General features: G+C 72.1%; 41 protein-coding genes and 2 pseudogenes. 31 read left to right on the top strand and 12 right to left on the bottom strand.

Annotation, left to right across the window (positions count from 1 at the left end):
* Positions 1-755 (bottom strand): annotated as a pseudogene (locus tag AB0M97_RS27725) (Fe-S oxidoreductase); the annotation flags it as partial.
* Positions 756-1,029: 274 nt separating this feature from the next.
* On the opposite strand from AB0M97_RS27725, the gene AB0M97_RS27720 reads away from it, so the two are divergent.
* From AB0M97_RS27720 to AB0M97_RS27690, 7 genes are all read left to right on the top strand, one after another.
* A complete protein-coding gene (locus tag AB0M97_RS27720) occupies positions 1,030-2,058 on the top strand; it encodes an MraY family glycosyltransferase (RefSeq protein ID WP_365963706.1) in 1,029 nt (342 codons plus the stop codon).
* Between the two features lie 93 nt (positions 2,059-2,151).
* Positions 2,152-3,996, top strand: coding sequence for a molecular chaperone DnaK (gene dnaK, locus AB0M97_RS27715; protein ID WP_365963705.1), 1,845 nt, complete (start codon positions 2,152-2,154; stop codon positions 3,994-3,996).
* The gene (gene grpE / locus AB0M97_RS27710) at positions 3,993-4,682 is read left to right on the top strand and encodes a nucleotide exchange factor GrpE (protein WP_365963704.1); all 690 of its coding nucleotides are present in this window, start codon (positions 3,993-3,995) and stop codon (positions 4,680-4,682) included. The genes dnaK and grpE overlap by 4 nt, the downstream gene beginning before the upstream one ends.
* A 36-nt stretch (positions 4,683-4,718) precedes the next feature.
* Positions 4,719-5,885, top strand: a complete 1,167-nt coding sequence (gene dnaJ / locus AB0M97_RS27705) for a molecular chaperone DnaJ (protein WP_365963703.1) — start codon at positions 4,719-4,721, stop codon at positions 5,883-5,885.
* A 5-nt stretch (positions 5,886-5,890) separates the two neighbouring features.
* Entirely contained in the window at positions 5,891-6,343 is a 453-nt protein-coding gene (locus tag AB0M97_RS27700) for a helix-turn-helix domain-containing protein (protein ID WP_365963702.1), read from the top strand.
* A 373-nt stretch (positions 6,344-6,716) separates the two neighbouring features.
* Positions 6,717-7,838 (top strand): substrate-binding domain-containing protein, encoded by a 1,122-nt coding sequence (locus AB0M97_RS27695; RefSeq protein WP_365963701.1) that lies wholly within the window; start codon positions 6,717-6,719, stop codon positions 7,836-7,838.
* Positions 7,839-8,028: 190 nt separating this feature from the next.
* Positions 8,029-9,066, top strand: coding sequence for a helix-turn-helix transcriptional regulator (locus AB0M97_RS27690; RefSeq protein ID WP_365963700.1), 1,038 nt, complete (start codon positions 8,029-8,031; stop codon positions 9,064-9,066).
* 13 nt (positions 9,067-9,079) lie between these two features.
* Here AB0M97_RS27690 and AB0M97_RS27685 read toward each other — a convergent pair whose 3' ends face one another.
* Positions 9,080-10,075 (bottom strand): helix-turn-helix transcriptional regulator, encoded by a 996-nt coding sequence (locus tag AB0M97_RS27685; protein ID WP_365963699.1) that lies wholly within the window; start codon positions 10,073-10,075, stop codon positions 9,080-9,082.
* A gap of 37 nt (positions 10,076-10,112) precedes the next feature.
* Positions 10,113-11,126, bottom strand: a complete 1,014-nt coding sequence (locus tag AB0M97_RS27680) for a helix-turn-helix transcriptional regulator (RefSeq protein ID WP_365963698.1) — start codon at positions 11,124-11,126, stop codon at positions 10,113-10,115.
* 295 nt (positions 11,127-11,421) lie between these two features.
* Between AB0M97_RS27680 and AB0M97_RS27675 the strand changes: the two genes are divergently transcribed.
* Complete coding sequence (locus AB0M97_RS27675; RefSeq protein WP_365963697.1) at positions 11,422-11,763, top strand: hypothetical protein; 342 nt, start codon at positions 11,422-11,424, stop codon at positions 11,761-11,763.
* A 116-nt stretch (positions 11,764-11,879) separates the two neighbouring features.
* Here the strand turns inward: AB0M97_RS27675 and AB0M97_RS27670 are convergent, their stop codons facing one another.
* Positions 11,880-12,296: a TIGR03618 family F420-dependent PPOX class oxidoreductase gene (locus AB0M97_RS27670; protein ID WP_365963696.1), complete on the bottom strand. Its 417-nt coding sequence runs from the start codon at positions 12,294-12,296 to the stop codon at positions 11,880-11,882.
* 172 nt (positions 12,297-12,468) lie between these two features.
* Between AB0M97_RS27670 and clpB the strand changes: the two genes are divergently transcribed.
* Positions 12,469-15,066, top strand: coding sequence for an ATP-dependent chaperone ClpB (gene clpB / locus AB0M97_RS27665; RefSeq protein WP_365963695.1), 2,598 nt, complete (start codon positions 12,469-12,471; stop codon positions 15,064-15,066).
* Positions 15,067-15,194: 128 nt separating this feature from the next.
* Complete coding sequence (locus tag AB0M97_RS27660) at positions 15,195-15,731, top strand: YbjN domain-containing protein (protein ID WP_365963694.1); 537 nt, start codon at positions 15,195-15,197, stop codon at positions 15,729-15,731.
* Between the two features lie 99 nt (positions 15,732-15,830).
* On the opposite strand, the gene AB0M97_RS27655 is transcribed toward AB0M97_RS27660, so the two are convergent.
* Positions 15,831-17,015: a pyridoxal phosphate-dependent aminotransferase gene (locus AB0M97_RS27655; RefSeq protein WP_365963693.1), complete on the bottom strand. Its 1,185-nt coding sequence runs from the start codon at positions 17,013-17,015 to the stop codon at positions 15,831-15,833.
* 129 nt (positions 17,016-17,144) lie between these two features.
* Here AB0M97_RS27655 and AB0M97_RS27650 point away from each other — a divergent pair, with 129 nt between their 5' ends.
* The 7 genes from AB0M97_RS27650 (at position 17,145) to fbaA (ending at position 24,314) form a co-directional block, all read left to right on the top strand.
* Entirely contained in the window at positions 17,145-17,432 is a 288-nt protein-coding gene (locus AB0M97_RS27650; RefSeq protein ID WP_365963692.1) for a hypothetical protein, read from the top strand.
* Positions 17,433-17,793: 361 nt separating this feature from the next.
* A complete protein-coding gene (locus AB0M97_RS27645; RefSeq protein ID WP_365963691.1) occupies positions 17,794-18,390 on the top strand; it encodes a DUF2617 family protein in 597 nt (198 codons plus the stop codon).
* Between the two features lie 236 nt (positions 18,391-18,626).
* A complete protein-coding gene (locus tag AB0M97_RS27640) occupies positions 18,627-20,213 on the top strand; it encodes a polyamine aminopropyltransferase (RefSeq protein ID WP_365963708.1) in 1,587 nt (528 codons plus the stop codon).
* A 114-nt stretch (positions 20,214-20,327) separates the two neighbouring features.
* Positions 20,328-21,731, top strand: a complete 1,404-nt coding sequence (locus AB0M97_RS27635; RefSeq protein ID WP_365963690.1) for an SRPBCC domain-containing protein — start codon at positions 20,328-20,330, stop codon at positions 21,729-21,731.
* A gap of 67 nt (positions 21,732-21,798) precedes the next feature.
* The gene (locus tag AB0M97_RS27630; RefSeq protein WP_365963689.1) at positions 21,799-22,587 is read left to right on the top strand and encodes an aldose 1-epimerase; all 789 of its coding nucleotides are present in this window, start codon (positions 21,799-21,801) and stop codon (positions 22,585-22,587) included.
* Positions 22,588-22,597: 10 nt separating this feature from the next.
* Positions 22,598-23,149, top strand: a complete 552-nt coding sequence (gene pyrE, locus AB0M97_RS27625) for an orotate phosphoribosyltransferase (protein ID WP_365963688.1) — start codon at positions 22,598-22,600, stop codon at positions 23,147-23,149.
* Positions 23,150-23,282: 133 nt separating this feature from the next.
* Complete coding sequence (gene fbaA, locus AB0M97_RS27620) at positions 23,283-24,314, top strand: class II fructose-bisphosphate aldolase (protein WP_365963687.1); 1,032 nt, start codon at positions 23,283-23,285, stop codon at positions 24,312-24,314.
* Between the two features lie 158 nt (positions 24,315-24,472).
* Here fbaA and AB0M97_RS27615 read toward each other — a convergent pair whose 3' ends face one another.
* Entirely contained in the window at positions 24,473-24,892 is a 420-nt protein-coding gene (locus tag AB0M97_RS27615; protein ID WP_365963686.1) for a DUF3151 domain-containing protein, read from the bottom strand.
* 269 nt (positions 24,893-25,161) lie between these two features.
* Between AB0M97_RS27615 and AB0M97_RS27610 the strand changes: the two genes are divergently transcribed.
* From AB0M97_RS27610 to AB0M97_RS27595, 4 genes are read left to right on the top strand one after another with little or no spacing between them, the layout of a single operon-like run.
* A complete protein-coding gene (locus AB0M97_RS27610; RefSeq protein WP_365963685.1) occupies positions 25,162-26,349 on the top strand; it encodes a pyruvate carboxyltransferase in 1,188 nt (395 codons plus the stop codon).
* Positions 26,346-27,215 carry a prephenate dehydratase gene (gene pheA / locus AB0M97_RS27605; RefSeq protein ID WP_365963684.1) on the top strand — a complete coding sequence of 290 codons (870 nt, stop codon included), beginning with the start codon at positions 26,346-26,348 and terminating at the stop codon, positions 27,213-27,215. Before AB0M97_RS27610 ends, pheA begins: the two co-directional genes overlap by 4 nt.
* Entirely contained in the window at positions 27,212-29,146 is a 1,935-nt protein-coding gene (locus AB0M97_RS27600) for an FAD/NAD(P)-binding protein (protein WP_365963683.1), read from the top strand. Before pheA ends, AB0M97_RS27600 begins: the two co-directional genes overlap by 4 nt.
* Positions 29,143-30,324, top strand: a complete 1,182-nt coding sequence (locus tag AB0M97_RS27595; RefSeq protein ID WP_365963682.1) for a pyridoxal phosphate-dependent aminotransferase — start codon at positions 29,143-29,145, stop codon at positions 30,322-30,324. The genes AB0M97_RS27600 and AB0M97_RS27595 overlap by 4 nt, the downstream gene beginning before the upstream one ends.
* Before the next feature lie 315 nt (positions 30,325-30,639).
* On the opposite strand, the gene AB0M97_RS27590 is transcribed toward AB0M97_RS27595, so the two are convergent.
* Positions 30,640-31,377: a response regulator transcription factor gene (locus AB0M97_RS27590; protein ID WP_365963681.1), complete on the bottom strand. Its 738-nt coding sequence runs from the start codon at positions 31,375-31,377 to the stop codon at positions 30,640-30,642.
* A gap of 327 nt (positions 31,378-31,704) precedes the next feature.
* On the opposite strand from AB0M97_RS27590, the gene dhaL reads away from it, so the two are divergent.
* Entirely contained in the window at positions 31,705-32,331 is a 627-nt protein-coding gene (gene dhaL, locus AB0M97_RS27585) for a dihydroxyacetone kinase subunit DhaL (RefSeq protein WP_365963680.1), read from the top strand.
* 58 nt (positions 32,332-32,389) lie between these two features.
* On the opposite strand, the gene aroH is transcribed toward dhaL, so the two are convergent.
* The gene (aroH, locus tag AB0M97_RS27580; protein WP_365963707.1) at positions 32,390-32,773 is read right to left on the bottom strand and encodes a chorismate mutase; all 384 of its coding nucleotides are present in this window, start codon (positions 32,771-32,773) and stop codon (positions 32,390-32,392) included.
* A 306-nt stretch (positions 32,774-33,079) separates the two neighbouring features.
* Here aroH and leuC point away from each other — a divergent pair, with 306 nt between their 5' ends.
* The 5 genes from leuC (at position 33,080) to AB0M97_RS27555 (ending at position 37,238) form a co-directional block, all read left to right on the top strand.
* Positions 33,080-34,483: a 3-isopropylmalate dehydratase large subunit gene (leuC, locus tag AB0M97_RS27575; RefSeq protein ID WP_365963679.1), complete on the top strand. Its 1,404-nt coding sequence runs from the start codon at positions 33,080-33,082 to the stop codon at positions 34,481-34,483.
* 14 nt (positions 34,484-34,497) lie between these two features.
* Positions 34,498-35,094: a 3-isopropylmalate dehydratase small subunit gene (gene leuD / locus AB0M97_RS27570; RefSeq protein WP_365963678.1), complete on the top strand. Its 597-nt coding sequence runs from the start codon at positions 34,498-34,500 to the stop codon at positions 35,092-35,094.
* Positions 35,091-35,693 (top strand): isochorismatase family cysteine hydrolase, encoded by a 603-nt coding sequence (locus AB0M97_RS27565; protein ID WP_365963677.1) that lies wholly within the window; start codon positions 35,091-35,093, stop codon positions 35,691-35,693. Before leuD ends, AB0M97_RS27565 begins: the two co-directional genes overlap by 4 nt.
* 53 nt (positions 35,694-35,746) lie before the next feature.
* Positions 35,747-36,751 carry a TauD/TfdA family dioxygenase gene (locus tag AB0M97_RS27560; protein WP_365963676.1) on the top strand — a complete coding sequence of 335 codons (1,005 nt, stop codon included), beginning with the start codon at positions 35,747-35,749 and terminating at the stop codon, positions 36,749-36,751.
* A gap of 76 nt (positions 36,752-36,827) precedes the next feature.
* On the top strand, positions 36,828-37,238 hold the full coding sequence (locus AB0M97_RS27555) for a cupin domain-containing protein (protein ID WP_365963675.1): 411 nt from the start codon (positions 36,828-36,830) through the stop codon (positions 37,236-37,238).
* Positions 37,239-37,241: 3 nt separating this feature from the next.
* Here AB0M97_RS27555 and AB0M97_RS27550 read toward each other — a convergent pair whose 3' ends face one another.
* Positions 37,242-37,775, bottom strand: coding sequence for an ABATE domain-containing protein (locus AB0M97_RS27550; protein WP_365963674.1), 534 nt, complete (start codon positions 37,773-37,775; stop codon positions 37,242-37,244).
* 166 nt (positions 37,776-37,941) lie between these two features.
* Here AB0M97_RS27550 and AB0M97_RS27545 point away from each other — a divergent pair, with 166 nt between their 5' ends.
* A complete protein-coding gene (locus AB0M97_RS27545; RefSeq protein WP_365963673.1) occupies positions 37,942-38,868 on the top strand; it encodes a DMT family transporter in 927 nt (308 codons plus the stop codon).
* A 67-nt stretch (positions 38,869-38,935) separates the two neighbouring features.
* A complete protein-coding gene (gap, locus tag AB0M97_RS27540; RefSeq protein WP_365963672.1) occupies positions 38,936-39,946 on the top strand; it encodes a type I glyceraldehyde-3-phosphate dehydrogenase in 1,011 nt (336 codons plus the stop codon).
* Between the two features lie 169 nt (positions 39,947-40,115).
* Here gap and AB0M97_RS27535 read toward each other — a convergent pair whose 3' ends face one another.
* From AB0M97_RS27535 to AB0M97_RS27525, 3 genes and pseudogenes are all read right to left on the bottom strand, one after another.
* On the bottom strand, positions 40,116-40,895 hold the full coding sequence (locus tag AB0M97_RS27535; RefSeq protein ID WP_365963671.1) for an IclR family transcriptional regulator: 780 nt from the start codon (positions 40,893-40,895) through the stop codon (positions 40,116-40,118).
* Positions 40,896-40,998: 103 nt separating this feature from the next.
* The gene (locus AB0M97_RS27530; RefSeq protein WP_365963670.1) at positions 40,999-41,586 is read right to left on the bottom strand and encodes an MFS transporter; all 588 of its coding nucleotides are present in this window, start codon (positions 41,584-41,586) and stop codon (positions 40,999-41,001) included.
* A pseudogene (locus tag AB0M97_RS27525) lies at positions 41,561-41,971 on the bottom strand (hypothetical protein); the annotation flags it as partial. The gene AB0M97_RS27530 and the pseudogene AB0M97_RS27525, both read right to left, overlap by 26 nt.
* 470 nt (positions 41,972-42,441) lie before the next feature.
* Between AB0M97_RS27525 and AB0M97_RS27520 the strand changes: the two are divergent.
* Together AB0M97_RS27520 and AB0M97_RS27515 are read left to right on the top strand one after the other, a co-directional pair.
* Positions 42,442-42,600 (top strand): hypothetical protein, encoded by a 159-nt coding sequence (locus AB0M97_RS27520; RefSeq protein ID WP_365963669.1) that lies wholly within the window; start codon positions 42,442-42,444, stop codon positions 42,598-42,600.
* A gap of 118 nt (positions 42,601-42,718) precedes the next feature.
* On the top strand, positions 42,719-42,930 hold a 212-nt coding region (locus AB0M97_RS27515), incomplete at its 3' end, for a 3-deoxy-7-phosphoheptulonate synthase (RefSeq protein WP_365963668.1).

Genomic DNA, 42,930 nt, shown 5'->3' with positions numbered 1-42,930 from the left:
TTCCGCTTGAACCAGATGTTCGGAAACGCCAGGAACCGATGCCACGCCACACCCATGTTGATGTTCAGCGAGACCACGATCATCCAGATGAAGGACGTGGAGATCTTGATCATCGCGACCAGGTAGACGAGGTTCTGGAGTGTGGTGACGCCGAGCCCCTTGAAGGCGAGGACCAGCGGATACGAGGCGAAGTACCCGGCCTCGTAGTGGTCCACGTGGTGGAGTGCGCCCTCCAGGCCGCGCAGCACGTAGATGGCGAGGCCGATGGTGAGGATGACGTACTCCACGAAGTACGCCTGGCCCGCCTTGGACCCCGCGAAGCGGGACTTGCGGCCCGGCCGCGACGGCAGGCTCAGCAGGCGGATCACGATGAGCACGGCGATGCCGAGGACCGTCATCACGCCGATGAACTCGATGTAGAGCTCGAACGGCAGGAAGTCGCCGATGACCGGCAGCACCCAGTCGGCCCGGAACAGCTGGCCGAACGCCTGGGCCAGGGTCGGCGGCAGCGTCAGGAAGCCGATGGCCACGAACCAGTGGGCGATGCCGACGATGCCCCAGCGGTTCATCCGGGTGTGGCCGAGGAACTCCCGTGCCAGGGTCACACTGCGCTGGTAGGGGTTGTCGGTACGGGTGCCGGCGGGCACCGGCTGGCCCAGCCTGAAGTACCGGACGAACTGACCGACGGCGCGCGCGAGCAGCGCGACGCCGACCACGGTCAGGACCAGCGACACGACGATCGCGGCGAGTTGCATTTCGGGGCTCCTCGGGCCTGCGAGGGGTGGTTCAAGGGTGATTCGGGGGATGTGGTGAGCGGTATCGAGCGGTGTGTGCAGGTGACTGGGAATCGCTGTTACTAAGCGGTAACTTACCCAGTTCGTTCGAGACTACCCCGATCCTCCTTCGCACTGTAGCCAGGCGTGCGGTGATCTGTGTCGCTGAGGCGGCCCTGGCCGGGTGGCGCCCGCGCCACGCCGACCCCATCATGCCATTCGTCATAAATCATGACATGCGGCTTAGTTTTGATTCGTGCTCTACGGAATCGTCGCCGCCGCCCTCGCCCTGGCCCTCGCCGCCGTACTGACCGTCCTCCTGCGTGCCCCCGCCCTGCGTCTCGGCGCCGCCGAACGGCGCAGGCAGCGACCGGTTCCGCTGTCCGGCGGGACCGCCGTCGTCGCCGCCACCGGGCTGGTCGCCGGAGCCGGGGACTGGACCGGGCTCGCGCCGCTCGGGGACGGGGTCGGCCGGCTGCTCGCCGCCGCGACCTGCGTCGCCGTGCTCGGGCTCGCCGCCGACCTGTGGCGGCTCGGCACCCGTTTCCTGCTCGTCGGCACGGCCGTCGCGGCGGTGCTCGTGGTGCCGTACGCCGAGACCGGAATCCCCGGCGGCATCCTCGCCGTTGGCTGGATCGTTTTCGTCGCCGTCGCCTTCAAGGGGCTCGATCACGCCGACGGGCCGGTGGGCGTGGTCGGGATGCCGGCCGCCTTCGGTGCGGGTGCCTGCGCCGCCGCCGAGGTGATGGACGGGCTCGCGACGCTGCTGAGCGTGCTGGCGGCGGCCCTGACCGGCTTCCTCATGCACAGCTGGCCGCCCGCGCGGGCCGGACTCGGCGCGGGCGGCGCCCTGTTCGCCGGTTTCCTGCTCGCCGGGGCGCTGGTCGTGACGCGGGCCGGGCAGGACCTCGTGCCGAGCGCAGGGGTGCTGTTCGCGCTCACCTCGGTGGCGGTGGCCGACGCCGTGCTGGTGCTGCTGTCCCGGCGGCTGGCCGGGCGGCCCCTGCTGCGGCGCGGCCCCGACCACCTCGCGCACCGGCTGCGCAGGCTCGGGCTGACGCCCCAGGGCACGGCGGTGCTGCTCGGCATCGGGGGCGGGGCCGGGGTACTCGTCGGGGTGCTGGTGCAGACCGGCACGGCGGGCGAGGGTGCGGTGCTCTGGGTGGCGGCGGTGGCCGCCGTCGTCGTACTGGCACTGCTGCGGGTCCCGGTTTACGGGCCGCGGCGGCGGCCTCCGGTGCCGTCTTCGCAGGTCGGAGCGCGGTTGCGTGTAAGGAATGGATAAGAGTTGAGTCCGTTGGACTCAGGTCTGTTGACCCAGCGCTGAGCCTCGTGCACACTTGAGCCTGTTCCACTCAAGTCAGCTGGAGGAATCACCATGGCACGTGCGGTCGGCATCGACCTGGGCACGACTAACTCCGTCGTCAGCGTTCTGGAGGGCGGCGAGCCCACCGTCATCACCAACGCCGAGGGCGCCAGGACCACGCCGTCCGTCGTCGCCTTCGCCAAGAACGGCGAAGTGCTCGTGGGTGAGGTGGCCAAGCGCCAGGCGGTCACGAACGTGGACCGGACCATCCGCTCCGTCAAGCGCCACATGGGTACGGACTGGAAGATCCAGCTCGACGGCAAGGACTTCAACCCGCAGCAGATCAGCGCGTTTGTGCTGCAGAAGCTGAAGCGGGACGCCGAGTCCTACCTGGGCGAGAAGGTCACCGACGCGGTCATCACCGTCCCGGCGTACTTCAACGACGCCGAGCGCCAGGCGACGAAGGAGGCCGGCGAGATCGCGGGCCTGAACGTCCTGCGCATCGTCAACGAGCCGACGGCCGCCGCCCTGGCGTACGGCCTCGACAAGGACGACCAGACGATCCTCGTCTTCGACCTCGGTGGCGGCACCTTCGACGTCTCGCTGCTGGAGATCGGCGACGGCGTCGTCGAGGTGAAGGCCACCAACGGCGACAACCACCTCGGTGGCGACGACTGGGACCAGCGCGTCGTGGACTACCTGGTCAAGCAGTTCCAGTCCGGCCACGGCGTGGACCTGTCCAAGGACAAGATGGCCCTGCAGCGCCTGCGCGAGGCCGCCGAGAAGGCCAAGATCGAGCTGTCCTCGTCCACCGAGACCTCGATCAACCTGCCCTACATCACGGCGTCCGCCGAGGGCCCGCTGCACCTGGACGAGAAGCTCACCCGCGCCCAGTTCCAGCAGCTGACCGCGGACCTCCTGGAGCGCTGCAAGACGCCGTTCCACAACGTCATCAAGGACGCCGGCATCTCCATCAGCGAGATCGACCACGTCGTCCTGGTCGGCGGCTCCACCCGCATGCCCGCCGTCGCCGAGCTCGTCAAGGAGCTGACCGGCGGCAAGGAGGCCAACAAGGGCGTGAACCCGGACGAGGTCGTCGCCATCGGCGCCTCGCTCCAGGCCGGTGTCCTCAAGGGCGAGGTCAAGGACGTCCTCCTGCTGGACGTCACCCCGCTGTCCCTCGGCATCGAGACCAAGGGCGGCATCATGACCAAGCTGATCGAGCGCAACACCACGATCCCGACGAAGCGTTCGGAGATCTTCACGACGGCCGAGGACAACCAGCCGTCGGTGCAGATCCAGGTCTACCAGGGCGAGCGCGAGATCGCGGCGTACAACAAGAAGCTCGGCATGTTCGAGCTGACCGGTCTGCCCCCGGCGCCGCGCGGCGTCCCGCAGATCGAGGTGTCCTTCGACATCGACGCCAACGGCATCATGCACGTCACGGCGAAGGACCTCGGCACCGGCAAGGAGCAGAAGATGACCGTCACCGGCGGCTCCTCGCTGCCGAAGGACGAGGTCGACCGCATGCGCGAGGAGGCCGAGCGCTACGCGGAGGAGGACCACAAGCGCCGCGAGGCCGCCGAGACCCGCAACCAGGGCGAGCAGCTCGTCTACCAGACCGAGAAGTTCCTCAAGGACAACGAGGACAAGGTCCCGGGCGACGTCAGGACCGAGGTCGAGGAGGCCGTCGCCGAGCTGAAGGAGAAGCTCAAGGGCGAGGACACCGCCGAGATCCGCACCGCCACCGAGAAGGTCGCCGCCGTCTCGCAGAAGCTGGGCCAGGCGATGTACGCCGACGCCCAGGGCGCGCAGGCCGCGGGCGCCGGTGACGCCGGTGCCGGTGAGGCCAAGGCCGACGACGACGTCGTGGACGCCGAGATCGTCGACGACGAGCGGAAGGACGGTGCCGCGTGACGGAGGAGACCCCGGGCTTCGACGAGCAGCAGCCCGACGTCCCCTCCGGCGCCACCTCCGAAGACGCCGAGCCGCAGGCCGCCACCCCCTCCCCGGAGGAGGGGGCGGCCCCGGCCGGGGACACGGGCCAGACGGCGGCGCTGGTGGCCCAGCTCGACCAGGCGCGTTCCGCGCTCGGTGAGCGCACCGCGGACCTCCAGCGCCTGCAGGCCGAGTTCCAGAACTACCGCCGCCGGGTCGAGCGCGACCGGATCGCGGTCCGGGAGATCGCCGTGGCGAACATCCTGACCGAGCTCCTGCCGGTGCTCGACGACATCGGCCGCGCGCGGGAGCACGGCGAACTGGTCGGCGGCTTCAAGTCCGTCGGCGAGTCGCTGGAGACCGTCGTGGCGAAGCTGGGCCTCCAGCAGTTCGGCAAGGAGGGCGAGCCCTTCGACCCGACGATCCACGAGGCCCTGATGCACTCCTACGCGCCGGACGTCACCGAGACGACGTGCGTGGCGATTCTGCAGCCGGGGTACCGCATCGGCGAGCGCACCATCCGCCCCGCGCGGGTGGCCGTGGCCGAGCCGCAGCCCGGCGCGCAGACGGTCAAGCCGGCCGAGGAGAGCGACCGGGCCGGCGAGGCGGAGGCGGCGGCCGAGCAGTCGGAGGACAAGGAGAGCGGTGGCCCGGACGAGGGCTGACGTCACGACCCAGGCAGGAAAGGAGGGACGTCGGGGATGAGCACCAAGGACTTCATTGAGAAGGACTACTACAAGGTCCTCGGCGTCCCCAAGGACGCCACCGAGGCCGAGATCAAGAAGGCGTACCGCAAGCTCGCCCGCGAGTACCACCCGGACGCCAACAAGGGCAACACCAAGGCGGAGGAGCGCTTCAAGGAGATCTCCGAGGCGAACGACGTCCTCGGCGACCCCAAGAAGCGCAAGGAGTACGACGAGGCCCGCGCGCTGTTCGGCAACGGCGGCTTCCGCCCGGGGCCGGGCGCGGGCGGCGGCTCCTTCAACTTCGACCTCGGCGACCTGTTCGGCGGCCAGGGCCAGCCGGGCGGCTTCGGCGGCGGACTCGGTGACGTCTTCGGGGGCCTGTTCAACCGCGGCGGCACCACCGCCGGCCGCACCCAGCCGCGACGCGGGCAGGACGTCGAGTCGGAGGTCACCCTCAGCTTCACGGAGGCGATCGAGGGCGCGACGGTCCCGCTGCGGATGTCCTCGCAACAGCCCTGCAAGGCCTGTTCGGGCACCGGCGACAAGAACGGCACGCCGCGGGTGTGCCCGACGTGCGTCGGCACCGGCCAGGTCGCACGGGGTTCCGGCGGCGGCTTCTCGCTCACCGACCCCTGTCCGGACTGCAAGGGCCGCGGCCTGATCGCCGAGGACGCCTGCGAGGTCTGCAAGGGCAGCGGGCGCGCCAAGTCGTCGCGCACCATGCAGGTGCGCATCCCGGCCGGGGTCGCGGACGGGCAGCGCATCCGGCTGCGCGGCAAGGGCGCACCGGGCGAGCGCGGCGGCCCGGCGGGCGATCTGTACGTGGTGGTGCACGTCGATGCCCACCCGGTGTTCGGCCGCAAGGGCGACAACCTCACCGTGACCGTGCCGGTCACGTTCGCCGAGGCGGCTCTCGGCGGCGAGATCCGGGTCCCGACCCTGGGCGGCTCGGCGGTGACGCTGAAGCTGCCGCCGGGCACGCCGAACGGGCGCACGATGCGCGCCCGGGGCAAGGGCGCGGTCCGCAAGGACGGCACCCGCGGGGACCTGCTGGTCACCGTGGAGGTGAGTGTTCCGAAGGACGTGTCGGGGAAGGCTCGTGACGCGCTCGAGGCGTATCGCGAGGCGACCGCGGGTGAGGATCCGCGGGCGGAGCTGTTCCAGGCCGCGAAGGGAGCTTGATGGAGATGGACGGCCGTCGACGCAACCCGTATGAGCTGACCGAGGACACCCCGGTCTACGTCATCTCGGTGGCGGCCCAGCTCTCCGGTCTGCACCCGCAGACACTGCGTCAGTACGACCGCCTGGGACTGGTGTCCCCGGACCGCACCGCCGGCCGGGGCCGCCGTTACTCGGCCCGTGACATCGAGCTGCTCCGCCAGGTGCAGCAGCTGTCGCAGGACGAGGGCATCAACCTGGCGGGCATCAAGCGCATCATCGAACTGGAGAACCAGGTCGTCGCGCTCCAGTCCCGGGTGGCGGAGCTGGAGGCGGCGCTGGACGGCGCGGCGGCTGCCATGCGCCAGCGCGAGGCGGCGGTGCACGCGTCGTACCGGCGCGACCTGGTGCCGTACCAGGAGGTCCAGCAGACCAGCGCGCTGGTGGTGTGGCGGCCGAAGCGGCAGCAGTCCCCGGACTGACCCCGCACCCGCCCGTAGTCGAGAAGGACCCCGGAGGCTTGTCCTCCGGGGTCCTTTTCGTGCCGGTCGCGCGATGGCTGAGTTTGTTCGGTCGTCCGGCCGAACACCGGGCGCGCGGCCGGGCGGCTTCCGTGATCACGACTCGCGGTGAATGGGGTTGGTTGTGCGGTTAAGGGCCATGCCCCGGGGCGCCGTCGCGTGAACAGCGGGTGGAGAGAGACCGCAGGTCGTTCCCCTTTGTCTCCACCTCGACTGCGGAGCGTGGTGTTGTCATCTCGTTAAGTGGTTCGGCTTGACGCTGAGGGGCCCTGGCGCGTTGGCTTTTCAGTCACTCGGGTCGCACAGCTGCGCCCGCGTCCGGAAAGACACAGAAGTGAGCACCCGTATGCGTCGTATCGCCATATCCGTGGCCGCGTCCACGATGACCCTCTCGCTGGTCGCCTGTGGTGCGCTGGGTGGGTCGGGGGGCAGCGACGACGCCAGTCCGTCCAAGGGCAACGACATCACCGTCGGCCTGCTGCTGCCGGAGAAGGCCAACACGCGCTACGAGCAGTTCGACTACCCCATCATCAAGAAGAAGGTCGCCGCCCTGACCCGCGACCAGGGCCGGGTCCTGTACGCCAACGCCGACGCGGACGCCGCCAAGCAGGCGAGCCAGATGCAGGAGATGGTGGACGACGAGGTCGACGTGATCCTGCTGGACGCGGTCGACGCGCACGCCATCGCGGACAGCGTGGAGAAGGCCAAGGAGGCGGGCATCCCGGTCATCGCCTACGACCGGCTGGCCGAGGGACCGATCGACGCGTACATCTCCTTCGACAACGAACTCGTCGGCGAGGTGCAGGGCCGCTCGCTGCTGGAGGCCCTCGGCGGCGACGTCGGCGCCTCCACGAAGATCGTCATGATGAACGGCTCGCCCACGGACCCGAACGCCAAGCAGTTCAAGGCGGGCGCGCTGTCCGAACTGAGCGGCAAGGTGACGATCGCCAAGTCCTACGACACCGAGGGCTGGAAGCCGGAGAACGCCGAGGCCAACATGGCCGAGGCGATCAACGCGATCGGCGTGGACGCCATCGCGGCCGTCTACGCCGCCAACGACGGCATGGCGGGCGGCGTCATCAAGGCGCTCAAGGCCGCGGGCGTGAGCGATCTGCCGCCGGTCACCGGGCAGGACGCCGAACTGGCCGCGGTGCAGCGGATCGTGGCCGGTGAGCAGCACATGAGTGTCTACAAGCCGTACCCGCAGGAGGCCGAGAACGCGGCCGAGATGGCCGTGGCGAAGGTCCAGGGCAAGGACATCCAGTTCGACGCGCTCACCCGCGAGAGCGTCGACAGCCCCACGCACCAGGGCATTCCGGCGCAGCTCGTCCCCGTGGTCGCCCTGACGCGGGACAACATCGGCGACACCGTCGTCGCGGACGGCATCTACGAGGTGTCGGACATCTGCACCGCCAAGTACGCGGGCGACTGCGCCGACATCGGCCTGGAGTCCTGACCGCCCAGGGCGCCGAGGCTTGTCCTGAACCCACCGGCCAGCTTGTTGCGGCACCTCCTTCCTGAGGTCCCGAAATACCACCACCAACCGGTGCTTTTGGGCGCTCCGCGCAGAGGGAGCCGTGTTGCGGACCACGTTCGGTACGCGCATAGTTGCGCTGCGGAGAGCTGAACCGGGGGTGGGATGGGCGATGGCCGGGCACGGGACGGACGAGCATCCACACGGTGCTGACCGACTGTGCGAGGCCGGGGATCGCGTGTATTCCCGGGCCGTACGTCGCAGCCGGGTGCCGCGCCACGACGCGGAACCGGTGCCCTGCCTGCTCGACCTGGGCCTGCTGCACCCGGACCCCGACGACATGGACTGGCTGGTGCCGACGGCACCCCAGGAGGTCATGACCCGGCTGCTGCGCGGCGTCTACGACGAGGTCCGGGCGAGCCAGCGCCGGGTGGGCTCGGTGGTGGCCGCCGTCGAGTGGTACGCCGGCCTGGGCGGGCGCCCCGCGTCGTCACCGCCGGCCGGGGAGGGCACCGCGATCCGTGTCCTGGACGGGCTGTCCCGCATCCAGGCGGCCATGGACGAGGCGACGCAGGCCTGCACGGCCGAGGTGCTGACCGTGCAGCCCGGCGGCATCCGGCCCGAGCACGAGCTGGCGGAGGGCCTGCACCGGGCGCTGGAGCTGCGCGGGCGCGGCGTGCGGATGCGGGACCTGTACACGCATGTGGCGCGGCACGGGCAGGGCCTGCTCAACTACCTGGAGCTGATGGGCGACGCGGTCGAGGCGCGCACCCTGGACGAGGTGATAGACCGGCTCATCCTGTTCGACCGGACGGTCGCGTTCATCCCCGCCAACTCCGACCGCACGATGGCGCTGGAGCTGCGTCATCCGGCGCTCGTCGAGTACCTGGGCACGGTCTTCGACCGGCTGTGGCGCCTGGCGCTCCCGCTGACCGCGCCGCTGCCGGACACCGGCATCGAGGGCATCTCGCACCGGGAGCGGGCGATCGCCGCGCTGCTGGCGGAGGGCCACCAGGACGCGGTGATCGCGGAGCGGCTGGGGATCAGCGTGCGGACCTGCCGGGCGCACATCGCGCGGCTGTCGGAGACGCTGGGCGCGGCGAGCCGTACCCAGCTCGGCGTGCGGATCGCCCAGGTGGGTCTGGAGGGGCCGCCCCGCACGGCGCCGGCCGTCACGATCCCCGGCCAGAATTCCCCGACCGGCCGGTGAGGCGGGCCCGCTGTCACCCGGCGGTGCCCTGGTCGAGGATGCCGGACCTGCCGATGAGGTAGCCGAGCTGGGCGCGGCTCTCGCTGCCGAGGGTGGCGGCCAGCTTGGCGATGTGGACGCGGGCGGTACGGACGTTCATGCCGAGGCGTTCGGCGATGACGGCGTCGGTGTGGCCCTCCACGAGCAGCGCGGCGATGGTGCGCTGGCGGGCGGTGATGCCGTTGAGGGTGGGCCGCTGGACGTCCTCGGGGTACATCGGGGTCGCCAGGCGCCACAGCCGGTCGAAGGCGGTGGCGAGGTAGGACACCAGCGCGGGGTGGCGGACCTCCAGGGCGAGCAGGCTCTCCTTGTCGGCCGGCAGGAACGCCACGTCGCGGTCGACGAGGATGAGCCGGTCGGGGATCTCGTCCAGGGTGCGGGCCTCGGCGTCGCCGCGCAGCCGCTCGTAGCGCGCCCGGACCATGGGCAGGTGGCGCTGGGTGTGCTGGTAGAGGGTGCGGATGCGCCCGCCCCGGTCCAGCAGGGCCTGGTCGCGGTCGAGGGAGACGGCCTGGGCGGCCTCGCCCCGGCGGCCGGTGTAGTGGGCGTTGGGCTGGATGCAGAGCAGTTCGCTCGTGGTGTCGGTCATCGCCTCGGTGATGGCCTGGTTGATGCGGGCGGTGCCGCTGAGGACGCGGATCGCCGGGCTGTCGGTGCCGGCGGGGCCGCCGCCGCTGATGCGCATGAGCCGGGCGAAGGTCTCCGCGAGCCGTTCCTCGCGCCGCCGTTCGTCGGCCATCCGCTCCTGGGAGCGCCGCAGCAGCCGGTGCAGGGCGACGGCCGGCGCGACGGGCTCCAACCTGCTCAGGTCGTCGACGGCAGGGTGCAGCAGGCCGAAGTCGACCAGGCAGGGCGCGCGGTGCGTGTCCCCGGCCGGTACGTGCCCCTCGCGCAGGGCCCGTTCGTACAGCTCTGTTCCTGCGGAGCACAGGTCGTCCACGCCGTGCTCCGGGTGGGGCGCCGACGTCACTCGGTAGCTCCCTCCTGTCCGGGGGATCGCCCCGGGATCAGTGATTCTTGTCGAGTATCCCGGACTGCGCGATGAGGTAGCCGAGCTGGGCCCGGCTGCCGCTGCCCAGCGCCGAGGCGAGCTTGGCGATGTGGGCCCGGCAGGTGCGGACGTTCATGCCCAGGCGGCGGGCGATGGCCTCGTCCACGTGGCCCTCCACCAGCAGCTTGGCGATGGAGTGCTGGATGTCGGTGATGCCGTCGGGGTCGGTCTCGTAGGGCGTGCCGGCGCGCAGGGGCACGGCGCGGCCCCACATGAACTCGAAGACCTTCACCAGGTAGCGGACCAGGCCGGGGTGGCGCAGTTCCAGGGCGACCTGGCGGTCCTCGCGGGTGGGGATGAAGGCGACGGTCTCGTCGCAGATGATGAGGCGCTCGACGAGTTCGTCGATGGTCCGGTACTCGACCTTGCCCTCGGCGAACTGGTCGACGTAGGCGAGCCGGTCGGGCAGGAAGCGGGCGGTGTGCTGGTAGAGGGTGCGGATGCGCACGCCGCGTTCGATCAGCGGCTTGTCGCGCTCCAGGGCCTCCAGGAGCCGGTTCTCGGGGCTGCGCCGGCCGCTGGGCTGGACGGTGAGGACCTCGGTCCGGCACTGGGCGGTGGCGAGGTCGAGCGCGGCGTTGATGCGGTCGAGGCCCTCCAGGACGGTGATGGAGTGGGTGGGAGCGCTCTCTTGGGTGCTGAGGGCCAGGAACGGCTCGAAGACCTCGGTGAGCGCGATGGACTGCCGCCGGTGCTCGGTGATTTCGCGCTCGATGGGATGCAGCCGCTGCGCCAGGGCAACCGAAGGGGGAACCGGCCGCAGCCAGTTCGCGTCGTCGGGGTCCGGGTGGAGGAGGGCGAACTCCATCAGGCAAGGAGCGGGCTCGACATCGGCCCGCAGGATGCGACCTGTGCGCAGGGCGTTGGCATAGAGACGGCTGCCCTCCTCGCACAGCTCGGTCACCGCATGGGGATGTGCCTCTTTGGTCCGATTTGTTGTCAAATCTCCACCCCCCAGGGTCCTGAACATGCAGGAACATGATGCACCGTTCGTGTGGCCATTACGTGCCTGAATGAGCCATCGTCTTATCCGACGGGGGAAGAGGGGACCTTCAAGTGAGGACGAAGCCGACTATGAGTAAGAGAATGCTTCGCTCGGTACTTGTTGCCGCCTTCTCCGCCGTTGTGGCCTTCGGAATGCTGGCTGGCCTCTCCGGTGCGAAGAGCGACGTGCACAAGGCGGGAGCTGCTCAGTCCATGACGGTCGGGACGGCCGGCGGTGAAACGCAGGACAGCCCTCTCGACACCAGGTGGGACTGATCGCGATGACCACACCGCCCGACGACCGGTCCTTCCGCCGCGAAATGGCCTCCGCCTACCGCTCCGGCTGGCACTTCATCGATCTGGCCACCGCCATCCCCCACAGCGGTGACTCGCTGATGGTGACCGTGTTCGGTGAGCCGGTCGTCGTCACGCGGGACGAGGACGACGACGTGCGGGCATACCGGTGTCTGCGTCGGCCCCGCGGCGCGCCGCAGCCCGTGCGGTGTGCCATCCGGTACGGAATGATCTTTGTGAACCTCGACCAGCGGGACCACCAGCTGGCCCAGTCGGAAGCCACCGACACACGGACCAGAACCATCTCGGCCACCCCCCGCAGTGCCTGACGCGATTCCCCCGTCGTAACAGATCGCGCAGGTGCTTCCCCCCCGCAGCGGCGTCACCGTGACCTGAACACGGTGACGCCGCTGCAGTTTTGCGGCCCGTGCCGGGCCGCCGGCCGTCACCCGCGCCCCATGGCCCCCGTCAGTTCGATCTCGATCACCACGCGCCGCGGGTTCGGCGACGGCTGCCGGCCGTAGCGCTCCGCGTAGCGCCGCTCCGCCTCCGCCACCCTGTCCGGTTCCGTACGGACCCGTGCGCGACCCTCCAGCGTCGCCCAGCGCCGGCCGTCCACCTGGCACACGGCGACCGGCGCGCCGTCCGGGCCCGCCGCCCGCACATGGGCCGCCTTCGCGCTCGTCCCGCGGGTGATGACCCGGGCGAGCCGCTCCCCGGGGTCGTAAGTGACGCCCACGGGAACTACGTGCGGAGTGCCGTCCGGGCGCGGGGTCGTCAGCGTGCACAGGTGCCGCTCCCGCCAGAAGGCGAGGTACGACGCGTCCGGATCGCCCGGGTCCACGGAGTAGGTGCTGGTCATGGAAGGTGAACCTCACGTTCCCGGAGGGCAGTGCGGGACAGGGCCTCCCCAGCCGCCCTTGAGTGGAATAGACTCAACTTTGTGTACGCTGACTATGTCAGACGGAATGGGCCGGGAGACGTGACACGGCTGACCCACAGACACGGCTGACGCACAGGAGGAGAACGGACACGTGGACGCCGAGCTGACCAACCGGAGCCGGGACGCGATCAACGCGGCGAGCAACCGCGCCGTGACCGAGGGGCACCCCGACCTCACCCCGGCGCACCTGCTCCTCGCTCTGCTCCAGGGGCAGGAGAACGAGAACATCACCGACCTGCTGGCCGCCGTCGACGCCGACCAGGCGGCCGTCCGCGCCGGCGCGGAGAAGATCCTCGCCGCGCTTCCCAGCGTGACCGGGTCCACCGTCGCGCCGCCCCAGCCCAACCGCGAGCTGCTCGCCGTGGTCGCCGACGCCCAGGCCCGCGCCAAGGAACTGGGCGACGAGTACCTGTCCACCGAGCACCTCCTGATCGGCATCGCCGCGAAGGGCGGTGCCGCCGGTGACGTACTCTCCGGGCAGGGGGCGACCGCCAAGAAGCTGCTGGACGCCTTCCGCAAGGCGAGGGGAGGGCGCCGCGTGACCACCGCCGACCCCGAGGGCCAGTACAAGGCGCTGGAGAAGTTCGGCACCGACTTCACGGCCGCCGCGCGCGAGGGCAGGCTCGACCCGGTCATCGGCCGGGACACCGAGATCCGCCGCGTCGTGCAGGTGCTGTCCCGCCGGACCAAGAACAACCCCGTCCTCATCGGCGAGCCCGGCGTCGGCAAGACCGCCGTCGTCGAGGGCCTCGCCCAGCGGATCGTCAAGGGGGACGTGCCGGAGTCGCTGAAGAACAAGCGGCTGGTGGCGCTGGACCTCGGCGCGATGGTCGCCGGGGCGAAGTACCGCGGCGAGTTCGAGGAGCGGCTCAAGACCGTCCTCGCCGAGATCAAGGACTCCGACGGGCAGATCATCACGTTCATCGACGAGCTGCACACCGTCGTCGGGGCCGGCGCGGGCGGCGACTCCGCCATGGACGCCGGCAACATGCTCAAGCCGATGCTCGCCCGCGGCGAACTGCGCATGGTCGGCGCCACCACCCTGGACGAGTACCGCGAGCGGATCGAGAAGGACCCGGCGCTGGAGCGGCGCTTCCAGCAGGTGCTGGTCGCCGAGCCGTCCGTCGAGGACACCATCGCCATCCTGCGCGGCCTCAAGGGCCGGTACGAGGCCCACCACAAGGTGCAGATCGCGGACGCCGCGCTGGTCGCGGCGGCCACCCTGTCCGACCGGTACATCACCTCCCGCTTCCTGCCCGACAAGGCCATCGACCTCGTGGACGAGGCGGCGTCCCGGCTGCGCATGGAGATCGACTCCTCGCCCGTGGAGATCGACGAACTCCAGCGCGCCGTCGACCGGCTGAAGATGGAGGAGCTGGCCCTCAGCAAGGAGACCGACCAGGCCTCCAAGGAGCGCCTGGAGCGGCTGCGGCGCGACCTCGCCGACAAGGAGGAGGAGTTGCGCGGCCTGACCGCCCGCTGGGAGAAGGAGAAGCAGTCCCTCAACCGGGTCGGTGAGCTGAAGGAGAAGCTGGACGACCTGCGCGGCCAGGCCGAACGCGCCCAGCGCGACGGCGACTTCGACACCGCCTCCAAGCTGCTGTACGGCGAGATCCCCGCCCTGGAGCGGGACCTGGAGGCCGCCTCCGAGGCCGAGGAGGAGGTCGCCCGCGACACCATGGTCAAGGAGGAGGTCGGCTCCGACGACATCGCGGACGTCGTCGCCTCCTGGACCGGCATCCCCGCCGGGCGGCTGCTGGAGGGCGAGACGCAGAAGCTGCTGCGCATGGAGGACGAGATCGGCAGGCGGCTCATCGGGCAGGGCGAGGCCGTGCGCGCGGTGTCGGACGCGGTGCGCCGCAGCCGCGCCGGGATCGCCGACCCGGACCGGCCCACCGGCTCGTTCCTGTTCCTCGGCCCGACCGGCGTCGGCAAGACCGAACTGGCCAAGGCGCTCGCCGACTTCCTCTTCGACGACGAGCGGGCGATGGTCCGCATCGACATGTCGGAGTACAGCGAGAAGCACAGCGTGGCCCGCCTCGTCGGCGCCCCGCCCGGCTACGTCGGCTACGAGGAGGGCGGCCAGCTCACCGAGGCCGTGCGGCGCAGGCCGTACAGCGTGGTGCTGCTGGACGAGGTGGAGAAGGCGCACCCCGAGGTCTTCGACATCCTCCTGCAGGTGCTGGACGACGGCCGGCTGACGGACGGCCAGGGCCGCACGGTCGACTTCCGCAACACGATCCTGGTGCTCACGTCCAACCTGGGCAGCCAGTTCCTGATCGACCCGATCAGCACCGAGGCGGAGAAGAAGGAGCAGGTGCTGGAGGTCGTACGGGCCTCGTTCAAGCCGGAGTTCCTCAACCGCCTGGACGACCTGGTGGTGTTCTCCGCGCTGTCCAAGGACGAGCTGAGCCGGATCGCCCGGCTCCAGATCGACGCGCTCGCCAAGCGGCTCGCCGAGCGCCGCCTGCGCCTGGAGGTCACCGACGGGGCGCTGGCCTGGCTGGCCGACGAGGGCATGGACCCGGCGTACGGGGCGCGCCCGCTGCGCCGCCTCGTCCAGACCGCCATCGGCGACCGCCTCGCCAAGGAGATCCTGTCCGGCGCCATCAAGGACGGCGACACGGTACGGGTGGACCGCGCGGAGGAGGGCCTGACGGTGGGACCGGCCACGCGCGACACGCTGTGACACGGTGTGCGCCGGTGGATCATGACCGGGCCCTCATGCTGAAGGCGGGCCTGTTCTGACTGTCGGGCTTGCCACCCCCCTCCCCGGATGAGGGAGGATGGCGGGATCCGTACGAAGGGAAAATCACGGTGAGCATCGACCCGTCCTCGATTCCGAACTTCGGGGGCCAGCCCGAGCCGCAGCCCCAAGGGCCCGCGGGCCCCGTCGTCCCGGATCAGGACCTCGTGAAGCAGCTCCTGGAGCAGATGGAGCTCAAGTACGTCGTCGACGAAGAGGGTGACCTCGCGGCGCCGTGGGAGCAGTTCCGTACGTACTTCATGTTCCGCGGCGAGGGTGACCAGCAGGTCTTCTCGGTGCGGACGTTCTACGACCGGCCCCACAAGATCGACGAGAAGGCCCAGCTGCTGGAGTCCATCGACGACTGGAACCGCCGGACCCTGTGGCCCAAGGTCTACACCCACACCCACGACGACGGCACGGTCCGCCTGATCGGCGAGGCGCAGATGCTGATCGGCATGGGCGTGAGCCTGGAGCACTTCGTCTCGTCCACGGTCAGCTGGGTGCGGGCCGCCATCGAGTTCGACAAGTGGCTCGTGGAGCAGCTCGGCCTCGAGCAGGAGGTCAACGAAGCGGACAAGCCCGAGGGCACCGAGGACGGCGAGTAGGACCCCCGTCCAGGCCCTCAGGAGCCCGGCCAGGGCGCCGACCGACACGGGTCGCGCGCCGGGGCCGGGCTCCGGCCGTCCGGGCCCCTGGCGGGCCCCTTAGAGCGCCGACAGCCGCTTCGCCGCCTCCTGGAGCACCTCGGTCCGCTTGCAGAACGCGAACCGCACGAACGGCGCGCCCGCCTCCCGGTGGTCGTAGAACACCGCGTTCGGGATGGCGACGACGCCGGCCCGTTCCGGCAGGGCGCGGCAGAAGGCGAAGCCGTCCGTCTCGCCGAGCGGCCGGATGTCGGTGGTGACGAAGTAGGTGCCCGCCGGCCGGAACACCCGGAAGCCCGCCTGCGCCAGCCCGTCCGCCAGCACGTCCCGCTTGGCCCGCAGGTCCTCGCGCAGGCCCGTGAAGTACGACTCCGGCAGCGCCAGCGCCTCGGCCACCGCGTACTGGAACGGGCCCGCCGAGACGTACGTCAGGTACTGCTTCGCCGACCGCACCGCCGTGACCAGGGGCGGCGCCGCCGTGATCCAGCCGACCTTCCACCCCGTGAACGAGAACGTCTTGCCACTCGAACTGATCGTCACCGTGCGCTCCCGCATCCCCGGGAACGAGGCGAGCGGCACGTGCTCGGCGCCGTCGAAGACCAGGTGCTCGTACACCTCGTCCGTCACCACCAGCAGGTCGCGCTCCACCGCCAGCTCCGCGACCGCCGCCAGCTCCGCGCGCGTGAGGACGGTGCCCGTCGGATTGTGCGGGGTGTTGATCAGCAGCAGCCGGGTGCGGTCGGTGACGGCGGCGCGCAGCTCGTCCAGATCCAGCCGGAAACAGTCGCCGTCCGGACGCAGCGTGACCGGCACGCGCGTGCCGCCCGCCATGGCGATGGACGCCGCGTACGAGTCGTAGTACGGCTCGAAGGCGATCACCTCGTCGCCGGGCTCCAGCAGCGCGAGCAGCGAGGCGGCGATGGCCTCGGTGGCCCCGGCCGTGACCAGCACCTCCGTGTCCGGGTCGTACGACAGCCCGTACTGGCGCAGCTGGTGCGCCGCGACGGCCGTGCGCAGCTCGGGGACGCCGGGACCGGGCGGGTACTGGTTGCCGCGCCCGTCCCGCAGGGCCCGCACGGCGGCCTCCCTGACCTCCTCGGGGCCGTCGGTGTCGGGGAAGCCCTGACCGAGGTTGATCGCCCCGGTGCGCAGGGCGAGGGCGGACATCTCGGCGAAGATCGTCGTCCCGAACTCGGCGAGCCGGCGGTTGAGGAGGGGGCGCGGGCTGGAGGTCATGCGGGCCATCCTGCGCCGAAGCTCTGGAGTTCCTCAACTCTGCTTTGGCCGCGATTCGGGATGGGCATCCCCGTGTCACGCAGTGAGCGAGGCGCCCACGGGGGGCCGCTTCGGGGGAAACGGAAGGAGGGTGGCGCCATGGTCATCGGCATCATCCTGGCGGTCTGTCTGTTCGTGGTGGTGGCGGTCGTCGTCGGGGTCGCCGTCAACCGTGCGTCGACGCCCGCGACGCGGGTCGGCGGGCGGGCGCGTCGCGGGCGCGGCGGCAGCAGTGACACGAGCTGGTGGGCGGGCGCGGCGTCGGGGGACGCGGGCTCGTCCGGCGGTCGCGACGGGGGCAGCTCCTGTGGCTCGTCCTCGGGCGGCTCGTCCTGCGGGGGCGGGTCGTCCTGCGGGGGCGGCGGCGGATGCGGCGGAGGCAGCTGACACGGGGCAGCCGAGCTTCGGCGGGGGGAACGCATCCGTCCTGAGCGCCCGTCGGGGGAACAGCTCCCGGCGGGCGCTCGCGCGCCGTCGGCGTACGCCGTGACGCGCGGAGCGCACGCCCCGGTTGAACAGGTGAACCGGGTAGCCCCCTGAGGGATGGAAACCGACCGAAGTTGGGTAAAAACGCTGTGACGCCGCCGCAGTTCATGATTCCCTCTAAAGCACCAACGCAGCCTCACGTGCGGCCCGCGGAGCCCCTTCCGACCGGCCGGCCGGGCTGAACCGGGCCGAATTCCCGGTGTGACCGGGGGGTGCGCCGAACCAGCACCTACCTCACCATGTGTGCCAGCGGAGCCGTTCCATGCTCACCACCCTGAACACCTCCTACACCGACACACGCGCGGCCGACCTCGCCTGGGCCCTGGGGCGCGAGCCCCTCCCGGCGCTGGCCACGCTCGACCTCGAACTGGACGCGGCCAAGCTGCAGTTGAGGCTGCTCGGTGCATCGCACCAGGTACTGCTGGAAGAGAACCGGGGCACCTGCTCGGAGACGGTGGCCTGCATCCCGGGCAGCAGCACGCCCCTGCCGCTGGGCGTCGCCAAGCGGGTGGGCGACTGGGAGTACGAGTTCGCGGCCCGCGTCGAGGTGCTGGCGCCCGGCGCGTTCGCGGGCCGCGCCCAGGAACTCCTGGCCCTCGTCTCCGACCACCCGTACGGCCTGGCCGGCGTCTTCCCCGGCAACCCGCACGCCTTCACGGCGATGCTGGCCAACCGCCACCAGGGGCAGGTCGCCTGGCGCACCTGGCACGCCTATCCGCAGGACGGGCAGCTGGTCGCCACCCGCACCCGCGTGGGGGTGCGGATGCCGGGCCCGGCGGGTCCGGTGGATGCGGCGGCCTCCACGGGCGCCGCGGGCCGGGGGCGCGAGCGCGCCAGACTCAGGCCGTCCGCCGTGTGATCCTTCCGGTGCCTGGGGGCGGTCCGCCGTAAACATCCGGTGACCGCCCTCGGGCTTTTCCACACGTGTGGGTGACGAAGTGCACCGAAGGAGTAACGTAACGTCACAGCGTGATCGATCCGCCACCACGTGCCCCGTCGGACGTCCCGCCGCGGAGACACGGGGTGCCCGGCGGAGCGGACGGGCGGGCCCACACGACCGGCGGACCCGGCACCTCCGAGCAGCCGGACCCCGCGGTGCGACTGCCCGTCCGGCCGGACACCGGACGGTTCCTCGTCCTCGCCTGCGTGTTCGTCTGCGCGGCCTGCGGACTCGTCTACGAACTCGAACTCGTCGCCCTCGCCTCCTACTTGATCGGCGACTCGGTCACCCAGGCGTCCGTCGTCCTGTCCGTCATGGTCTTCGCGATGGGCGTCGGCTCCCTCGCCGCCAAACGGCTGCGCTGGCACGCCGCCGCCGGATTCGCCACCGTCGAGGCGGTGCTCGCCCTCGTCGGCGGGTGCAGCGCGATGGCCCTGTACGCCGTCTTCGCCTGGACCGGCGACTGGGGCGGGCCGTGGGCCGACGGGCCGCGCTGGCTGCTCGTCGCGTTCTCCCTCGCCATCGGCCTGCTGATCGGCGCCGAGGTGCCGCTGCTGATGGAACTCATCCAGCGCATCCGCCGGCAGGACGCGGGCGGCGCCGTCGCCGACCTGTTCGCCGCGGACTACGTCGGCGCGCTCGTCGGCGGACTGGCGTTCCCCTTCCTCCTCCTGCCGTTCCTGGGCCAGTTGACCGGCGCGCTGCTCACCGGCGCGGTCAACGTCGTCGCCGGGGGCGCCCTGGTGCTCGGCCTGTTCCACCGGGACCTGACCCGCCGGTCCCGCTGGCTGCTGCTGGCCGCCAACGTCACGGTGCTCGCCGTCCTCGCCGGCGCCACCGTCCTCGTGGACGACTTCGAACGGGCCGCCCGGCAGGCCGTGTTCGGCGGGCACGTGCGCGTCGCGCTGCAGACCGACGTCCAGGAAGTGGTCCTCACCGGCGGCACGCACGGGCCCGTCGCCCTATTCGTCGACGGGCGGCTGCGCATCAGCGGCCGGGACGAGCGCCGGTACCACGAGGCGCTGGTCCACCCCGCGATGGCCGCGGGCCCCCACGCGCGCGTGCTCGTCCTCGGCGGCGGCGACGGGATGGCCGCCCGCGAGGTGCTGCGCCATCCGGAGGTGCGCCGGCTCGACATCGTGGAGATCGACCCGGAACTCGTCCGGCTGGCCTCCCGCGACCCGGCCCTCACCCGGCTCAACGGCCGCGCCCACGACGACCCGCGCGTCCGCGTCATCACCGCCGACGCCTTCCGGCGGCTGCGGGCGGCGGCGCCGGCGACGTACGACGTGGTGATCTCCGACCTGCCCGACCCGGGCATCACGGCGAGCGCGAAGCTGTACGCGCAGGAGTTCTACGGGCTCGCCCGGCGCGCGCTGACCGGCTCGGGGCGGCTGGTCGTGCACGCCGGGCCGATCTCCGCGCGGCCGAGGGTGTTCTGGACGGTGGAGGCGACGATCCGTGCCGCCGGGCTGCGGACCGTGCCGTACCTGGTCGGCGGGCGCGACGCCGGATTCGCGGCCGGACCGGACCGTACGGCCACCGGACGCGACGACGCGCCCGGCGACTGGGGGTTCGTGCTGGCCGCCCGCACCCGCCCGCCGCTCGGCCTCGGCCCCGACGGGCCCCGACCGGGCACCCTCACCGAGGAGTCGCTGCGCGCGGACGCCCGCGCCGCCGCCCGGACCCGGGTGCCGGGCCTGCCGCCGTCGACGCTGATGCATCCGCGCTACGCGAACTGACCCGCGCGGCCCGTCCGACGCTTCCGGTGGGCGGCCGGCCGCCCACCGGCGCGCGGCGTGACTTCGTGCCGACAGGAGGGTGCAGTCCGCCCCGACTGGGTAGGCTCCGTCGACATGGAGCACGAGGTGTTCGTTCCGTTTCCGGCCGAGCGGCTCAGGCGGGCGCTGGCCGACCCCGCGCGCGTCGCCCGGGCGGTCCCCGGGCTCCAGCAGGACGCCGGCGCCGAGCCCGTCACCGGGCGGCTGAAGCTGCGCGTCGGCAGCCACTCCATCACCTACCGCGGCTCCCTCCGCGTCACCGCGCAGGACGACGGCGCCTACGCCGTCGAGGGCGACGCCACCGAGTCCCGCGGCTCCGGCACGGTCCGGTTCGCCCTCACGGTCCGTCTCCGCGACACCGACGGCGGCACCACCCTCACCTTCACGGGCACGGCGTCCGCCGACGGGCGCGTCACGGAGCTGCCGCAGGACGCGGTGACGTCGGCCGTCCTGCGCCTGCTGGACCGCTGCGCGGAGAATGTGGGCGAGACGGCGGGCGAGGAGCCGACGGCACCGGTGGAGTCGGTGGCTTCGGCAGAGCCGACGGCTTCGGCCGCCTCGGCTGCTCCGACCGGCCCGTCGGCCCCGGGGACGCCGCCGGAGGCCGCCGAGACGCCCGAGCCCGCCGAGGCCACGGAGGCGCAGAAGGTTTCCAAGGCATCCGAGGCCTCTGCGACGCCGAAGACTCAGAAGACTCCGAAGGGGCAGAAGACGTCCGAGGCCTCCGAGACCACCGAGGCGCGGGAGACCGCCGAGGCAGGGGAGACCTCCGAGGCCCACGAGACCTCCGAGGTTTTCGAGACCGCCGAGGCGAACGAGATCGCCGAGGCAAGAAGGACGCCTGAGGCGTCCGAGACCTCCGAGGCCAGGGAGAGAACAGAGGCGAGGGAGACCGCCGAGGCGCAGGAGACAGCCGAGGCGAGGGAGACAGCCGAGGCTTCCGAGACAACCGAGGCGCGGGAGACCTCCCAGGCGCGGGAGACCGCCGAGGCGCGGGAGACGGCCGAGGCAAGTGAGACCTCCCAGGCCCGCGAGACTCCCGAGGCGCCGGGCACCGCCGAGAGATCCGAGGCGCGGCAGGCCCCCGGCCCGGTGACTCCCGGCCCCGAGACCCCCGACGACGCGCACGTCACCGCCGAGCCCTCTCGGCCGGATGACGAGACGGCGGACGGTGACCCCCAGCCGTCCGTGTTCGACACCGACGTGCCGCCGCCGTCGCTCGATCCCGCGGCCGACGACGCGTTCGACGGTGAGGGCATGGACGGGGAGGACATCGCCGAGGCCGCGCACGCGCGGCGGACGATGATCGGGCGCAGCGCCGAGGAGGTGGACCACGCCCCGCCGCGCGGCCGGTACGCCCCCGTCCCCGCCCCGCAGAACGTCGCCGCGCAGACCCCGCTGCGCTGGGCGGCCCCGGCGGCGGCCGTGGTGCTGGCCTCCGCGATCGTGGTCGGCCGGGTGCTGCGCAAGCGCCGGTGAGGCCGTGTCCCGCCGGGCGGGGCGGTGGCCGAGGACGCCCTCTTGATCACCCCAGTAGGGTCGTCGTGTGAGTAACGAACCCATCACGCTGACCGCGGGCGACGCGGAGGTGACCGTCCTGCCGGGCAACGGCGGACGGATCGGCGGGCTCCGGGTCGGCGGCGCCGAGCTGCTGAGGCAGGGCGACCGCTACGGCTGCTTCCCGATGGTCCCCTGGTGCGGCCGGGTCCGCGAGGGCCGCTTCCGGGACGGCGCCGTCGTCCACCAGCTGCCGCTCAACGCCCCGCCGCACGCCATCCACGGCACCGCGCGCGACGGCGCCTGGCGCACGGCCCGCGCGAGCCGCACCGAGGCGGTGATCACGTACGACCTGACCGAGCCCTGGCCCTACCCGGGCCGTGTCACGCAGGTCGTGGCGCTCGCCGAGGACGCCCTGACGCTGACGATGTCCGTGGAGACGTACGAGTCGTCGTTCCCGGCGCAGATCGGCTGGCACCCGTGGTTCAACCGCAGCCTCGGCGGCCGGGAGGTGCGGATCGGCTTCGAGCCGGCCTGGCAGGAGGAGCGCGGCGCCGACCACCTGCCGACCGGCAACCGCGTCGACCCCGAGCCGGGCCCCTGGGACGACTGCTTCGGCATGCCCGGCGGCGTCGACGTCACCCTGACCTGGCCCGAGGTGCTGGAGCTGAGGGTGGCCAGCCGCGAGGAGTGGGTCGTGGTGTACGACGAGCAGCGCGAGGCGGTGTGCGTGGAGCCGCAGACCGGTCCGCCCGACGGGCTCAACACGCTCCCGCGCCTGGTCACGCCCCTGGAGCCGCTGGAGGCCACGACGACCTGGAGCTGGCGCCGCCTTTAAGCTGACAGGCATGACGGACGACGTACGCGGCGCGCTGCTGCAGCAGATCAAGGACAAGGCCGTGGTGCACGGCAGGGTGACCCTCTCCTCGGGGCTGGAGGCCGACTACTACGTCGACCTGCGCCGCATCACCCTGGACGGCGAGGCCGCGCCGCTCGTCGGCCAGGTGCTGCTGGACCTGACCGCCGACCTGGACTTCGACGCGGTCGGCGGCCTGACCATGGGCGCCGACCCGGTCGCCGTCGCCATGCTGCACGCGGCTGCCGCGCGCGGCCGGAGGCTGGACGCGTTCGTCGTGCGCAAGGCCGCCAAGGCGCACGGGCTGCAGCGCCGCGTCGAGGGCCCGGACGTCAAGGGCCGCCGCGTCCTGGTGGTCGAGGACACCTCCACCACCGGCGGTTCGCCGCTCACCGCGGTCGAGGCGGTCCGCGAGGCCGGTGCCGAGGTCGTGGCGGTGGCGACGATCGTGGACCGGGCGACCGGCGCCGCCGAGAAGATCCGGGAGGGCGCGGGCGTGCCGTATCTGTTCGCGTACTCGAAGGACGAGCTGGGGCTGGACTGACCAGCCCTCGGACCGTGCCGTGGACCATCGGGCCATGTCTGGAAAGATGGGGCCGACGATGACGTCGCACCCAAGGTTCTAGGTCAGGGCCGTCAGTACGCAGAACGCAACCGCACATACAAGGAGCGGACAGATGCCCATCGCAACTCCCGAGGTCTACAACGAGATGCTGGACCGGGCGAAGGCAGGCAAGTTCGCCTACCCGGCCATCAACGTGACCTCCTCCCAGACCCTGCACGCGGCCCTGCGCGGTTTCGCGGAGGCGGAGAGCGACGGCATCATCCAGATCTCGACCGGTGGCGCCGAGTTCCTGGGTGGCCAGCACAAGAAGGACATGGTGACGGGCGCGGTGGCCCTCGCCGAGTTCGCGCACATCGTCGCCGAGAAGTACGACATCACGGTCGCGCTGCACACGGACCACTGCCCGAAGGACAAGCTCGACGGGTACGTACGTCCGCTGCTCGCGGTGTCCGAGGAGCGCGTCAAGGCGGGCCGCAACCCGCTGTTCCAGTCCCACATGTGGGACGGCTCGGCGGAGACCCTGGCCGACAACCTGTCGATCGCGCAGGAACTGCTGGAGCGGGCCCGCGCCGCGAAGATCATCCTCGAGGTGGAGATCACCCCGACCGGTGGCGAGGAGGACGGTGTCTCGCACGAGATCAACGACTCCCTCTACACCACCGTCGACGACGCCGTGCGCACGGCCGAGGCGCTCGGTCTCGGTGAGAAGGGCCGCTACCTGCTGGCCGCGTCCTTCGGCAACGTCCACGGCGTCTACAAGCCGGGCAACGTCGTGCTGCGTCCGGAGCTGCTGAAGGAGCTCAACGACGGCGTGGCCGCCAAGTACGGCAAGCCGGCCGGCACGCAGCCGTTCGACTTCGTCTTCCACGGCGGTTCCGGTTCCACGGCGGAGGAGATCGCCACCGCGCTGGAGAACGGCGTCGTGAAGATGAACATCGACACGGACACGCAGTACGCCTTCACCCGTCCGGTCGTCGACCACATGTTCCGCAACTACGACGGCGTGCTGAAGGTCGACGGCGAGGTCGGCAACAAGAAGACCTACGACCCGCGCACCTGGGGCAAGCTCGCCGAGGCGTCGATGGCCGCGCGCGTCGTGGAGGCCTGCGGGCACCTGCGCTCCGCGGGCACCAGGATCAAGTAGGCCGGCCGGCCCTTGCGGGGCCGCCGCGTCGCGCCCGGAAGGGCCCGGCACCCGCTCGGGTGCCGGGCCCTTCCGCATGCTCCCGGTACGCCCGAAGCTGCGCTGTGCCTCCGGGGGCGACCCGGCCCGCGACGCCCGGGTGCTCCGAAGGACAGGAGCTAGCGCTTCAGTTCCGTGTATGCCTCTTCGCTGCTGTCCTTCAGGAACTGCCAGCAGCGTTCCGCCTCGTCCTTCTCGTTGATCGCGTCCGCCGCGCGGGCGAGGGCGGCCAGGCAGCGCAGGAAGCCGCGGTTGGCCCGGTGGTCCCAGGGGACGGGGCCGTGGCCCTTCCAGCCGGAGCGGCGGAGCTGGTCGAGCCCGCGGTGGTAGCCGGTGCGCGCGTACGCGTACGACTCGACCACGCGCCCCGCCTCGAAGGCGTCGTCGGCGAGCATCGCCCAGGCCAGCGAGAACGTCGGATGCTCCGCGGCGACCTGGTCCGGAGGCGAGGACTGCTCGCCCAGCAGGCGGTAGGCCTCCTCGTTCTCCGGCAGGCGGGTCGGCTCCGGGCCGCCGAGCAGGTTCTTGTGCGTCGTCATGCCTGCAGTCTGCCACTTGGGCGGGGCGTGCATCCGAAGGCCACTGTGCGGCACCGGCCCGCCGGGCGCATCGGTCACGGGAGGAGGCAGCCGCCCGGGCCTCGGTCTTTGGTGGACCCGCCCTCCACCAAAGGCGCGGACCTGGTTCCGGGTGTGGTGCGCGGTGCCCGGCGCTCCTCCATCGGCGGATGACGCGGCCCGGCCGGTTGCCAAGGATCGGGTGCGTTCGGCTCAGGAGTCCGAGCGATTTCCAGGCACTTGGGGGAGAAGTGAACGAGCACGCAGCACCCCGTCGCATATCCGTCTTCGACACCACTCTCCGCGACGGAGAACAGGCGCCGGGCAACGCCATGCATCCCGACCAGAAGCTCGAACTGGCCCAGCTGATCGCCGGGTTGGGCGTGGACTGCGTCGAGGCGGGCTTTCCCGCGTCGTCGCCCGCCGACTTCGAGGCGACGCGGCTGATCGCGCAGCACCTGACCGGAACCCGCTTCGCCACGTTCTCCCGGACGACCCGCCGGGACGTCGAGATCGCCGTCGAGGCCGGCGGCACCCGCAACCACCAGGTGCAGATGGTGGCCACCGGCAGTCAGATCCACCTCACCCACAAGCGCGGCATCACCCGGCACGCGGCGGTCCAGGAGGTCGTCGACACGGTGAAGTTCGCCGCCGAGCTGGGCGTCACGGACATCGCCGTCGGCATCGAGGACGCCAGCCGCGGCCCCGACGACCTGCTGCGCGCGCTGACCGAGTCCGCGGTCGACGCGGGCGCGACCTGCATCATCCTGGCCGACACGACCGGCTGCCACACCCCGGGGGAGTTCGCCGCCCTCATCCGCAAGATCCGCGGCTGGGCGCCGCCGCCCGTCAAGGTCTCCACCCACTGCCACAACGACTTCGGCCTGGCGACGGCCAACACGCTGGCCGGTCTCGAAGCCGGTGCGGACGAGGTGCAGGTCGCCCTCGGCGGCATCGGTGAGCGGGCCGGCAACACCTCCCTGGAGGAGGTCGCGGCGGTCCTGGCGTACAAGAGCGGGATCCTGGGGCTGACCTGCGACATCAGGCTCGATGCCATGTACGCGGCCTACAACCGGCTGCGGGAGATCATTCGGCTGGAGGAGCCCCGCAACAAGGCCGTCTTCGGCAAGTACGCCTTCGGCACCGCCGCCGGCATCCACCAGCAGGGCATGCTCAGCGACCCGAGCACGTACGAGTACGTCGAGCCCGCGCGGTTCGGCCGCGAGCGCTCGCTGCTCATCGGGCGCCACTCCGGGCGGACCGTGCTGCGTCACCTCATCGAGCAGCTCGGCGTGCGGGTCGGCGAGGCCGAGCTGGACGAGCTGTACCGCGTGCACATCGCCGAGCGGGAGCAGGGCGACTGCGAGGACCTGGCGGTGGTGCGGGAGCGGCTGGCCCGGGAGCTGGGTGCGCGCACCGCGGTGGCGGCGGGCCGATGACGTACTCGTATCTCGGCCCGGAGGGCACCTTCACCGAGTCCGCGGTCCGTCGGCTCGCCGGGGCCTCCGCCCCGCACGCCGTGCCCTTTCCGAGCGTCCCGGCGGCCATCGAGGCCCTGCGGTCCGGCCGGTCCGCCAGGGCGGTGGTCCCACTGGAGAACTCCGTCAGCGGCGTGGTCCCCGCCACGCTCGGGGAACTCGTCGCGCACGCCGGGGAGCTGAGGATCGACGCGCAGGTCGCGCTCGGCGTCACCTTCGCCCTGATGGCCGCCGAGGGCACGAGGCTGTCCGACGTGCGCAGGGTGGTGAGCCATCCGCACGCGCACGGCCAGTGCCGGCAGTGGGTGGAGCGGCACCTGCCGCACGCGGAGCTGGTCCCGCTCGCCTCCACGGCCGCCGCCGCGCGGGCCGTGGCGCGGTCGGGGCCGGGCACCGAGGCCGCCATCGCCGGTCCGCAGGCCGCCGAACGCTACGGGCTGACCGTGCTGGCCTCCGGCATCGGCGTCCGCCCGGACGCGGTGACGCGGTTCGTGGCGCTGCGCCGGACCGGCCCCGAGCGCCCGCCCACCGGCAGCGACCGCACCACGCTGCTGATCACCTCCGACCGTTCGGCGCCCGGTGTGCTGACCGGTGTGCTCGGCGAGTTGAGCGTGCGGGAGGTGTCCGTCACCTGGATCCAGTCCTGGCCCCGGCAGAGCGCGAAGGGGCGCTACCACTTCCTGATCGAGGTGGACCAGCACATCGAACACCCGGGGCTGGCCGCGGCGGTCGCCGCGATGAGCGGCGGTGTCGACTCGCTGGACCTGCTCGGGAGCTATCCGTACATCGCCGACCGTGAGGTCCAGCAGGAGAGGGTGGCCGCATGAGCGGGACGCGTATCGCTGTGATCGGCAGCGGGCCCCGGGGCATGATGGTGCTCGAACGGCTCGTCGCCCGCCTCGCCGAGCACCCCGGCCCGCTCGACGTGCGGCTGTTCCTGGTGGACGCCGTGGAACCGGGCGCCGGCCAGGTCTACCGGACCGACCAGCCCGACTGGTTCCTGATGAACACCGTGGCGGGCCAGATCTCCGGGTACTCCGGGGAGCCCGACGGCGGCCCGGCACGGGCGGGCGCCGGTCCCTCGTTCGGGCAGTGGTGGGAGTCCACCGGGGACTGTCCCGGCCCCGACAGCTACGCGCCGCGCGGGCAGTACGGCCGCTACCTGCGCTCGGTGCTCGCCGCCGTGCAGGCGTCCCTGCCGCCCGGCGTGCGGCTGCGCTGCATCAAGGAGCGCGTCGAGGACGTCGTACGGGCCGGGGACCGCTACCGGATCGCCCTGTCGGGCGGCGAACGGCTGGACGCCGACCGGGTCGTGCTCACCACCGGGCACTCCCGCAACGCGCTCACCGGCCGCGAGCGCGCCCTCGACGCCTTCGCCCGACAGCGCCCCGGACTGCGCTACATCCAGGGCGGGTCGGCGGCCGACATGCCCCTGGAGGAGATCGAGCCCGGCTCCCGGGCGGGCGTGATCGGCCTCGGCCTGTCCTTCTACGACGTGATGGCCGCCCTCACCATCGGCAGGGGAGGCCGCTTCACGCCGCGCGGGGACGGCACGCTCCGCTACGAGCCGAGCGGCGACGAACCCGTGATCGTCGCCGGGTCCCGGAGCGGGATGCCGCTGCCCGCCCGGGGCAGCAACCAGAAACCTCCCCGGTACTCCTACCGGCCCGTGCTGTTCACGCCGGAGCGGGTCCGCGCCCACCGTCCGCCCGGGCCGCTGGACTTCCGGAGCGACGTGTTCCCGTGGCTGCTGGCCGAGATGGAGCTGGTGTACCACGGCACGGCACTGCGGCACCGCTTCGGCAGCGGCGTCGCCGACGAGTTCGCCGCGTACGTGGCGGCGTCCGCCGGGCAGGGCGTGCCGGACGTGCGGGCCGCCGCCGGGCGCTTCGGCCTGCCCGACCGGCCGCCGCTGGACCTCGACGCGCTGGCCCGGCCCTTCGCGCAGCGCACGTTCACCGGCCCGAAGGACTTCGAGCACGCGCTGCGCGAGGAGATCGAGCAGGACCTCGCGCACGCCGCCGAGGGCAACGTGGACTCGGCGCTGAAGGCGGCGCTCGACGTCATGCGGGACACCCGCTGGGTCATCCGTGACCTGGTCGACTTCTCCGGGCTGACCGCGCGCTCGCAGCGGGACGACTTCCTCGGCTGGTACGTGCCGAGGGCGTCGTTCCTCGCGGCCGGGCCGCCGATCGTGCGGCTCCAGCAGGTGCTCGCCCTGCTCGACCGCGGCCTGCTGCACATCGTGGGGCCGCGCACCCGGTTCGAGACGGACGCGGCGGGGGGACGCTTCGTGGTGTCCTCGCCGCAGGTGCCCGGCTCCGCGGTGGCGGTCACCACGCTGATCGACGCGCGGATCCCCGACCCCGACGTGCGCCGGGACCTCAGCCCGCTCGCCACCCGCCTCCGCGGGCGCGGCGTGTGGACGAGTTACGTCAACCGCAGCGGGGGCGCCGACTACGACACGGGCGGGGTCGCCGTGACGCGCAGCCCGTTCCATCCCGTCGACGGCGACGGAGTCGCCGACGAGGGCATGTACGTCCTGGGGATTCCCACCGAGCACACCCGGTGGTTCATGCAGGTCGGCAGCAGCCGGCCGGGCATGTGGAGCGACTTCGTCCATGACGCCGACGCCATCGCGGCGCACGCGCTGCGCGCGGTGACACGGACCGGGGTGCCCCAGGTCCGCATCCCCGGGCGGGACGGGCCGGTCGTGGAAGGGATCGGCGAACGGTCGCCGGAGAGGACGGCGGGATGAGCGTGCGCGTCGCACAGCGGTTCTCGGGTGTCGAGCGGTCCGCGACCGTCGCCCTGCTCGAAACGGTCCAGCGGCTGCGCCGCGAGGGCGTGGAGGTGCTCGACCTCAGCGGCGGCGAACCGGACTTCGGCACGCCCGCGCCCGTCGTCGCCGAGGCCGTGTCGGCGCTGGAGGGCGGCGACACCCACTACACCCCGAGCCGCGGCGTTCCCGAACTCCTGCGTGCCGTCGCGGACAAGCTGGCCACGGAGAACGGTGTCCACGTCGATCCGGCCAAGGGCGTCATCGTCACCCCGTCGGCCAAGCAGGCGCTGTTCACCGCGCTGATGACGGTGCTCGACCCCGGCGACGAGGTGATCGTGCCCAGCCCCGCCTGGGTCAGCTACCCGGCGATGGCGGCCCTGCTCGGCGCCCGCGCGGTACCGGCCGAGCTGGGCGCGCAGGACGGGTTCCGGCTGTCCCGGCGCGTTCTGGAGGACCGGGTCACGGACCGCACCCGGGCCCTGATCGTGAACACGCCGGGCAACCCCACCGGGCACGTCCTGGATCGCGCGGAGGCCGAGGAGGTCGTGGCGTTCGCCGTGGAGCACGACCTCGTGCTCGTCGTGGACGAGATCTACGAGAAGATCGTGTACGACGGTCGCCGGCACCTCAGCCCGGCGAGCCTGCCGGGGGCGGCGGAACGGACGCTCACGGTCAACGGCTTCTCCAAGGCGTACGCGATGACGGGCTGGCGGCTCGGCTATCTGGCGGGCCCCGAGCCCTTGATGTCGCAGGCGCTCAAGGTGCAGGAGCACACGGTGAGTTGCGCCGCCTCCTTCGTGCAGCGCGGGGGAGTCGCGGCGCTGACCCGCACGGCCGGTGACGTCGCCGCCATGCTGAAGGAGTACACCGTCCGCAGGGAGCTGACGGTCTCCGCGCTCAACGCCCTGCCGGGTGTGGTGTGTGCCCCGCCCGAGGGGGCCTTCTACGCCTTCGCCGACATCCGGGGCACTGGCCTGACGTCGGCCGGCTTCGCGCAGCGGCTGCTGGACGAGGCGGCGGTCACGGTGGCGCCCGGCTCCGCGTTCGGACCGGGCGGCGAGGGGTACGTGCGGCTGTCGTTCGCGGCGTCGCGGGAGGTCCTGGAGGGCGCGGTGCATCGGTTGTCGCGGCTGGCCGCGCAGTGGGCGGGCTGAACGGACACGGGCTGAACGCGGGCACGAGTACGGCCGGGGAACCGGCGGGAACGGACGAGCAACCGGCGGAACCCGGCGAGCAACCGGCGGAACCCGGCGGAACCCGGCGGAACCCGGCGGGGCCCGGCGTGAGACTGGCGGGAACCGACGCGGACCCGGCGGAACCCGGCGTGGGACCGGCGGGGACCGACGCGGACCCGGCGCTCCCGGCGAGTAGCCGGTGGGACGCCGGAGGCCGGCCACCCCTTCGCGGGGTGGCCGGCCTCCGGGCTTTCCGGACCGGTGCAGCGCTTCGGGTGGCTTCGGCCGCCCGGTTCAGGCCACCCCGGCCGACGGGCAGGAGCCGGACAGCGCCTCCCCGTCCGAGCACCAGGACTGCTGGAACATCAGCACGGCCTCCAGCCGGTTGCGGGCGCCGAGCTTGGCCAGCACGTGGGAGACGTGGCTCTTGACGGTGGCGGGCGACACCCGCAGCCTGACCGCCGTCTCGGCCGTCGACAGGCCCTCCGCGAGGTGCCGCAGCACCTCGCGTTCGCGTGAGGTGAGGGCGGTCAGCAGGTGCGTCGGGCCGGCCGGGGCGGGGCTCGGCGCGGCGGCCGCGGGCCGGGCGTACAGGGTGCGCAGCTCCGGGGAGAGCACGGTGTGGCCGGCGGCCACCGCGCGGATGGCCGAGGTGACCCCGGCGACCTGGATGTTCTTCACCAGGCATCCGGTGGCGCCCGCCGCGAACACCGCGTCCAGGCGCCGCTGGGTCCAGCCGGTCCCGATGACCAGCACCCTCACCTGCCGCTGGGCCAGTTGCCGGATCAGGCCCGTGGCGTCCTCGCGCGGTGCGATGGCCAGGACGACCACGCCGACGCGGTCCAGGGGCCACTGCCGCAGCGGCTGCTGGTTGTTCACGCTGCCCACCACCTCCAGGTGCCCGGAGGCGCCGAGCACGCGGGTGAGGACGTGCCGGGAGATGGGGTCGTGGTCCGCGACCAGCACGCGCGCAATGTCGTCGGCGAGACGGTCGGCTCCGAAGAGATCACGGTCCAGGGACATGGCTGACATTGCTGAGCCCTTCGTCAATGTGTGCGATCCGAACCACTGGGCGACAGCCTAAGTTTCGGAATTGCGTTCAGCAATGATGAACAGAGTTTTGGCCAATTTCCTGCGCCCGTGTCTGGCCGAGGCGCGTTGACGGGTCCCAGCCCCCGTATTACGTTCATTTGCGGCGGGGGAACGTCAGTTTTGCGTACGCACACATGTGGTGCGTGCGCTCGCACGTGTACAGGAACCGCTCCGCCGTGAGCCGCCCGACAGCGTGGTCGACGGTGACGTCCCAGAGATGGCTGTGGCGGAGGGGGACTTGTGGACAGTGCACTGGCCGGAGCGTGGTTGTCGGCATTCGCAACCGCGGTCGAGGCGGACCGTGACCGCCTGACCGTGCTGGATTCCGCCATCGGGGACGGGGACCACGGCGTCAACCTGCACCGGGGCATGTCCCACGTACGCCTGCTGCTGGAGGACGACACGCCGTACACCGTGGGCGGCCTGCTCACCGAGGCCGGCGCGTTGCTGCGCACCCATGTGGGCGGCGCCTCGGGGGTGTTGTACGGGTCGGCCCTTCAGGAGATGGGCGCCGCTCTGCCCGTGCCCCGGGCCGAGGACGGCCAACTCGCCGACGCGCTGGAGGCGGGGCTCGCCGCCGTCGTCCGGCTGGGTGCGGCGGTCCCGGGGGACAAGACCATGGTGGACGCGTTCGGCCCGGCCGTGCGCGCCTTCCGCGAACGGCTCGCAGACGGCGACCTGGCCGAGGCCGCGACCGCCGCGGCCACCGCCGCCGCAGCGGGCGCCCGTGCCACGATCCCGTTGCACGCGCGCAAGGGCCGCGCTTCCTATCTCGGCTATCGCAGCATCGGCCACCTGGACCCGGGAGCGGCCTCCACCGAGTTGCTGTTCAGGTCCCTCGCCGAGGCGACGGTGGGGTGCCGGAAGGCCGCGTACTGTCCCGGCGCGTCGTGAGCCTCCGGGCCCCGGCCGGTGAACGCCGCGGCACGGCCACCGGGTCGGGGACGGACGGTCAGGCCCCCTCGGGGCGGGAAGGCACGGCGGTGGCCAGGTCGGGGCGCAGCGCGACCGCGCCGTGCAGATAGACGTGCGAGGCCGCGGCCCGCGGCCGGGCCGAGTGGGTGTGGATCAGCACGCGGACCGTGCGCGGGCTGCCGTGCGGCACGTCGATCTCGCTCGCGCACATCAGCGGCACGTCGGTGAACCCCATCTCCCGCGCGGCACGGGCCGGATAGTCGGCGGTCAGGTCGGGGCTGGCCGTGAACCAGATGCTGATCAGGTCGGCGGGGTCGAGCGCGTTGCGGACGACGAGTTCGCGGAGCAGCTCGGTGGTGCCCCGCACGATGTGCTGCGGGTCGTTCGACTCCACCGAGGTGGCGCCGCGCAGGGCCAGCACCCGGGGCGCCGGGGGTGCCTGCGCCGTACCGGGACGGCCGGTCGCGGGCGGCGCGTCCGTGGGGTGGGCGTGGCCGGTGGCAGGGTGTCCGTTCACTTCTTCTCCGGAGGGGCAGACGGCGGGCCGAACTGATGCGGAACGCGCGCTCATCGTGTCCGGCCCCGGCCGCGGTGTCTTCCACCAGTGATGGAAGCGGGCGGCCCCGGCCGTCCGGGTGCGCCGAAGGAGGAGCGCCCTGCACCGGGGGAGGAGGCCTCCACCATCGGCCGATGCCCGCCGGGTGCCGCCTGAACGAGCCTGTCGGCCATGGGTTCAACGCTGGCACAGAAGGTGTGGGCCGATCACGTGGTCGGCAGGGGCGAGGACGAGGGCGACGATCTGATCTACGTCGACCTGCATCTGCTCCACGAGGTGAACACGCCGCGGGCGTTCGACGGCCTGCGGGCCGCGGGGCGTACCGTGCGGCGCCCCGATCTGACGCTGGGCACGGAGGACCACAACGTGCCCACCACGTCACCCGACGACGGGTTCGGCGACCCGGCGGGCCGCCGGCAGGCCGCCCAACTGCGCGACAACGGCGCGTCGTTCGGGATTCCCGTGCAGCGGCGCGGGGACAGCGGGCACGGCATCGTGCACGTCATCGCGCCGGAACAGGGCCTGGTCCGGCCGGGGATGACGGTCGTGTGCTGCGACTCGCACACCACCACGCTGGGCGCGTTCGGCGCCCTCGCGTTCGGGATCGGCACCAGCCAGGTCGAGCACGTGCTGGCCACCCAGACGCTGTGGACGCGCCGGCCGCTGGACATGGCGGTCACCGTCACCGGCACGCTCCCGGCGGACGCCACCCCCAAGGACCTGGTGATGTCGCTGATCGCGCTCATCGGCACCGGGGGCGGCCAGGGGCACATCATCGAGTACCGGGGCCCGGCGGTCGAGGCGCTGTCGATGGAAGGCCGCATGACCCTGTGCAACATGTCGGTGGAGGCGGGCTCCAAGGCCGGGCTCGTCGGCCCCGACGAGACGACCTTCGCCTATCTGCGCGGCCGTGCCGGCATGCCCGAGGGGGCGGACTGGGACGCGGAGGTGGCGTACTGGAAGACGCTGCGGACCGATCCGGACGCGCGGTTCGACAAGGAGGTCGCCCTCGACGCCTCGACGGTCCGGCCGTACGTCTCCTGGGGCACCAACCCGGCGCAGAGCGTGCCGGTCGACGCGAAGGTGCCGAGCCCGGACGACTTCACCACCGCCGAGGAACGGGCGGCGGCCGAGCGGGCCCTGGCGTACATGGACCTGCGGCCGGGCCGGCTCCTGCGGGACATCGGCATCGACACCGTGTTCCTGGGCTCCTGCACCAACGGCCGCATCGAGGACCTGCGTGCCGCGGCCGAGGTCCTGAAGGGCCGCCGGGTCGCGGACGGCGTCCACATGCTCGTCGTGCCCGGCTCCGCCGCCGTGCACCGGCAGGCCGTGGACGAAGGGCTCGACCGGGTCTTCACCGAAGCGGGCGCGGACTTCCGTCCCATCGCGGGCTGCTCCATGTGCTGCGGCCTGAACGAGGACCGGCTGCGGCCCGGACAGCGCGCCGTGTCCACCAGCAACCGCAACTTCGAAGGCCGGCAGGGCAAGCAGTCGCGCACGCACATCGCCTCACCGGCGGTCGCGGCGGCCAGCGCCGTCACCGGCCGGATCACCGCACCCACCGACCTGTGAGACCACGGACGGCCATGACCAAGTTCACCGTGCACGTCGGCACGGCGCTGCCACTGCGGCGCAGCAACGTCGACACCGACCAGATCATCCCCGCCCGTTACGTCCCCTACTTCAGCATGACCGGACACGGCAACGGCCTGTTCGCGGACTGGCGGGACGACCCGTCCTTCGCCGCCAACCTGCCCCAGTACCAGGGCGCCACCCTCCTCGTCGCGGGCAACGAGTTCGGCACCGGCTCCTCCCGGGAGTCCGCCGTCTGGGCGCTGCAGAAGGACGGCTTCCGGGCCGTGCTCGCGCCGCGCTTCGGCGACATCTTCCGCGAGAACGCCCTCATGCGCGGCCTGCTGCCCGTCCAGCTTCCGGCGGACACCGTGGAGCGGCTGTGGGAGCTGACCGAGGCCGATCCGGCCCTGCCGATCACCGTGGACCTGGAGCAGCGGCAGGTCCGGTTCGCGGGCCGCGCCGAGCAGTTCGACGTGAACGAGGGTGCCCGGCAGCGGCTGCTGCGCGGCGCCGACACCATCAGCGACACCCTGCGCCACGAGGCGGGGATCACCGCGCACGAGCAGGCCCGCAGGCCGCTCCTGCCCCGGACGAGGAGTACGGCATGACCCGACGCCCCGCCCTGCTGGTGCTCGACCTGATCAACGAGGTCGCGCACCCCGACGGGAAGTACGCCGACGTCTGCCTCGAACAGATCGAGAGCAGGGCGGTGCTCGACCACGCGCGGCGAGCCGTGCGGCGGGCCCGCGAGAGCGGCGTCCCGGTGGTGTACGTCGTGGTCGGGTTCTCCCCGGGGCTCGCGGACTGGCCCGCGTCCTCCCCGCTGTTCAGCGAGGCGGCCGGCGGCGACCGGCTGATCCTGGGGACCTGGGGCACCGACGTGCACGACAGCCTCAAGCCCCTGGCCCACGAGCCGGTCGTGGCCAAGCGCCGGATCAACCCGTTCCACGGCACGCACCTGGAGCTGATCCTGCGGTCCTACGGCGTGAACACGCTGCTGCTGACCGGCGTGACCACGGACTTCGTGGTCCTGTCCACCGCGCGCGAGGCACACGACCGGGACTTCCGGGTGGAGGTCCTGGAGGACGCCACCGCGACGTCGAGCCCGGAACTGCACGAGGCGGCACTGACCCTGCTGCGCCGCACCGCCGAGGTCACCACCGTGGACGCGGCACTGGCACCGGCCCGGACCCCGGCCCAGACGTAACCAGAGGCCCAGCAGGACCACAGGCACCGAACCGAAGGGAAGAGGAAGGACCGATGCAGCCGTTCCACGTCATCAGCGACCTGGAGAAGGACGAACTGTACGGGGTGCTGGAGACCGTCAGCGCCCATCCGTACGCCGACTACCACGCCTTCTCCGCCGCCGTGCGGCAGGCGACCCGGGGCCAGGTCCCCGCGTCCCTGAGGGAGGCGGCCGACCGGATACGGGCGGAGCGCGCCCAGGGTGTCTCCGACACGCACGTGCTGCGCAACTGCCCGGTGGACAAGGAGCTTCCCGAGCTGGGGCACGACGACCCGCAGGCGGACAAGTACGCCCGCAAGCACACCTTCGTGGGCGAGGCGTTCCTGGAACTGATGGGCCAGCTGACCGGCACCCCGCTGATGTCCTACGCGACCCGTTTCAACGGGGACTTCTTCACCGACGTCTACTCCATCAGCAAGTACCACGGGCAGCAGACCGGTTACAGCGACGGCGAACTCGTCTACCACAACGACCGCACGGCGCACCCCGTCCGCGCCGACTACATCAGCCTGCTGGGCATGCGCTGCCCGGTGGAGGAGTACACCTGCACCAGCCTCGTCGAGGCGCGCACCCTGCGCGCCGCGCTGCCGGAGGACACCCTGCGCCTGCTGGGTGAGGCGCACTTCGTCACCCCCTTCGACGTGGTGTCCCGGGACAACAACCGCGGCCTCAGCGTCTCGGAGAAGCACGCGATCTTCCAGGGCGACTACGGCATTCGCTATCTCGACACGCACACCACGGTCGCGCCGGACGCCCCGGGCGAGGCCAAGGACGCGCTGATCGAGCTGAAGAACGCGCTCACCCGGGCGGAGAAGAAGCGGCACCGCATCCTGGAGGGCGACCTGCTGATCTTCGCCAACCAGAACGGGCTGCACAGCCGGGAGAAGATCGAGGTCAACGACCCGGAGCGGTCCCGCTCCCGCTGGCTGCTGAAGACGTACGCCTTCCGGGACCAGGCCACCGCGGACGGCTTCGCGGACCACTGGGTGGACGGGGTGGTGGGCAGGGTCGGCGACTGAACGACTCACCCGTCTCACACGAGACCCCGACACCCACGCGCTCACCCACCCCACCGAACCGAAGGCAGGTATCACCATGACGTTCACCCCCGAGGCCGGGACCGGGACCTCGCCGGCCGGGCTGCTGCCCACGCTGTTCACCGGGACGCCCGGTGTGTCCTTCGGCAAGCGGGAGCTGGTCTTCCGGCCCGTCAACGCCGACGGGCGCTCGGACGCCGAGATGCACCCGCTCTACACGGTCGCGGAGACCGGCGAGGACGGGCCGGCCGCCGCGATCATGCGCTATCTCCCCGGCGCCAAGGCACCCGCCCACCGGCACCCCGGCTACGAGATGATCTACGTGCTGAGCGGCGAGCTGGAGACGGACGACGGCACCTACCCGGCCGGCAGCCTGCTGGTCATGCCGCCGGACAGCGTGCACGCGCCGCGCAGCCCCAAGGGGTGCGTCGGCCTGGTCGTCTGGGAGCGGCCCGTGCAGGTCCTGTAGCGCTCAGGCGTGCCGGGAGCGGTACACCGCCGCCTTGGCCCGGTTGCCGCAGCGCATCATGTCGCACCAGCGGCGCGAACCGCGGTGGGACCGGTCGACGTACAGCCGGGTGCAGCGGGGTGCCGCGCACTCCTTGACCTGTCCGGGCGGCTCGGCCAGCAGCTGGACCGCGTCGCGGGCCAGCGTGGACAGGACGTTCCCGATCGTGCCGTGGCGTACGACCGTGCCGTCCGGCCGCAGTTCGCAGCGCACCGGGACTCGCCTGGCGGCGCGGTTGAGCACCTCGCAGTCCTCCGGGTCGAGGGGTGAACCGTCGCCCGAGGCGAGCACCAGGCGGTAGACCGCCTCGCGCAGGTGCACGGCCGCGGTCAGGTCCGACCTGGTGGCCCGGGCCGGCGCGTCCAGCACGCCCGAGGCCGCGGTCCACTCCGCGAGGTCGTCCGGCGTGGTGAGCAGGTCCAGCGGGGCATCGCGCCGGCTCTGCACCGTACCGACGAAGTCGAGGGCCACGCTGCCGCTGACGAATGCGAACTTCATCCTTCCAGGGTAACCGCACAGACCGGTTGCGGGACTTTCGTGAGTAACCGCACCAGGCGGTTGCCCACACTCGGGAGTAACCGCATTGACCGGTTGTTCGCCCCGTCGGTAGGCTGCCGAATAACCAGTTGGGCCGGTTACTTCTGAGTGAGAGGTCACCTCAGTGATGGAACGCGACGAGCTGAAACTCGCCGAAGGGGAGGCCGAGGCCCCGCCGTCCCCGGCACCGCGGGAAGCCGCCGCGCCGGCCTGGGCCACCGCGGCGGTCCCCGCCGTCTTCGTGCTCCTGTGGAGCAGCGCCTTCATCGCGGCCGTCCTCGGCACCGACGCGGCACCGCCGCTGCTGCTGACGTTCGCCCGGTTCGCGGTCGCCGGCGTGCTGCTCGCGGTGATCGCCGCGGTGAGCCGGTCGCCCTGGCCCAGGGGGCGGCTGCTGGTGCACGTGGTCGTCACCGGGCTGCTGATGCAGGCCGTGCAGTTCGGCGCGTTCTACACGGCCATCGGCGAGGGCCTGCCGGGTGGCGTCGTGGCGCTGATCCAGGGGTTCAACCCCGTGCTGATCGCCCTGCTGGCGGGTTTCTTCCTCGGTGAGCGGATCACCCGGCAGCAATGGCTCGGATTCGCCGTCGGAGGCGCCGGTGTGGCGCTGGCCGTCGCCGGGGCGCTGGACTTCTCCGGCAGCGCCATCGTGCTGTCCTTCGTCGGCCTGCTCGGCCTGAGCGTGGGGACGGTCTACCAGAAGCGCTACGCCCAGGGCGCCGACGTCCGCTCCAGCACGGCGGTGCACTTCCTCGCGAGCGCGCCGGTGATGGGCGTGATGACCCTGGCCCTGGAGGACCCGGAGGTCACCGACTGGGCGGCGTTCGGCGGCTCACTGGCGTGGATCGTGCTGATCAACTCGGTGGGCACGTTCCTGCTTCTCAACTTCATGCTCAAGAAGCAGGCGGCGAGCCGGGTCGGCACGCTGTTCTTCCTCACCCCGGCCGTCACCGCTCTGCTGGCCTGGCTGGCCATCGGGCAGACGCTGAACTGGCCGGCGGTCGTCGGGCTCGTGCTCGGCGGGGCCGGAGTCCTCCTCGCGGCGCGCAAGTAGCGCCCGTCCACGCCGCCGAGCACACCTCGGCACCACGCACCCGACGACGCAGAGAAGAGACACAGACATGAGCATCAAGGTCGCCATCAACGGATTCGGCCGCATCGGCCGCGGGTACCTGCGGGCCGCGCTCGCCCAGGACGCCGATCTCGAGATCGTGGCGGTGAACGACCTGACCGACCCGGCGACGCTCGCCCACCTGCTCAGCTACGACAGCACCATGGGCCGCCTCGGTGCCGAGGTCGTGGCGGACGGCGACGCCCTCGTGGTCGACGGCCACCGGATCGCCGTCCACGCGGAGCGCGAGCCGGGCAAGCTGCCCTGGGGCGAGCTGGGCGTCGACGTGGTCGTGGAGTCCACCGGCATCTTCACCGACGCCGAGAAGGCCGCCGCGCACCTTGACGCGGGCGCGCGCAAGGTCCTCATCTCCGCCCCGGCGAAGAACGAGGACCTCACGCTCGCGTACGGCATCAACCACACGAGCTACGACCCGGCGGCGCACCACATCGTCTCCAACGCGTCCTGCACGACGAACTGCCTGGCGCCCCTGGCGAAGGTGCTGAACGACCGCCTCGGTGTGGAGCACGGGCTGATGACCACCGTGCACGCCTACACCCAGGACCAGAACCTCCAGGACGGCCCGCACCGCGACCCCCGGCGGGCCCGCTCGGCCGCGCTCAACATCGTGCCCACCTCGACCGGCGCCGCCAAGGCCATCGGCCTCGTCCTGCCCGAGCTGAACGGCCGGCTGGCCGGTTCGTCGCTGCGCGTGCCGGTGCCGGTCGGCTCGCTGACCGACCTGTCGGTGTACGTGGGCCGGCCGACCAGCGTCGAGGAGGTCAACGAGATCTTCGCCGAGGCGGCGGCCGGACCGCTGGCCGGGGTGCTGCGGTACACCGACGCCCCGATCGTCTCCACCGACATCGTCGGCGACCCGGCGTCCTGCATCTTCGACTCCAAGCTGACGACGGTCACGGGCGAGGGCCGGCACGTGAAGGTCTTCGGCTGGTACGACAACGAGTCCGGCTTCTCCCACCGCCTCGTCGACGTCACGCGGCTGCTGGGCACGCGGAGCTGACCGCACCCGACAGCCCGGCGGCGGCAGCACCCGACGTCCGCCGGCAGCGCCCCGCGCGGAATCTCCGGACACCGCGCGGGGCGCTGCGCTGACTGCGGCCCCGCCGCGTTCCTGTCCCGGCCGGGTCGGCGTCCCTGTTCCCGGCCACGGGCAGTCGTTCCCGGCCGGGTCAGTCGGTGACGCGCCAGGCGACGCCCCGGCCGGCGCCGAGTTCGCGCGACAGCAGGGTCGCCACTTCGCGTACGGCCACCGCGTGCCGCTGCCGGTCCGCCTCGCCGAGCAGCCGTTCCACGGGGCCGACGATGCCGATGGCGCCCGCGGGGTCGCCGTACCGGTCGAACACCGGGGAGGCGATGCCGGCCTCGCCCAGCGTGCTCTCCTGGTCCTCCAGCGCGTACCCGGTCTGCCGGGTCTCCTCCAACTGGGCCGCCAGCACGTCCGGGTCCACCACGCTCTTGCCGGTCAGGCGGACCAGTTCGCCCGCCAGCATGTCCCGCTGCCGGGGCTGCGGCAGGAACGAGACGAGGGCCTTGCCGAGCGCGCAGGTGTTCCACGGCACGCTGGCGCCGAGTTCCAGGATCTGCACCCCGCTGCCCTGCCGGAAGACGTGGTGCACGACGAGCACGCGCCGGTCGTCGTCCAGCACGGCGACCCACACCGCCTCGCCGGTGCGCTCGGCCAGCGTGTCCGCCCAGGCGACCGAGCGGGAGCGCAACTCCTGTGTCTCCAGGTAGGAGTTGCCGAGGCGGAGCAGCGCCGAGCCCAGGAGGTACTTGTTGCTCTCCTTCTCCTGGCGCACGAATCCCTCGGCCTCCAGGGTGCGCAGCAGCGCGTGCACGGTCGGTTTGGAGACACCGATCCGCTCGGCGAGTTCAGTGACGCCCAAGCGCGGGCCCGACGTTGCCAGTTCACGCAGCAGGCGCGCCGCGCGCTGAACGGACTGAACCATTAAAACCTTACCCGCATTCAGTATGGCAGAACATGGTTACGAGAACATAGCACCGCCGTGAGCACGGCTCAGCTGAGCAGGTCGAAGGAAGGGGATGCGGCCGTCATCGCCGGGACGCCTCCGCACGGCGGGCCGTGACCGCGGCCAGGACCGACCCCAGCAGGAAGGCCGCCGCGGCGATGACGGCGCTGACGTGCAGGCCGCTGACCAGGCTGCCCGTCGCGCCGATGAGCGTGCCGAACAGGGCCACGCCGATGGCGCTGCCCACCTGGCGGGACACGTTGAACACCGCCGACGCCACGCCCGCCTGGTGCGCGGGGGCCGCCTCCATGACGGCGACGGTGGCCGCCACGACCGTGACCGGTGTCGCCAGGCCCGTCGCCATGAGCGCGAAGAGCAGCACCGGGTACGCGGTGCCGGGCCCGGCCGCGAGCCAGCCCAGGAAGCCGCAGGCGCCCAGGAGCAGCGCGCCGGCCATCGGCACGTAGGGCCCGGTGCGGGCGGTGAGGCGGCTCGACAGCGGCGCCGCGGCGAAGCCCATGCAGACCGACGGGAGCAGCGCGAACCCCGTACCCAGCGCGCTGAGTCCGCGCTCCTGCTGGGAAGTACAGGGTGGCGACGAACAGCAGCCCGTAGTAGCCCAGGCTGAGCAGCAGCCCGATCGTGATGGTCGCGGTGAGCCTGGCCTCACGGAACAGCGCGGGCGGCAGCAGCGGACGCCTCGCACCGGGCTGCGAGGCGCCCTTCTCCAGGCGCAGTTCGACGACGACGAAGGCGGCCAGGGCCAGCACGCCCACCGTGCACAGCGTCAGCACCTTCGCGGAGGTCCAGCCCTCGGTGCCCGCCTCGTTCAGCGCCCCGGCCACGCCGAGCAGCCCGAGCACGCCGAGCAGCTGGCCGGCGGGGTCCATCCGGCCCGCCCGGGGCGCCCGGCCCGGGGCCGGGACGTGCCGCAGGGTCAGCAGCGCCGCGACCGCGGCGACCGGCAGGTTCACCCAGAACACCGCCCGCCAGTCGAGCCCCGACACCAGCGGCCCGCCGACCGCGGGCCCGGCACCGAAGGCGACCGCCGACACCAGGCCCCAGATGCCCACCGCCCGCGAACGCTGGGCCTTGTCCCGGGCCGCGGGCCCGTCGGCGCCCCTCCACCTTTGGCGGATCGGCGTACTCCTCGGGAGGAGCGGGCGGCCGGGCCTCCTCCCCTGAGCCGATGACGCGGTGTTCCCCGTTCCCGAACCCTGAGTGGGCCGAGGCCACTGCCCGGCCTCGACCGCTCAGGGCGGAGAGGAGAACACCGACATGCCCCTTGCACCCGCCTCCACCGGCAGCCGGCCGGACCGCAGCGTCCTGGTGCTGCGCGACCTGCTGTCGCCCGAGGCACTCGACGCCGTCGAGTGGACACGCTGGGAAGAGCCGGGCCGCGCCGGCACCGGAATCCACGCCCTCTACGCGACCGGAGGCCCCCGGCGAGCGACGGCGCAGCTCATCCGCTTCGACCCCGGCGGGCGCGCACGGAGACCTGCACGAACACCTGGGCTACGAGCCGATGTTCGTCCTCCAGGGCGAGCTGTGCAACGACAACGGCGACCGGTACGCCGCCGGGGACCTCGTGGTCGAGGAGTCCGGCAGCGTCCACCGGGTCAGCTCGGAGACCGGGTCCACGCTCCTCGGTATCCGCGAGGCCCCGGTCGAGCCCCGGCACTGACGGCGAGCGGCACACCGGTGGCACCGACGGCACCGGTGGCCGGCAACACACCCATGTCCGAACGCCCCATGTCCGAACGACAAGGAGCTGTGGCAGGTCGACTGCCACGTGGTCACAGATGAACCTGTTCAGCCCCCACTCCTGGCAGTCCCTGCCCGCGGCGCAGCAGCCCGAGTACCCCGACGCCGAGGCGCTGCGCGACGTCCTCGCCGACCTCGCGTCGTATCCGCCGCTGGTCTTCGCGGGCGAGTGCGATCAGCTGCGCGCCCGGATGGCGGCCGTCGCCAAGGGAGAGGCGTTCCTCCTCCAGGGCGGCGACTGCGCCGAGGC

Source organism: Streptomyces sp. NPDC051207, assembly GCF_040682395.1.
Taxonomy (GTDB): Bacteria; Actinomycetota; Actinomycetes; order Streptomycetales; family Streptomycetaceae; genus Streptomyces.
This window is presented reverse-complemented; position numbering and strand designations above follow the sequence as displayed.

Coding starts and splice junctions, on each gene's coding strand:
- AB0M97_RS27670 (WP_365963696.1), bottom strand. CDS start 12,296: ATGACCAGCACCTACTCCGTGGACCCGGGCGATCCGGACGCGTCGTAC.
- AB0M97_RS27520 (WP_365963669.1), top strand. CDS start 42,442: ATGTTCGTCCTCCAGGGCGAGCTGTGCAACGACAACGGCGACCGGTAC.
- AB0M97_RS27675 (WP_365963697.1), top strand. CDS start 11,422: ATGACCACACCGCCCGACGACCGGTCCTTCCGCCGCGAAATGGCCTCC.
- AB0M97_RS27565 (WP_365963677.1), top strand. CDS start 35,091: ATGACCCGACGCCCCGCCCTGCTGGTGCTCGACCTGATCAACGAGGTC.
- dnaK (WP_365963705.1), top strand. CDS start 2,152: ATGGCACGTGCGGTCGGCATCGACCTGGGCACGACTAACTCCGTCGTC.
- AB0M97_RS27595 (WP_365963682.1), top strand. CDS start 29,143: ATGAGCGTGCGCGTCGCACAGCGGTTCTCGGGTGTCGAGCGGTCCGCG.
- fbaA (WP_365963687.1), top strand. CDS start 23,283: ATGCCCATCGCAACTCCCGAGGTCTACAACGAGATGCTGGACCGGGCG.
- AB0M97_RS27690 (WP_365963700.1), top strand. CDS start 8,029: ATGGCCGGGCACGGGACGGACGAGCATCCACACGGTGCTGACCGACTG.
- AB0M97_RS27615 (WP_365963686.1), bottom strand. CDS start 24,892: ATGACGACGCACAAGAACCTGCTCGGCGGCCCGGAGCCGACCCGCCTG.
- AB0M97_RS27590 (WP_365963681.1), bottom strand. CDS start 31,377: ATGTCAGCCATGTCCCTGGACCGTGATCTCTTCGGAGCCGACCGTCTC.
- AB0M97_RS27555 (WP_365963675.1), top strand. CDS start 36,828: ATGACGTTCACCCCCGAGGCCGGGACCGGGACCTCGCCGGCCGGGCTG.
- AB0M97_RS27680 (WP_365963698.1), bottom strand. CDS start 11,126: ATGTTCAGGACCCTGGGGGGTGGAGATTTGACAACAAATCGGACCAAA.
- pyrE (WP_365963688.1), top strand. CDS start 22,598: ATGACGGACGACGTACGCGGCGCGCTGCTGCAGCAGATCAAGGACAAG.
- AB0M97_RS27650 (WP_365963692.1), top strand. CDS start 17,145: ATGGTCATCGGCATCATCCTGGCGGTCTGTCTGTTCGTGGTGGTGGCG.
- AB0M97_RS27635 (WP_365963690.1), top strand. CDS start 20,328: ATGGAGCACGAGGTGTTCGTTCCGTTTCCGGCCGAGCGGCTCAGGCGG.
- AB0M97_RS27700 (WP_365963702.1), top strand. CDS start 5,891: ATGGACGGCCGTCGACGCAACCCGTATGAGCTGACCGAGGACACCCCG.
- AB0M97_RS27545 (WP_365963673.1), top strand. CDS start 37,942: ATGGAACGCGACGAGCTGAAACTCGCCGAAGGGGAGGCCGAGGCCCCG.
- AB0M97_RS27655 (WP_365963693.1), bottom strand. CDS start 17,015: ATGGCCCGCATGACCTCCAGCCCGCGCCCCCTCCTCAACCGCCGGCTC.
- dnaJ (WP_365963703.1), top strand. CDS start 4,719: ATGAGCACCAAGGACTTCATTGAGAAGGACTACTACAAGGTCCTCGGC.
- gap (WP_365963672.1), top strand. CDS start 38,936: ATGAGCATCAAGGTCGCCATCAACGGATTCGGCCGCATCGGCCGCGGG.
- AB0M97_RS27550 (WP_365963674.1), bottom strand. CDS start 37,775: ATGAAGTTCGCATTCGTCAGCGGCAGCGTGGCCCTCGACTTCGTCGGT.
- AB0M97_RS27600 (WP_365963683.1), top strand. CDS start 27,212: ATGAGCGGGACGCGTATCGCTGTGATCGGCAGCGGGCCCCGGGGCATG.
- leuD (WP_365963678.1), top strand. CDS start 34,498: ATGACCAAGTTCACCGTGCACGTCGGCACGGCGCTGCCACTGCGGCGC.
- leuC (WP_365963679.1), top strand. CDS start 33,080: ATGGGTTCAACGCTGGCACAGAAGGTGTGGGCCGATCACGTGGTCGGC.
- AB0M97_RS27560 (WP_365963676.1), top strand. CDS start 35,747: ATGCAGCCGTTCCACGTCATCAGCGACCTGGAGAAGGACGAACTGTAC.
- pheA (WP_365963684.1), top strand. CDS start 26,346: ATGACGTACTCGTATCTCGGCCCGGAGGGCACCTTCACCGAGTCCGCG.
- AB0M97_RS27645 (WP_365963691.1), top strand. CDS start 17,794: ATGCTCACCACCCTGAACACCTCCTACACCGACACACGCGCGGCCGAC.
- AB0M97_RS27535 (WP_365963671.1), bottom strand. CDS start 40,895: ATGGTTCAGTCCGTTCAGCGCGCGGCGCGCCTGCTGCGTGAACTGGCA.